Origin of the sequence: Desulfurobacterium sp., assembly GCF_027028515.1 — a bacterium.
Classification (GTDB): Bacteria; Aquificota; Aquificia; order Desulfurobacteriales; family Desulfurobacteriaceae; genus Desulfurobacterium_A.
This window is the reverse complement of record NZ_JALVIW010000003.1, coordinates 1-46,606: the sequence shown is the minus strand read 5'-3', so window position 1 is coordinate 46,606 and position 46,606 is coordinate 1. Positions and strand designations below refer to the sequence as shown.

The window sequence follows — 46,606 nt, the reverse complement described above, 5'->3', positions numbered from 1 at the left end:
TTCCCTTGATTTTTTTACAAAATTTTTACATAATTGACGTGATGCTTGAGATAGAAACACTTTTCTAAAAATATACCAGACAAGGAGAGGAGCGATGGGACTGAACATCGTGCAGAAGATAATCAAAACTCACCTTGTAGAAGGTGAGATGGTGGCGGGAAAGCCAATCGCCATCAGAATTGACCAGACGCTAACACAGGACGCAACAGGAACTATGGCGTACCTTCACTTTGAAGGTATGGGGCTTCCAAAGGTTCAGACAGAGCTTTCAGTTTCTTACGTTGACCACAATACACTTCAGGCCGGTGGCCCGGAAAACGCTAATGACCATCTTTTCCTTCAGACAGTAGCTGCCAAGTACGGTATCTACTTCTCAAAAGCCGGAAACGGTATTTGTCACCAGGTTCATCTTGAGAGATTTGCCGTTCCTGGAAAGACACTTTTAGGTTCTGACTCTCACACACCGACGGCCGGTGGTATTGGTTCTCTTGCTATTGGTGCCGGTGGTATGGACGTTGCACTTGCAATGGCTGGCGAACCTTTCTACCTTAACATGCCAAAAGTTGTAAGGGTTAACCTTTACGGAAAGCTCAGACCTTTTGTTTCTGCGAAAGACGTTATTTTAGAGCTTTTAAGGAGACTCAGCGTTAAAGGTGGTGTGGGTAAGGTATTTGAGTACGGCGGAGAAGGTGTTAAGTACCTCACAGTTCCTGAAAGAGCTACCATTACAAACATGGGTGCTGAGCTTGGTGCTACAACTTCTATCTTTCCAAGTGATGAGCAGACTTATGCGTTTATGAAGGCTCAGGGAAGAGAGGCTCAGTGGAGAAGACTTGAAGCCGATCCTGACGCTGAGTATGACGAAGTTATAGATATTGACCTTTCAGAGCTTGAACCTCTTATCGCATGTCCACACATGCCTGACCAGGTTAAGAAGGTAAAAGAGCTTGAAGGTTTAAAGGTTCATCAGGTAGCTATCGGTTCATGTACGAACTCTTCTTACAGAGACCTTATGACTGTTGCAAAGATGTTTGAGCAGTCTGGAAATAGAGTTCATCCAATGGTATCTGCTGCCATTTCTCCCGGTTCAAAGCAGGTTCTCAGAATGATCGATAAAGAAGGTATGTACGATGTACTTTTAAGAGCAGGATTTAGATTCCTTGAGTGTGCGTGCGGTCCATGTATTGGTATGGGCTTCTCACCACCATCTGGAGGGGTTTCTGTAAGAACGTTTAACAGAAACTTCCTTGGCCGTTCCGGCACCAAGGATGCTGAAGTTTACCTTGCTTCACCAGAAACGGCTGCTGCAATAGCTATGACTGGTGAGATGACAGATCCAAGAGACCTTGGCCTTGAAGAGATCAAGGTATTCCTCCCTGAGAAGTTTGATATTGATGATTCAATGATATTTGCGCCTGCTGCTGATCCGGATGAAGTAGAAGTATGGAAGGGACCAACAATCAACTATGTTGGTTATAAAGAGCCTCTTGGTGACAAGCTTGAGGGAGAAGTTCTCCTTAAAGTTGGTGATAACATAACAACTGACCACATTATTCCTGGTGGTGCAAAAATCTTGCCGCTCCGTTCAAACATTCCTGCTATTTCTCAGTACGTTTACAGTGTCGTTGATGAAACGTTTGCCAAGCGTGCACAGGAGAAAGGCGGCGGATTTATCGTTGGTGGCGAAAACTACGGTCAGGGTTCTTCAAGGGAGCACGCTGCTATTGGTCCTATGTACCTTGGTATTAAGGCTGTTATTGCCAAATCTTACGCAAGGATTCACAAGGCTAACCTTATCAACTTTGGTATTCTTCCGCTTGTTTTCGTTAATCCGGAAGATTACGACAAGATTGATCAGGGTGATTTCCTTGAGATTGATACCTCAAACTTTGCTCCCGGTGAAGACAACATCATCACCGTTATTAACAGAACGAAAGGTATTTCAATACCGACAAAGCACGGTCTGAACGAAAGACAGGTTAAGATTATCAAGGCTGGTGGTGTTCTTAAGTACGTTAAGGACAAGTTTGAGGGAAAAGTTGACTAATCCTGAGAATTCTGAGATTTTTAAGGGGGCGTTTAAGCCCCCTTTTTAACTTACCTTTTCCACAAAAGAGATTGGAATTTCTATCTTAGGAGACATTGAAGCCGCTTTCAGTAAGAGAACAACTCTTTCATCACCTTTTTTGAGTTTCAACACCTGTCCTATTAAACCCCTGAAGGGTCCTTCCTTAATTTTTACCACCTCGCCTTCTTTCAGATCCGCTTTTTCGAAATCTATAATTGAGTTTGTTTTTTCTTTTAGGTTTTCTATAAAGCTTTCGTCTATATGCGGTATGTTTCTGCCAAATCTTACGATATCTTTTACGCCCCTTGTGTATCTGACGTTGTTAAAGTGCTCGGCTATTGAAAACTTTGCAAACATGTAACCGGGGAACAACGGTTCTTCTTTTAAAAGTTTTCTCTTTTTAACCTTTACGATAGGATAAAAGTATTCAATGTTTATTCTTTCAAACTGGACAAAAACGACCTTTTCCTTTCTTGGTTTAATACTAACTATGTACCATTTTGGTTCGTTCATAACATTACTCATAAAGTCAGGCCTCCCTCTTTTATGAATCTTTCAAGCGCTTCTTCCCACGGTGGAATTTCAACGTTAAGTGTTTTGCTCAATTTTTTGTTGCTCATCGGTGAGAATCCCGGCCTTTTTGCTGGAAGTTTAAATGCGTCAGAGGTTACAGGTCTTATGAATTTATCCAGTTTGAGAAGTTTAAAAGTTAATCTTGCCCATTCAAATCTTGAGGTGTATCCTGAATTGACCAGATGGTAAAGGCCTGTCAGTCTTTCTTCGACTGCCTTTAGTGTGATGTCAACTATTGTTCTGGTAGATGTAGGTACTGAAAATTCGTCACATACAATTTTAAGAAAAGGCATCTTCTCTGCCCACCGGGTTAGTTTATATATGAAATTCTGTTTTCCCTTTCCGTAAACCCAGCTTACTCTGAAAATTAAATAATCATTTCCTATTTCCATTACCCGTTTTTCACCTTCAAGCTTTGTTTTTCCGTATTCATTTACCGGTGATGGTTCGTCGCTTTCTGTGTACAGGCCGTTTTCTTTTTTTCCGTCAAAAACATAGTCTGTACTGTAATGGATGAGAAAACTGCCCGCTTCCTTTGCTGCTATGGCAAGGTTTTCAGGGCCGATTGCGTTGGTTTTGTAGGCAATTTCGTACTCTTCTTCGGCCTTATCGACTAAGTTGTAGGCCGCGCAGTTGATGATGACTTCCGGTTTAAGTTCTCTTACTGCTTTTACAACGCTATCAAGGTTTCCGATATCAAGTTCTTTGTGGCTTAGAGCTTTGAAATCTGTTCCTTTTTCCGTTAATTTTCGGATAAACTCCCCGGCAAGCTGACCGTTTTTCCCCGTTATGAGTATCACGTTTCCTCCTTCAACATAATTTGTGAGGTTAATTACATTTTAGCAGTTAGCTTCAGATTTTCTCCTTTAGATATAAAAATGTTATATTTAGAGTAGTGGGAAAAATTCTGTAAATCAGGGGGAAAGATGGCTTTAGCAGTAGCTGCTTACTGGGAACCTCTTGATAATCATAAAGTCAAGTGTCTCTTATGTCCGAGAGAGTGTGTTATAGCGGAGGATCAGAGCGGTTTTTGTCTTGTAAGGAAAAATGTAGGTGGACGGCTTGTATCAACTGTTTATGGGGAAATTGCTTCTGGTGGTTATGATCCTGTTGAGAAGAAACCTCTCTACCACTTTTATCCCGGGCAGGTGATATTTTCCATCGGTACTAACGGTTGCAACCTTGACTGCCGTTCGTGTCAGAACTGGCAGATTTCAAGGCAGGAAACACATAGGGAAATTTTCCCGCCGCGGATGGCGGTTGATTACGCCTCAAGATATAACTCAATCGGTATAGCTTACACCTACAACGATCCGATAGTCTGGTTTGAGTACGTAAAGGATACTGCCTCTATGATAAAAGAAAAAGGTCTTGTAAACGTGATGGTAACTAACGGAAATATAAATCTTGAACCTTTAAAAGAGCTTTTGCCGTTGATTGATGCTTTTAATGTTGATCTAAAGGGTATGACCAAAGAGTATTACGCTAAATTTTCTTCCATGCCCAACCCGAACGTTTGGCAGGTTTGTGAAGAAATAAAAAAAGCGGGGAAACATATTGAACTTACAAAGTTGATAGTTCCTCGTTTTGATGAGTTTACCCCTGAATACTTTGAAACGTTTGCAAAATGGATTGCTAAAAATCTTGGCAAAGATACTCCTCTTCACCTTTCAAGGTTTTTCCCCGCTTACAAGTTAATGGATACGGCACCGACACCCGTTGAGGTTTTGAACATGGCTTACGATGTTTGTAAAGAGTATTTATACTACGTATATGTCGGCAATGTTATTGAACCTACGAGAGAGTCAACTTACTGCCCTGCCTGTGGTGCTTTGCTTGTTAAGAGGATAGGATACGAAGTCTCCGTTAATTTCTCTAACGGTAAGTGTCCTGAGTGTGGTAGGCCTGTAGATTTTGTGATTTAACTATCTAAACGGATTAGAGGGGGGAACATGGAAATTGTTAGTACCGTCTTTGGGAATGGGGAATTTATTCCTTCAAAGTACACCTGTGATGGTGAAGATGTGTCACCCTGTTTACTGTTCCTGGATCCTCCGGAAGGGGTACGGAGTTTTGCCCTTATAGTAGAGGATCCAGATGCACCGTCAGGGACATTTACACATTGGGTTATTTACGACATTCCGGGGGATTTCGAAGGTTTACCAGAGGACGTGCCTCCGGCCGGTAATCTTGAGTATGGAATAAAACAGGGACTCAACGATTTTGGCAGGATAGGTTACGGTGGTCCTTGCCCGCCTCCCGGAAATCCTCACAGGTACTTTTTCATTCTACTTGCTCTTGATGTTGAATCAACAGGCTTGCCCGCCGGAGCAACAAAATCTGAGCTTTTGAGAGCTGTAGATGGTCACGTTATTACAACGGCCGAAATGGTTGGCCTTTATGGGAGATAATGAGGAGGGAAGGAGGATGCCTTCCCTCAGAAACTCATCTGTTATACAGGAAGGTTGAATTCTCTTAAGACTTCGTTAAGGGAAGTTTTCTTATCGGTAGATTCTTTCCTCTTTCCGATAATTAGAGCACAAGGAAGTCCGTATTCACCTGCAGGGAACTTTTTAATTCTCGTTCCCGGAATAACCACGCTTCTTGCCGGGATTCTTCCTTTATATTCGACAGGTTCGTCGCCAGTCACGTCAATAATTTTTGTGGAAGCTGTTATAACGACACCAGCACCAAGGACAGCTTCTTCTTCTATCACTACGCCTTCAACAATTATGCATCTTGAACCTATAAAACAATTGTCTTCTATTATTACCGGTCTTGCGCCCGGTGGTTCAAGAACACCGCCGATTCCCACGCCACCTGACAGGTGTACATTTTTACCTATCTGTGCGCATGAACCTACGGTTGCCCACGTATCAACCATGGTGCCGCTCCCTACGTAGGCACCTATGTTTACGTAAGATGGCATCAGTATCGCACCAAGTTCTATGTATGAACCGTACCTTGCCGTTGCAGGTGGAACAACCCTTACGCCGCGCCTTTCCCAGTCTTTTTTGAGGGGAATTTTATCGTAGTACTCAAAAGGTCCAACTTCCATTACCTTCATTTCTGATATGGGGAAAAACAGGAGAATTGCCTTCTTAACCCAATCGTTTACCTTCCACTTTCCCACGCCTTCCCTTTCAGCTACTCTTATCTTACCTTCATCAAGAAGGGCGATTACTTCTCTGATAGCCTCTTTCGTTTTCTCATCTTTTAAAAGCTCTCTATTTTCCCATGCCTGTTCAATTATCTTTTTCAGTTCTTTCATTTTTACCTCCTTAATGTTTAAAGCCTTTCAGGTTGTTAGCAATTATTACCCCGGCCTGCTCTATGTCAAGTATTAATTTGTCAAGTTTTCTCTGAAGGAGGTTGTAGGCAACGTAGGACGGGACGGCAACTATGAGGCCAAGCACCGTTGTCAAGAGGGCTTCTGCTATTCCTGCAGAAAGCTGTTGAGGGTTTGCCACTGCTGCTGTTCCCGTGTCCAGAACGCCGAAAATTTTAACCATTCCAATTACGGTACCAAGGAGTCCTAAAAGAGGTGCTACAGTTGCTATTGTTGCAAGTAGCGTCATTCCCCTTTCAAGTTCAGCTATTTTTTTTCTTGCTATTACTTCAAATGCATTGAGGAAGTTGGTTCTTGATATTTCTCCAATGTTTCTGAACGCCTCTATTATGATTTCTGAAATCAAAAACTTGTTTCTTTTGCAAAATTCTATAACGTCTCCGATCTTTTCAGACGATAAGAGCAGTACCATCGTTCTTATTCCGTCAGGAGGTGCAATTTTTGATGATCTAAGTACCAGGATTTTTTCAATGACTATGGCAAGTGCCACTATAGACAGGAAAAGCAATATGTATCCTATGAATCCACTTTTGGAAATTATTGCTAAGGCGTTCATGTTTTTGCCTCCGAGAGGATTAGAAATTCAGTGCAGATTATACCATTTGCCCTTTTGTTATTGACGTTCCGTTTAAGGAAATATATTAGAATTTTGAATTAAGAGAAAAAGGCATTTTTCAGAGAGAGGGAAAGATGAAAAGGGCAAAAATAGTTGCAACTTTGGGGCCGGCCGTTAGCGATGTTGAAACGCTTAAAAGGCTTGTTGAAGAGGGTCTTAATGTTGTTAGGTTGAACATGTCTCACGGGAGTCACGAAGAACACAGAGAGAGGATAAAACTTGTTAGAGAGGTTGAGAAAGAAACCAAAAAGCCGATTCCCATACTTGTTGACCTCTGCGGTCCAAAGATAAGGATAGGCAAGATAAAAAATGAGCCTTTATACCTTCATAGGGGAAATACGGTTGTTCTTACCTCTGACAGGAATCACGGTGATGATGAGATTTTCGTTAATTACGAGCGCCTTCCTGAAGAGGTTAAACCTGGCGAGGCCATTCTTTTAGCTGATGGTGCCTTCAGGTTAAGAGTAAAAGAAATTTCGGGAAGAAGGGTAATCTGTGAGGTTGTTGTGGGTGGTCCATTGACTTCCCACAAGGGCGTTAACCTTCCTCATACTTCCCTTTCAATTCCTGCCCTGACACAGAAAGATAGAGAAGACGTGGAATTTGCCGTCAGAGAAGGTGCTGACATAATAGCTCTCTCTTTTGTAAGGAAGGCGGATGACGTCCTTGAGCTTAAGGCTTTACTTGATACTTTAAATGCTTCCCATATACCAGTTGTAGCAAAAATTGAAAAGCCGGAGGCCGTAGATAGGATAGACGAGATTTTGGAAGCAGCAGATTCCATAATGGTGGCAAGAGGCGACCTTGGCGTTGAAATGCCAATTGAGAAGGTGCCTGTCATACAGAAAATGCTTATAAGGAAGGCAAATAGAAAGGGAAAGCCGGTTATAACCGCTACGCAGATGCTAAAGTCAATGGTTGACATGCCGATACCTACAAGAGCCGAAGTTACCGATATTGCAAATGCGGTTCTTGACGGTACCGATGCGCTTATGCTTTCAGAAGAAACGGCTGTCGGTAAGTATCCGGTGGAAGTTATAAAGACAATGTCAAAGGTGATAAGGGAAGCCGAGAAGATGTATCCTTACAGGCGTTATGAAGAAATTGAACCCGTTACGCTTCAGGATTCCCTTGCCAGGGCTGCCTGCGGTCTTGCGCAGAACAAACAGATAAAAGCCATCATCCCGTTTACAAGGACCGGTGCTACGGCCATGGCAGTTGCAAAGTTCAGACCTTCCGTTCCCATTTTTGCAGTTACTCACGATGTTAAAACAAGCAGGAAGCTTGCACTTATTTGGGGTATTGAATCGTGCTTGACAGTTCAGGTTGATTCTGTTGAAAAGATGATAAACGTTTCCGTTCAAGCGGTTAAAGATAGAGGTATTGCAAAATCGGGCGATAAGATTATAGTTTTAGCAGGTGCACCGACAGGGGTGCCCGGCAGTACAAATTTAGTTAAGGTGGTTGAGGTTAGATAATGGCAAAGGCGAAGAAGAAGCTTCTCATTGTTGAGTCACCGGCAAAAGCAAAAACAATTCAACGCTATCTTGGAAAAGATTTCATTGTTAAGGCTTCCATGGGGCACGTTCGTGACCTTCCGGAAAAAGAGTTTGGTGTTGACATTGAAAAGGATTTTAAGCCTAAGTACGTGATAATAAAAGGTAAGCAGAAGGTAGTAAAAGAGATTAAAGAGGCCGCAAAGAAGGCTGATGAGGTTTACCTTGCTACTGACCCTGATAGAGAAGGAGAAGCTATAAGCTGGCACATTGCCCACATTTTAAAAAGATTAAAAAAAGACGGCATTTACAGGGTTAGATTTCACGAAATCACCAAAAAGGCCATTCAGGAAGCGATAAAGAATGCCGATACGATAGACGAGAAAAAAGTTGATGCTCAGCAGGCAAGGAGAATCCTTGACAGGATTGTCGGTTACACGATTTCGCCTCTCCTGTCCCGCCGATTTAAAAAAGCCCTTTCGGCCGGCAGGGTTCAATCGGTGGCTTTAAGGCTTATCTGCGATAGAGAAGAGGAGATAAGGACTTTTAGGCCAAAGGAATACTGGACGATAGAAGCCCTATTTGGTGCAGATGAGGGTGATTTTTCAGCAAAACTTTCTGCCGTTGATGGGAAAAAGCTTTCAAAGTTCTCAATACCTGATGAGGCTACTGCTAAAGATTTGGTTGAAAAGGCAAAGCAGATTGCCTCTTTTGTTGTTGCCTCTGTTGAGACAAAAGAGCGGAAGAGAAAGCCCTATCCGCCGTTTATAACGAGTACTCTTCAGCAGGAAGCATCAAAGCGTTTTGGATTCCCTGCAAAGCTTACCATGCAAATAGCACAGCAGCTTTACGAAGGTATTGACATAGGCAGCGAAAGGGTTGGTCTTATTACATATATGAGAACAGATTCAACGAGGGTATCAGACGAAGCCGTAAAAGAGGCGAGAGGCTTTATAGAGAAGGAGTTCGGTAAAGATTACCTTCCACAGAGACCAAGGACTTACGAAGGGAAAACGCCAAAATCTGCCCAGGACGCCCACGAGGCAATAAGACCCACATCTGTGGAGAGAACGCCTGAAAGCATTAAGAATTACCTTACGCCTGAGCAGTTTAAACTTTACGATCTGATATGGCGCAGGTTTGTTGCTTCCCAGATGAAAGATGCCGTCTTTAGCACCGTTGCAATGGATGTTGAAGGTAACGGTCTTGTTTTCCGTGCCACCGGAAGCGCCGTAAAGTTTCCAGGGTTCATGAAGGTTTACAAAATTGATGTTGACGAAAAGCTGCTTCCGCCTGTTAAAGAGGGTGAAAGGGTTGAACTGAAAGACATTAAAGGTGTTCAGCACTTCACAGAACCCCCACCAAGATACACGGAAGGTACGCTTGTAAAAGCTCTTGAAGAGGAAGGGGTAGGCAGGCCTTCAACTTACGCAACGATAATTTCAAACATCATTCAAAGAGGCTATGTAGAAAAGGAAAAGCAGAAGTTAAAGCCGACGGAACTTGGTGAATTTATTAACGGTCTTTTGAAAAAGCTTTTTCCGAAGGTTGTTGACATAAAATTTACTGCAAACATTGAAGAAGAGCTTGACAAGATAGAGGAAGGTCAGAAAAAGTGGAAAGAACTTTTAAAGGAATTCTACTTTGGCGAATTTAAAGACCTCCTTGAGAAAGCAAAAAAAGATCTGAAAGAGCTAAAGGGTGAACCGGTTGGCCGTAAGTGTCCAAAGTGCGGTGCTGAATTGCTTAAAATATACGGCAGGTACGGTGCATTTATTGCCTGTTCAAACTATCCTGAATGCGATTACAAGGAAAACGGTAAAAAAGAGGACGAAAAAGTTGGCCGCAAATGTCCTGAATGTGGGGCAGAACTTGTGATTAAAAGCGGTAGATACGGAAGATTTATTGCCTGTTCAAACTATCCTGAATGTAAGTACACTGAAAGGATAACTTACGGAAAGTGTCCCGAATGCGGAGAAGGTGATATAGTAGAAAGGAGGAGCAAGAAAGGGCGCGTTTTCTACGGCTGCTCAAGGTATCCTGAATGTAAGTACACCGCCAATAAACCGCCAGAACCGGCGAAGAAGGAGAGTGAAAAATGAAAGTGGCAGTTGTTTCTGACAGCCACGATAACGTTGAAAAGAGCAGAAAGTTTGTAGAACTTGTTAACGGTATGGATGTTGGACTTGTAGTACACTGCGGTGACATTATTTCACCGTTTACCATGGAGATATTTAAGAAGGTGGAAGCACCTCTGACGGTTGTTTTTGGAAATAACGACGGTGAAGTTGCCGGTCTGCTTAAAAGCTTTTCTGAAATAAAGAAACCGCCTCTTTTCATGGAGATTGACGGAAAAAAGGCGGTGGTCATGCACGAACCTGTACTTTTGGACGTTATTCCGGGGAGTGTTGATTTCCTGTTCTTTGGCCACACCCACGAGGTTTTCATAGATAAGATTAAAGGGACTGTTGTTGTAAATCCCGGTGAACTGTGCGGCTATCTTTCAAATCATTCAACATTTGCTATACTTGATACGGCGACTGGCGAAGTTACTGTAGAGGAGATTTGATGTCTGCTGTAAACATAATAGAGAAGATACTCAATGAGAGACACGACTGTGAAATTGGAAATTTTGAGTGCTGCATTGTTTGTTCTTCAAGACTTTTATCCTGCAAGCTTTTTTCTTTTCCTTCCTGTGCTTTTACTGTTGCAAACGCCGGGTGTCAGGCGGCAACAAACCTTGCGTCTATTTACTATGCCGTTAAAACCTACAACCTGCCTCTCATCGGTGTTATAGAAACTAACGGCATATCGGTTAAGGACTTGATAGGAATGAATTTCCCCGCCGCTGAGGTTGAATTTAAAGTTCTCTCAAAGGTTTATGAAGAAAACTTTGAGATACTCGCACCGCTTTACGAATCGGAAGAACTGCTCAATACGGCTTTCATAGAGCTTAATATCGATGCTCAGGTTGACGTTATTAAAAACGTTCCTGAATTTGAAAAGCTTTTTGAAGAGAAAGGACTTTTAATATGCGGTTTTGTTTTTGACGAAGCCTGCGTTTACGGAGAAAAGCCGGGCTTTTATCTTACCAATTGTAACGGTCTGAAAGATCCGGAAGCCATAAGGCAGCTTGATTTTATGGAAAACCTACCGGAGCCTCTTTTAAAGGAAAAAGTAAACAGGCTTCACATCCAGATGTGACTCTGGAACTGTTCCTTGCGCCATTCTGACTTTCCCTTCTGTCATTTTATTTAAGCTTTCCTCCTTCCGTTGTTCTGAGCACTAGCAAAGAATCTCATTCTATTACCATAGACTCTTCGATGCATATCACTTCATAGTGACGTAAAAAATGCTATTCTGAGCATATCGAACGAATAACTTTCCTGATATCTATTACAATAGATCTTATCTTATAAGTTTCAAACGGTAGTTGTTCTCTTATCCAATTTCTAGAAGAATAAATGTACATCTACATTTAAAATTGAAAATAAAAAAGGAGGGAGTAACCTTTAAAAAAAATGAATACCTACTACTTTAGTCGTAGGCTTCGTGGAGGTTTGCATGCTCTATACGTGTCTTACTCTACAGGCGGATTCATGCCGTCTCTACTCTTATCTCCGCTGTGTGTAGAAATTCAAAGATACCCACTACTTGTTCCAGTTTCCACCCCACGTCTACAATTGCAGATGGACTGTCTAATGGAGCTTTTTCCCGGCCCATTCACTTGTTCAAAAGTTTTGCGGTAGATCCCCCATCTACCGCTCCTTTTACCGTCTTTAGTTCGTTTTTTACTCCTTACGGAGTCGGCAGTGAAAATAAGAAATTAGGTATTTAAAAAATTTTCTCATATTATTTAAAGTCAACATCTCTCTTTGAGGTTAGAGTGTCAAGCTGTATCCCCACTTCGAGAAGTTCCTGTTTAGCCCGTTATTTTTCTATAAAAGGCCCCGAAATTTCCGGGGCCTTCTATCCTCGCCAGAATCAAAAATTAAACGCCACAACCACCGCAGCTTCCGCAGCTTCCGTGCTGCTTCGGACCTTCAATAGCCTCTTGAAGCATCTTATTTATCGTTTCAAGCATAGCACCAAACTGCTGATTGGCTTCAAGAAAAGCTTTCGCTTTTTCATTTTCAGCAAACTTTTTGTAAGCCTCTTCAAGCTGCTGCATTACTTCTGGTGTTCCAGCCATTTGAGCCATCTGCTGAAGCCTTTGAAACTCATTGTAAAGTTCCATAGCTTCAGAATCAGCAAGGAGTTCCTGCTCAGCACTTCTTAGATTCTTGAGCTCTTCTGACTTTGCTATAGCGTCAGCAAGCTCGGCTGCTTTTTTGATTACTTCAGACATACTTCCTCCAAAATTTAAAAGTGTTAAAGGTAATCTATGTCTTAAATTCACGATTTACAAATTTCATCCCTTTATTTACATTATCTTTGAAAGGAACTCTTTTATTCTTGGATTTTCGGCATGCTTGAAGAATGTCTCCACATCAGTATTCTCAACTATTTTACCATTATCCATAAAGATTATCCTGTCAGCAACTTCCCTTGCAAAACCCATCTCATGAGTGACACAAAGAATTGTAATATCTTCTTTTGCAAGTCCTTTCATAACATCAAGAACTTCATTAACCATTTCAGGATCAAGAGCAGAAGTTGGTTCATCAAAAAGCATAACTTCCGGTTTCATAGCAAGAACCCTTGCTATTGCTACTCTCTGCTTCTGTCCACCAGAAAGCTCACTGGGATACTTATGAAGTTGATCGCCCATTCTAACCCGTTCCAGAGTTTCAACAGCTATCTTTTCAGCCTCCCTTTTTTTCTTTTTCTGAACCTTAACAAGAGGAAGCATAACATTTTCAAGAGCCGTCAGGTGAGGGAACAGGTTAAAATGCTGAAAAACCATTCCTATCTTCTTTCTTAATTCTATAGGTTTAATCTCTCTTATATCCTTTCCGTGAAAGAGAATTTTGCCCTCGTCTATCTCTTCAAGCCTGTTTATACAACGAATCATCGTTGATTTACCACTACCACTCGGATTACATACAACTATAATTCTAGACTTTTTATGTCGAAATTCAATAATATTGAAATTACCTGAATAATTACTAACATAAATAAACATTCCATCTTCAAACACTAAAATTGGGAAAGCTTTAGTTAACTAATTGTTGCTTTTTTTTTATCTTTATGATAAACTTTATGAATAATGATTCATTATTCATAAGAATGAGAGGGACGACAATGAACGGAAAGAAAATATTCTCAGCATTTGGACTTGTAATAGTAATTGCTGCAACACTCTGGCTGGCACATTATTTTTACCTTCGTCACATCTACGTAATCTCAGAAGATGCCTTCCAAAAAGCCAATATTGTAACAGTATCAACAGAAGATGTATCAGGAAATATTAAAAATCTATTTGTAAAGGAATTTCAACAGGTTAAAAAAGGAGAACCTTTATTTAAAACCGATGATTCTCTTTACAGAAAACAGGTAAAACTGCTCCAGGAAAAACTTTCTGCCCTTGAATTTAAGAAAAAATCCATGGAAAACAAACTGAGCCAACTAAAAATCCAGATTCCAGAACAGGTTAAAATGGCTCAGGATAAGCTAAAAGCCGAACAGCAACAGTTATCCATGCTGAAAAATAAAGAATCAATGGCTCTCGTAAACTACAAAGCGAGTGTTGAAAAAGCATCAAGCGGTGTTGATGCGGCAAAAAAAGGCGTTGAGGCTGCTAAAACCAATCTGAAAAGATGGGAAAATCAGTACAAACGATTCAAAAACCTTTACGAAAAAGGAATAATTTCAAAACAGCAGCTTGAAGAAATAGAAAGCGCTTACAGCGCAGCACAGTTTAAGTATCAAAAAGCATTAGCTGAACTTAAGAGCGCTGAAGAGGGACTCAAAGAAGCCAAGTCTCTGATTAACAATGTTTCCATAGTAAGAAAAGAGAGAAAAGCCCTTGAAGCAAAAATTGCCGCAACTAAAAAGCAGATTAGAGTTGCAAAAGCAACACTTAAATCAATAGAAGAACTAAAAAACTCAATAAAATCCCTTGATAAAGAGATTGCTGCTACTAAAACAGGGCTTGAAAAAGCAGAAATTCTCCTTTCCCACACAACCGTTAAATCACCAATTAACGGCGTTGTAGCTAAAAAATGGCGGGAGAAAGGCGATTTTGTAACACCAGGCCTTCCTGTCTATTCTCTTTATGATCCCAAAACATTCTACGTCTTAGCGTGGATAGAAGAAGACAAGCTTAAAAACGTAAAAGCCGGAGCTGACACAGAAGCTGAACTTGAAGTGTGCGGCAAAACATTTGAAGGTAAAGTTGTATCCATAGGTACAGCAGCAGGTTCAACCTTTGCCCTGATACCAAGGGACACTTCTCAAGGCGAATTCACAAAAGTAACCCAGAGAATTCCTGTAAAAATAAGACTTGAAAATGTTCCACAGGTCTGTATAAAACCGGGAACAAGCGTTACCGTTTATATAAGGAAGGATTAACCATGGACAGAAAGACGCTGATAATAGGTCTTCTGATAGTTATGGGAATGTTCATGACCCTTCTTGACACAACAATTGTTGACATCGTTATCCCTCACATGATGAGTGCTTTTGACGCAAAAACGGAAGACGTTCAATGGGTCATAATCGCCTACATGATAGCATCTGCCGTTTCAATGCCCGTGGTTGGATGGCTGGGTGGAAAAATAGGTCACAGGAACACTTACCTTCTTGGAATTTCCCTGTTCACAACGATGAGCGCTCTGTGTGGAATTGCTCCCAACCTTCAAGCCATGATTGTCGGAAGAGTTATTCAGGGCGTTGGTGAAGGATTGGCTGTTCCAATGGCATTAACGTTGCTATTTGAAATATTCCCGCAGGATAAAAAGGGATTGGCAATGGGAATGTACGCAGTAGGAGCAGCTTTTGGCCCATCGCTGGGACCTACAATAGGCGGATACCTGACAGAACATATGAACTGGCGGTGGGTATTTTACGTTAACGTTATTCCGGGAATTTTAGTTGTTTATTTTCTGAGTTTACTTCTTGAAAATGTTAAAGAAGAAGGCCACAACGACCTCTTTGACATAACAGGATTCAGCCTGCTTTCAGTATCGTTAACAACCCTTTTAATAGCACTTTCAAAGGGAAACAGCTGGGGCTGGCACAGTGAAAAAATTGTTCTCCTTATCTATACTTCAATAATAACTGCTGTAGCGTTTATATATGTCGAGCTCAGAGTCAAATCCCCCCTTGTAAATTTAAAGCTGTTTAAATACGATTTCTTTACCTACAGTTCCATCTCAAGAGTCCTGTTCGGAATGGGGTTGTATGCTTCCTACTTCATGCTTCCCCTGTACCTTGAAAAGCTCAGGGGATTTTCCACAATTGATGCCGGTGAGATTCTGTTTTTCCCAGCATTTCTAACAGGTATTGTCAGCTTAATTACAGGAAACTTGATAGATAAGAAGTTAATCAGCTTAAAAACAGCTATTATATCTGGAGTTTTAATATTTATTTACGGAACTCACCTCCAGTCAAAACTCGACCTTGTAATGGGAAAAACGGAAATAATACTTCTCCTGCTTCCCTGGGGTGTAGGAATGGGCATATTCTTCCCGGCACTGGCACAGGTAGCACTTGCAGATTTCAAAGGAGAAATGCTAAGACAATCCTCAGCCCTTCAAAATCTATTGCGCCTTGTAGGTGGAAGTATTGGAACATCCCTTGCAACCTTTATTTTAACTTCAACAAAAGACGGCCACCTTGTACATATGACTGAAAGAATTTCAAACGCTGCTCCTCAAATAACAGAATACATGGCAAAGGCAAAGGCGTACTTATACTATTTCCGTTCAACGCCACTACCTATGCTTGAATCTAAAGCAAAAGCAATAATTGGATTTCTATTTCTTAAAAATGCCTTTTGGATATCATTCAGAGACGTTTTCTTCTTTGCAACGGTTTGTGGTATTCTCTCAATTATCCCTGCCATATTCATAAAACCAAAGGAGGAAAAAGGTGAAGAAAATAGTGGTAGCACTACTGATGATACCATCACTGTCAATGGCTAAAGGATTAACATTAAGCCAGCTTATAGAAAAAGCAATAATGGAGAACCCGGAAATAAAGATAGCAAGAAAAGAAGAGAAGATAAGTCAATACCAGTACAGAGAAGCCATAGGAAAGTTTTTTCCCATTATAAACCTTGAGTACAAAAAGTTTTCTCATTCTGACGTCCCGGAAATGCGCTTTTCTCTTCCACCGCTCCCTCCTTCAAGCTTCCCTCTAATAGAGAAGCACTACCACGACCTTCAGGCAACGTTGACTCAGCCTCTCTTTACGGGAGGCTACCTTCTTTACAATGCAAAAATGAAAAAGGCCGCTGAAAGTGCGCAATTTTACAAATTCCAGGACCGTGTAGCTAAAGTAATAGCAGAAGTTAAAAAGGATTACTATACACTTTCTGAAGCAAAAACAGCAGTAAAAATTGCAGAGGATTACGTGAAAGCAGCAAAAAGCCATTTAAAAGACGCAAAAGCTTTTTATGACGAGGGAATAGTTGCACGGAGAGATTACCTTGAAGCTGAAGTAAAGTATAGAGAGGCTATAGAAGCCCTAACAAAAGCAGAGAGCTTCTACACTGTAGCACTTGAAAAATTAAAAACAGACACGGGTATTCAAAAAGAAAGCATTGAAGTAGAAAACCTTTCTTACAAACCTGTAAACTACAAACAATCAGAACTCATAGAAAAAGCATTTAAAAGCAATCCCCTCCTCATAGCAATTAGAAAGATGAAAGAGGGAGCGAACTACGGCGTAAAAATGGCCTACTCTCAGTTTCTGCCTAAAGTTTCTGCTGTCCTTGGATATGAAAAAACAAACCAATATCCTGGAATTGGAGAGTTTGATGAAACCTTCGGAGCTTTAGTTGTTCAGATGCCGATATTTGAAGGAACGCAAAGATATTGGAGAACCCTCGAAGCAAAAGAAAACAGCGAAAAGGCATCTTTAACACTCCAGCAGGCAAAAGATCGGATAAAGTTAGGAATCATATCAGCATTCTCCAGGCTTAAAAGCGCCGCTTCAAGAATAAAAACGGCTCAAGCAATGGTAGAGCAGGCAAAAGAGCTACTGAAAGACTCAAAAGAACGGTACAAAGCTCATGTAGGAACATCAACAGAAGTATGTGACGCCATTGCTTACTATGTAAAAGCCGAAGGAGCATTAAACTCCGCCATCGCCGACTATAACAGAGCTTTAGCAGACCTTGAATACTACACAGGAGGACTTCCTGCTGGCCAACCTCCTCTCAAATGACACTGAAAGGCGGGGGTCTCCCGCCTTTTCAATATGCAAATAATGGATTTCCCGTTAGAGTTCCGCTTTATTTGTTCTAAATCAAGGAAACGTCTTCATCAATTTGATAAACTGAAAAGTGAATGTAAACAAACTCTGGAGGAGGTGTGAAAACTGCTCTTATTATAAATGGATTCACTTTCCTGTGTCTTATAGCAGCATTAAAAAAAGACAGAGAGAAGACAAAGAAAGCCTTAAAGATAGCAGGAAAATCCTCCCTTCGAATACTACCAATGGTGGTCATCGTAATCCTGATCATAGGCATTATTCTGGGATTTATTCCTAAAAGTGAAATTGCCAAAATTGTTGGTGAAAAAGCCGGTTTTAAAGGCATCCTAATCGTTGCACTTTTAGGCGCAATACTTCACATACCATCTATAATTTCTTTCCCTCTTGCTGCATCACTATTAAAAAGCGGCGCTTCAGTAACATCAGTAGCCGTATTTATTACAACGCTGACAATGATAGGCATAGTCACCCTACCTATTGAGATAAGAGAACTTGGAAAGAAAATAGCACTTTTAAGAAACGGATTAAGTTTTATCATCGCTATAATAATTGGCCTGATAATGGGAGCAATATTATGAAAAATAACAGCGAAGAGAAGAAAAAACTGAGACAGGATATTATAGCTATGCTTCTGACAATCGCAGTTACCGCAGTTTTATTATTCTTTTTTCCTTCAAAAAGAGACACGGTAATTTTGACTTCATGGCAATTTTTTGTAGAGATGATCTCTATCTTACCGGCGGTGATGATACTTATGGGACTGTTTGCCGTGTTTGTCCCAAAAGATTTAATCGTAAAACATTTAGGTGAAACAGCCGGACCAAAAGCAATACTTTTAGGCATCCTTTTAGGAACGTTACCAACAGGGCCTCTTTACGTTGCATTTCCAATGGCTGCAGTTCTTCTTAAAAAAGGTGCGAGAGTTTCCTGTATTGTTGCTTTCCTATCAGCATGGGCATGCATAAAGATTCCTCAGGAAATGGTTGAACTTCAGTTCCTGGGCTTCAAATTCATGATAGTTAGATTAACGTTAACGGTACTTTTCGTCGTCATAATGAGTTTGATTATTGAAAAACTTGCAGGTAAAGAAAAAATAAAACCTGCGGACTTTACCGCAGGTCACTAAAGCCCCAGGTAAGCCTCTTTAACTTTAGGATCATTTTCAAGCTCTGAACCTGTGCCTTCCATCACAATCTTGCCGTTTTCCATCACATAGGCGTAATCGGATATCGCCAGTCCAAGATGAACGTTCTGTTCAACAAGAAGCACAGTTAAACCTTCACTTTTAAGTTCCTGGATAATCCTGAAAATGTCAAGAACAAGATTTGGCGCAAGACCAAGACTTGGCTCATCAAGAATAAGTACTTCCGGCCTTGCCATAAGGCCCCTTCCTATGGCAACCATCTGTTGTTCGCCGCCAGAGAGCGTTCCCGCTTTCTGACTGGCTCTCTCCTTTAACCGTGGAAAAAGCGTGTAAACCCACTCTAACGTTTCATTTCTCTTTTCCCTTGCCCTTTTTGTAAATGCACCCATTCTTAAATTTTCAAGCACTGTCATCTCCGGGAAAAGCCATCTACCTTCAGGAACCATTACAAGTCCCTTCTCTACCCTTTTGTGAGTAGGAAGAGAAGAAATATCCTCACCATTCAAAATTACCGTCCCTTTAACTCCTTTAAGAAGACCACAAATAGATTTAAGCGTTGTCGTCTTACCTGCCCCATTGGCACCTATTATAGTTGTAAGAGAATGCTTTTTAACCTTTAAATTAACGCCCCACAAAACCTGAACATCGTCATATCCAGCCTCAAGATTTTTAACTTCAAGAACAATTTCATTCGCCATCTCTCTTCTCCTTCAGGAGCTTAAGAGCCATTTCAGGATCTCCAAGGTAAGCTTCTATAACTTTTGGATCATTGGCAACCTTTTCAGGTGTCCCATCGGCTATTTTCTGACCATAATCAAGAACGATAACTCTATCTGAAACATTCATAATAGCGTGCATCAGATGTTCAATCATAAGAATCGTAATTCCCCTGTTCCTTATCTCCTTAATAATCTCAACCATCTCTTTAACTTCACCTGGAGTGAGTCCTGCTAAAACCTCATCAAGGAGGAGGAGTTCCGGTTCCCCTGCAAGTGCTCTTGCAAGCTCCAATCTCTTCTTCTGAGGAACGTTTAACTTACCTGCCTCAACATCTTTTTTATCATAAAGCTTCACAAACTTAAGAACATCAATAGCTATCTCCTCCGCTTCTTTTAGCGAAGCATACCTTTTGCCAAAACAGGCGCCAACCATAACGTTTTTCAAAACCGTAAGGTCTTTCAGCGGCCTAACTATCTGATGCGTTCTCGCAATACCAAGCCTTGCCTTTTTGAAAGTGGGAAGGTTCGTCACGTCTTGCCCTTTAAAATAAACCCTTCCCCCGGTGGGCTTATAAACGGAAGTTATACACTTGAAAAGCGTAGTTTTACCAGCCCCGTTAGGGCCTATAATGCCCAAAATCTTTCCCTCTTCAATCTGAAAAGAGACCCCATTTAAGGCTACAAGCCCTTTAAACCTCTTTGTTAAATTCTCAACCTTCAAAATAATCTCTGCCATCTTTTTGCCCTCTACTCAAAAACCTCTTTAAAAAACTTAACTTTCCTTCTCAAAAATCCAACAATACCGTCTGGAATAAATAGAACAATAAGAAGAAGAATCACACCTGAAATAGCTAAATGTAGGTCTTTAAATGTTGGATTAATAAGAAGATATGAACGAATCTCTTCATAAGTAAGAGCACCAACAACAGGTCCAAATATCGTCCCTATACCACCAAGCATAACCATAAATATCATCTCAACAGACTTCAAAAGATGAAAAGCACTGTTTGGATCAATGCTACCGTTTTTAAAGAAAAAGAGCCCCCCTATAATTCCGGGGAAAAAGGCGGATATCATAAAGGCAAGTGTTTTATAAAACTTAGTATTTATCCCAAGAACTTTAGCAGCATCTTCATCCTCACGGATAGAAAAGAGACCAAGACCAAACTTTGAACGTTTAACCAAAAAACTGACGATTAAAGCAGTTAGTGTAACAATCACAAGAATTACAAAAGAATACCAGAGTGCTTTTTGAGAACCACCGTAAGGTGAGTATGCTTTTCTGAGGTTAAAAAAGAGACCTTCAGCACCACCGAGATAATCTATATTTGAAATAAGTGTCTTAAACGCCTCATTTATACCAATTGTTGCTATTGCAAAATAGGCACCTCTAAGGTTCAAAACAGCCATTCCAAGAAGACCTGCTATGAGTGCAGCGACAAGACCTCCCGCTATAAGTGCAGGAACAAGACCAATTCCATAGTGATAGATGAGAGCAAAAGTTGTATAACCACCAATACCAAAAAATACCACGTGTCCAAAGGATACATAACCTGTAAATCCCATCAAAACGTTAAGAGAAAGAGCAAGTCCTATGTAGCTAAGCATAACGAACATATCTTCCCTTGCCATAGGTGAACCTGTAACAATTGGATAAGTACCACAGGCAAGTATAATGAGTAAAGAAACAATAAATCCCAGATGCTTTTTCATCAGTGTCCTCCAAGAAGACCTTGAGGCTTATAAAGAAGAATAAGAAGGAGTATCGTAAACTCTACAAATGGAACAATTCCCTGATTCACAAACAGACCAAAAACATTTTCGAGGATTCCTAGAACGATACCACCGACAATAGCACCAAGAGGATTCCCCAAACCGCCAATTACGCAAATTACAAAGCTTTTAAGCTCATAAAGTCCGCCTGAAAGAACCGAAAAAGGGAAGATCATTGAAATCAAGTTACCGGCAGCCATAGCAAGGGCAACCCCCAGTCCAAAAGAGAAGGCTAAAATCTTAACGGTATTTATTCCCATAAGCTTCGAAGCATCAGGGTGCTGAGAAACCGCTCTAATCGCCATACCGGTATCGGTTTTATAGAGGAAATAGTAAAGAACCAGAGAAAACACAAAAGAAAATGCTGCTGCTATTATCTTAGCGGTAAAAATGTTCATTCCAAGATTGAGAGCCTTTGGTGTGGTGGCAAAGAAAAACATGAGGATACCAACAATTATCAAACTAACTGAATAGGTTGAAAGCAGTGTTGAAAGTTCACCGGCGTTAAGTACCCTATGAAGTGTCATAAAATAGGTAATCACGCCTGCAATTAGACCAACAACAATAGCTAAAAAAACCGAAATATAAGGTGGAAAATGAAGAGATTCAAACACAATGTAAGACAGGAACATTCCAAGGGTTATAAAAGCACCGTGGGACAGGTTAATAACCTTCATAACACCCCAGATAAGAGCCAGCCCCATAGCCGCCAGACCATAGACAAGTCCAAGCAAAATACCGTTAACCAAAGCATCTGCATAAACGTTCAAAGCAAACCTCCCACCCTGATAATCTCTAAAAGAGCGGAAAAACGTACTAAGCCGCCCTTTTAAAAACTACCAGGAAATGAATAAGGGGGAGAAGCTCCCCCTAAATCTTAAAACTTAGAACTGTAAGGAATAACTATCTTGGCCGTTGCAGCCTTTTCAGGATAGACAATTTCCTTGCTTAAATTACCATCTTTATTAAGCCACTGAATAATGACCATTGTATGTCCTATCTGTCTTCCGTGGTACTTGCCGGTATCAAACTTTATGTGTCCAAAGAGGGTATAGATATCCATCTTATCAAGAGCCGCCTTTACCTTCTCGCTGTTAAGCGTTCCCGCATCCTCTATGGCTTTTTGAAGAACAAGCCCGGCAGTGTATCCACCTGCAGCGTGATAACCGGGAACATTTCCGTACGCACTCTTGTACTCTTTCACGAAATCAGCCGCAGAGATTCCGAAAAACTCATATCCTGAAGGTGTTGTCTCTTTTGAAAACTTAACTTTAGACTCCCACTGTGAAGGACCAGTAACGTAAAGGGCAGCTTTACCAATTTCACTAAACTCAGGAAGCGCAGGTGCAACAAGTATGGAAAGAAGGTCAATTTTAAGCTTTGCATCATTAATCTGCTTAGCAAGTGTTTCACCATCAGTAAAGTGGCCACCGCCCATAACGGCCTGAGCACCAGAAGCTTTTATTTTGTTAATCATAGAGGTGAAATCTGTAGTTCCGGGTTCATAGCTCTCAAAGAGAACAACCTTAAACCCATTCTTTTCAGCATATTTTTTTGCAGCCGTGGCAACGCTCTTGGCAAAATTTGAATTTTCATAAACGATTGCTATCTTTTTAACCTTTGGATCTTTCTGCTTTAAGATATCAACCACATCTGTGAGGTAGCGAGATGCAGGCGTATAAACCTGATAAACGTACTCATAACCTTTTGAGAATATCTTATCAGAAGCAGCACCTGTTGCAATGAGAATCTTTCCGTACTGCTCTGTAACAACCGCTGCTGAAGCTGTAAGACCGGAAGAATAAGGAGATATTAAGAAATCGGCCTGATCTTCATTGATAAGCCTTGTATAGAGCTGCTGAACCCTATCCTTAGAGCTTTCATCATCATAACTTTTAAGAACCACCTTTAGTTTTTTACCTAAGTCCTTAACGTAGATTCCACCGTTGGCATTAACATCCCTGGCCCACAACTGAAGACCGTTCGATTGCTCACGACTCTCAGTTGCAAACTTTCCCGTTTGAGAAGAAGTATAACCTATGACAATAACATTCTTTCCTGTTGACCCTGTTTTCGTTCCTTGTTCAACAGCTGTGGTTGTTTCAGCAGTTGTTTTCTCCTCTTTGTTCTCGCTCTTTGAAAAACATGAGAAGGAAACGAAAGCAAGAACAAGGAGGAAAACCACAGAGAGGAGTTTCCTGAGATCCCCTTTTTTCATTCCACAAACCCTCCTGTCAAAAGTTTTAAAGTTGCTTCTTTATAGCTGATGTATTATACAATAATAGGCATTATCTTTTCAATATTATTTACAAAAGCAAAATTGGAAAAGCCTGGAAATATCTCCAGGCCATCATCTGACTTCTCTACTTATTCTATGGACAGTTTCCACCAAAAATTTCGCCTTTTCAGGATCCGTCTGTGGAAGGATTCCATGACCTAAATTAAATATGTGTCCTCTTGCCCTGAGGCCTTCTATCACTATCTTTCTTACTTTTTCTTCTATAACTTTTTCATCCGCAAACAGAGCTACAGGATCAAGGTTACCCTGAATTGATTTGTCCGTTCTACCAAGGGCAAACGGAATCTCCGTTCTCCAGTCAAGACCTATTACATCAACGTCCAACAGATTATTAACCTCTATAAGATGAGAACTGTTAACACCAAAATGGATTATAGGCGTATCAGGATGCCTCTCTTTAAGAATATCAACTATTTTCTTCGTGTGAGGGAAAACGTACTTTTCGTAATCTTCAGCAGAAAGAACCCCCATCCAGGAATCAAAAATCTGGACAAGATCAACCCCTGCCTTTATTTGAGATGACAAATATTCCGTCACAACAACTGTCAGCTTATCCATCAAGGCCTGCCAGAGCTCTGAATTGTTCCACATTGTTGTTTTGGCAGCCCTGTAGTCTTTTGTACTTCCCCCTTCAAGAATATAACTTGCAAGTGTAAAAGGAGCACCGGAAAACCCTATGAGCGGTCTATCTGTCAAATGATCTTTTATGATTTTTATGGTCTCAAGAACATAACTAAGGTCGTCTTCAGGCACGGGAATACTGAGATTTTTTACATCCTCCACTGTTCTAACAACCGGAGACAAAACGGGGCCTTTTCCCGAAACAAATTCAATATTTATTCCCATCTTTTCAACAGGAACAAAGATATCGGAAAAGAGAATAGCGGCATCAACGCCTATCTCCTCTATCGGAAGAAGAGTAACCTCAGCCGCAAGTTCGGGATTTCTACACAAATCCATGAATGAACCGGCCTTCGCCCTTATTTCTCTGTACTTGGCAGAATACCTACCCGCCTGCCGCATAATCCATACAGGCGTGTAATCAGTTTTCTCTCCTCTTGCCGCTTTAAGTATTGGATGATCTTTCATACATCTCTCCTTCCTTTCCTCATTTTTACAGGAACGTAATCACAAACAGGATCTTCCTGCATGTAGTCGTTGTACTTCCAGTAAGCCCTCACTCTACAACCGTTACATGTTTTAAGATACTCACAAACCCCACATCTTCCCTTAAACTCGTCAATCTTTCTCATATCCTGCATGATTTTCGATTCAAACCAGGCCTTGCTAAAAGGAACATCAAAAACGTTTATGTCAGAAATTGGAAAGTAGCTACACGGTTTTAACCAGCCGTGACAGTCTATTAACGCTATTGACTGACCGGCGACACAACCCTTCCCTCCACCGGTCCCAAAAACGAGATTTCTCCTTTTAAGATCAAGACCGTCCCTTTTAGCATTCTGCCTGAAAATTCGGTAGTAGTGAGGTGCACAGGTAGGCCTAACCAAAATAGTGTTGTCACCTTTTAAAATTAAATCTTTCTCAAGCTCATAGTGCCAGTTTAACCAGTAGTTTGCCTCTTCCGCATCAAGAAGCTCCGTATTTGCTTCTTCACCTCTACCTACCGGAAGAACTAAAAACATGTACCAGGCCCTTGCCCCAAGCTCTCTGGCCTTTTTATAAACATTAGGTATATCAAAGGCGTTCCTCTTTGTAAAAGAGGAATTTATGAGGAACGGAATGTTATGCTTCCTTAAATGTTCAACGGCGTTCAAAACACCATCAAACGCTCCCGACTGTTTCCTGAAGTCGTCATGAATCTCTGCGGTAGAACCGTCAAGAGAAAGAGAAACCATTTTTATGCCCGTTCTCTTCATCTCACGACAAACTTCGTCATCAACAAGGACACCATTAGTAGCTATGCACATTCTAAACCCTTTCTCTGTACCGTAGGCAGCAATATCAAACAGATCATTCCTTAAAAGAGGCTCACCACCGGTAAGGACAATAGTCGGACTGGAAATGGTGGCAATATCATCCATCAGCTTCTTAGCTTCTTCAAAAGTAAACTCACCCTGCTCAGATTCCATAGTGGATGATGAACGACAATGAATACAATTAAGGTTACATCTCCTTGTAACTTCCCACGCTATCCATTTCGGCAAGAATTGTTCATGTCCCATAATTTTCTCCAGAATTCTCAATTATATAAAGAGTGCATGTAAATATTACTATTTAAAATCCCGATTTTAAAGACGCTTCTAACATAAATAATAATGGCTATGAAACTTAGTAAAAATTCATTTAAATATTCGACTGTTAAGGTTAAAAGCACTATATTAAAAATATGCAGAATTACACTCATTAGCATGTTTTAACCGTACGGTTATGCATAATAAGATTGTTTTAAGACACAAAAATGTTACAATGCGAAAAAATTTTGCTAAAATAAGCAGAGAATCAATTTTTATTAAATTTAACTAAGGAGGAAAATATGGCACGAGGAAGAAAGCCCGGGAAGAGAACCAACAAAACTGTAAAGGTATCCCTTCCAAAAAAGACTTACTACATTCTTTACGGAATCGCCGGTAACAACGAAATGAAGCTTAACAAGCTCATCAAAACCATCATTGAAGAAAGACTGGATAATTCAACAATCGCTGATCTCTCTAAGTTACTTGAATCTGGAAGAAAAGAAAAGGAAGAAGCAGCAAAAGAAGCAGAAGAATAAGTCTTTATTATTTCCATTATCAGTTTAAAAAAGGGGGGCGCATCTCCCCTTTTTCAATTTCCTACAAAATTTTCTTCTAAATTGGCTGCAGACAAAAACGCCCGGGCTTTGTGGATTGTCTCTCTGTATTCTCTCTCGGGATCTGAATCCCAAACAATACCGGCACCAACCTGGAGATAAGCTTTGTCATCCTTCATCAACATCGTCCTTATAACAATGTTGAAGTCAAAGTCACCGTTAAATGAAAGATAACCCACTGAACCTGTATAGAGGGCTCTCCTTGTTGGTTCAAGCTCTTCAATAATTTCCATTGTCCTCACCTTCGGTGCACCTGTAATTGTTCCTCCTGGAAAAAGAGCTTTTACAACATCCACGGGGTGTACACCTTCGTCAATTTCTGCCCTCACATTCGAAACTATGTGCATAACGTGAGAATAAACCTCCTTCACCATTAGCTCATCAACCACTACCGTTCCGTATTTTGCTATTTTTCCCAAATCATTCCTCTCTAAATCCACTAACATAATGTGTTCTGCCCTCTCTTTTTCTGACAGGAAAAGTTCTTTTGAAAGAAATGCATCCTCATTTTCATCTTTTCCTCTCCTCCTTGTCCCTGCAATAGGCCTCGTTTCAACAATACTGCCGACCTTTCTTACAAGTCTCTCCGGAGAGCATGAAACTGCTTTAAACCCATCCATATCAAGATAAAAAGCAAAAGGTGAAGGGTTGATCTCCCTGAGGCGATGATAAAACGCAACCGGTGAACCGGAAAAAAGAAAATTGAGCCTTTGTGAAAAGTTAACCTGAAAAGTGTCACCTGAAGCTATGTACTTTTTAATCTTTTCTACACTACTAAAAAACTGCTCTTTTGTCATATTGAAAGAGAGAAAGTCAATCTGAAATCCTTCATTTAAAGAGAGAACACTCTCAAAAAAAAATTCCGGCATTTTGCCATAGACATATATTGTTCTACTCAAATTATCAAAAACTACTGTTGTTTCCGGCAAAAAGAAAGAGATATCAGGTATTTTAATATCATCAGATGAATATCGGGGCAACCTTTCTATATATCGTCCCGCATCGTAGGAAAAATATCCAAAAATCCCAAAATAGTCATCAGAATACTTCTTTCTCAGGCGCTCATAAAACCCTTTCAACAATTCAAAAGCCTGACCTTTATAATCTTTTACAGTGATTTTTTCTATTTCTCCTATACATATGAAAGAAAAACGACCCTTTTTTACATCAATTAGCGCCGAATCAAGAAACATCCTTACAGGATATCCTTTATCAACCATGTGTAGAAACAAAACGTACGGATCAACCCAGAATGTAAGCTTTTCCAATAATTCAACCTCCTACTTCCTGTGTAAACCTCAGAAATTTTATGATATTATTTCTTTCTATCAACTGTACAAGCTTTTGGCTGCAATTTTGGGAGGCAGAAAAATGAAATTGTCAGGTGCAGAAATACTTCTTGAAGCGCTTCAGCTTGAGGGTGTTGAATACATATTTGGCTACCCCGGTGGAGCCGTTCTTGATATTTACGACAGACTATCCTACACATCTTTAAAACACATCCTTACAAGACACGAGCAGGGAGCCGCTCACGCAGCAGATGGTTATGCAAGAACAACAGGAAAAGTTGGTGTCTGTTTTGCAACTTCAGGACCGGGCGCCACAAACCTGGTTACAGGACTTGCTACTGCCCAAATAGATTCTGTCCCCATTGTGGCATTTACAGGAAACGTCCCCACATTTATGATAGGAAACGATGCATTTCAGGAAGTTGACACTGTCGGTATTACAAGACCAATAACAAAACACAATTTTTTAGTAAAAGACGTAAATCAGCTGGCGGATACCGTTAAAAAAGCTTTTTATATAGCAAGAACCGGAAGGCCGGGTGTCGTGTTAGTTGATTTGCCAAAAGACGTTATGAGAAGCATAGCTGATTTCTTTGAGCAGGAATACAAATCACCCGTTCAGATAAGAAGCTACAAACCTGTAAAGAAAGGACATCCAGGACAAATTAAGCGGGCCGCAAAAGCGATAGCCACAGCTAAAAGACCTGTCCTTTACGTTGGTGGTGGTGTCATCAAAGCAGGTGCTTCAGATTTAATAATTAAGCTGGCGGAACTGTGCACAATCCCTGTAACCACAACACTTATGGGGCTTGGTGCAATTCCTGGAACTCATCCTTACTTCTTAGGAATGCTCGGAATGCATGGAACTTACGCAGCCAATATGGCAGTAACAGAATGTGACCTGCTCATATCGGTAGGAGCAAGATTTGATGACCGAGTTACCGGTAAAGTATCTGAATTTGCACCTAACGCAAAAATCATTCATATAGACGTTGACAGTGCAGAAATAGGCAAAGTCAAGCATGCTGACATTCCTATAGTTGGCGATGCAAAACTTGTTCTTGAAGAGCTGCTTCCAGAAGTCGAAAAGCAGGTAATGAAAAATAGAGAGGTATTTCAGGAAAGAGACAGGTGGATGGATCTTATCCAGCACTGGAAGGTAAGATATCCACTCTACTACGAACCAAGTGACATCGTAATCAAACCACAATTTGTAATAGAAAAAATCTATGAAGTAACCAAAGGAGAAGCCATAATAGCAACAGACGTTGGACAGCACCAGATGTGGGCAGCCCAATACTATAAGTTTAAATACCCAAGACAGTTAGTTACATCAGGCGGCCTTGGAACAATGGGCTTTGGTGTTCCTGCAGCCATCGGTGCACAGATAGGTAATCCTGACAAAACCATCTTCTGTATATCAGGTGACGGAAGCTTTCAGATGAACATGCAGGAAATTGTCACGGCAGCCAACTACAATGTTCCCGTTAAAATAGCCATACTCAACAATCAGTTTTTGGGAATGGTTCGCCAGTGGCAGAGTATATTCTACGACCGAAACTACTCTCAGGTTGACATAGCCTTCCAGCCAGATTTCGTAAAATTAGCCGAAAGTATGGGTGCCGTCGGTCTAAGGGCAGAAAAACCTGAAGATGTTGAAAAGGTTCTTAAGGCGGCGATGGAAATAAGCGACAGGCCGGTTGTAATAGACTTTGTGGTAAACAGGGAAGAAGATGTATTCCCCATGGTACCGCCGGGCGCTGCAATTAACGAAATGATACTCCCCAACTACGGGAAAAAACTCAAAAAAGCTGTTAGTTAAGAGGTAACCATGTGTGAAAACGAAAGAAAACACATAATAAGCGTTCTTGTTGAAAACCATCCAGGCGCTCTTGCAAGGATAGTGGAACTTTTCAGCGCAAGAGGCTACAACATAGAAAGTTTAAACGTGGGACAAACAGAAGACCCGACAATTTCAAGGTTAACAATGGTAGCCCAGGGGGACGAACACACAATAGAACAAATTGTCAAACAACTCAGAAGGCTTGTAGATGTATTTAAAGTAAGAGACCTGACAGATAAGAAAAAACTTGACAGAGAACTCCTCATTGTAAGGCTAAATGCAGACACATCAGAAAAGAAAAATGAACTGATGAGAATAGCCAGCGTGTTCGGTGCTCAGATAGTTGATATATCTCAAGATACTTATACCCTTGAGCTTACAGGCGATGAAGACCAGATAGACGCTTTTATAGAACTCATCAAGCCCATGGGAATAAAGGAGATGGCAAGAACCGGTAGAGTTGCAATGGTAAGAGCCCTGCACGGAGAAACTTTCGGTTAAAAATTCTTGAAAATTACAGTTAAAATTTGCAGGAGGTAAACTATGGCAAAAGTGTACTATGAGCAGGACGCATCTCTTGCGCCGCTTGAAGGAAAAACGGTTGCTATTCTCGGTTATGGAAGCCAGGGACACGCCCACGCGCTTAACCTTAGAGATAGCGGAATTAACGTTGTAGTAGGATTAAGACCTGGAAAGTCAGCAGAGAAGGCAAAGGCTGACGGTTTTGAAGTGCTCACTCCAGCTGAAGCTGCTAAAAAAGCTGATGTAATAATGTTTCTCCTTCCTGACCCTGTCCAGAAAAAGGTTTACGAAGAGGCAGTTAAGCCAAACCTGAAAGCTGGAATGGCACTTGCATTTGCCCATGGATTCAACATACATTTCAACCAAATTGTCCCACCAGAAGACGTTGACGTATTCATGGTAGCACCAAAAGGACCTGGACACCTTGTAAGATGGACCTACCAGGAAGGTGCTGGCGTTCCAGCCCTCGTTGCTATCCATCAGGATGCTACAGGTAAGGCTATGGATGTCGCCCTCGCTTACGCTAAAGGAATTGGTGCAACAAGGGCAGGTGTAATAGAAACAACATTTAAAGAAGAAACAGAAACTGACCTGTTTGGTGAGCAAGCTGTCCTTTGCGGTGGAACAGCGGCTCTTATCAAGGCTGGATTTGAAACTCTTGTTGAAGCCGGCTATCAACCTGAAGTTGCCTATTTTGAATGCCTCCACGAACTTAAATTAATCGTTGACCTCATTTATCAGCACGGCCTTGCCGGAATGAGATACTCAATCTCCGACACAGCTGAATACGGCGATTACACGAGAGGACCAAGGGTTATAACAGAAGACACCAAAAAAGCAATGAAGAAGATATTAGACGAAATACAGAAAGGCGAGTTTGCAAGGGAATTTGTTCTTGAAGCTCAGGCAAACTATCCTGTTCTCAACGCTCACAGAAAGATAGAAGCAGAACATCCAATCGAAAAGGTTGGGAAAAAACTGAGAGAAATGATGCCGTTCCTCAAAACACAGAAAAAAGACCTCAAATAATCACCCGGCGGGCTCTGCCCGCCCTTCTCACGCAACTTCCAATGGACATATCTCACATTTGAAATAAATTATTACTACCATGAAAGATAAGATTATAGTTAAAGGCGCAAGACAGCATAATCTTAAAAACATAGACGTAGAAATTCCAAAAAACCGATTAGTTGTAATAACAGGACTTTCTGGTTCGGGAAAATCGTCCCTTGCCTTTGACACGCTCTACGCCGAAGGACAAAGAAGGTACGTAGAGTCACTCTCTTCTTACGCAAGGCAGTTCCTCCAGCTGATGGAAAAACCAGACGTTGACCTGATAGAAGGACTATCACCTGCAATTTCTATTGAGCAAAAAACTGTCTCTAAAAATCCCCGCTCCACCGTTGGAACAACAACAGAGATACACGACTATCTGAGGTTGTTATTTGCAAGAGCTGGAACGCCGTTCTGTCCAAACTGCAACATTGAAATAAGACCCCAAACCGTTGAAGAGGTTGTAGATAGAATTTTGAAATTCACAGGAAAGCGGATTCTCATTCTTTCACCTATCGTAAGAGAACAGAAAGGCGAACACAAAAACCTGCTTGAAAGACTGGAAAAGCAGGGATTTAGAAGGATTAGAATAGACGGAAAAACGTACACCATAGATGAAGCCCTCAATCTAAAACTTGAAAAGAAGGTCAAACATACAATTGAAGTTATCGTTGACAGGATAAAAGTAAAACCGGAAGATAAAACAAGAATCGCTGACTCGGTAGAGATAGCCGTAAAGCTGTCGGATGGACTTGTCTTGATTGTAGATTACGACTCTAAAAAAGAGGAAATCCTTAGCACAAAAGGGGCATGTCCAATATGTGGTTTCAGTTTTAAAGAGATTTCACCGAGACTTTTCTCTTTCAATAGTCCTCTCGGTGCTTGTCCGGCGTGTGGTGGTATAGGCTTCTCTCTGAAAATAGACCCTGACCTTTTAATAAATTGGGACAAACCCATAGTAAACGCGTTTAACATAACTGAAAGAGCAAAGTTTGAATACATAAAAGATATGGTCTCTTCCGCGTGCGACTATTTAGGAATATCCCGCGACACGCCGGCAGGAGAACTGACAGGAGAAGACCTTGACTTTATACTTTATGCTGACAGGGGAATTTTGAGAGTCTATAACACCGTTTCATGGAGCAGAGGCAACTATAAGCCCTACTACTTTGAAGGCATAATAAAACACCTTGAAAGACGCTACATAGAAACAGAATCAGAATCTGTCAGAGACTATATAGAAGAGTACATGAGAGAAGTTCCGTGTAAAGAGTGCAAAGGGAAAAGGCTCAACAAAGAAGCTCTTTCAGTAAAGATAGACGGCCTTTCAATAGCTGACGTTGAAGAGATGAGCATAAAAAAGGCTTATGAATTCTTCAATAAGGTAACATTTGAAGGAAAAAGAAAAATAATCGCAGAAAGAGTTCTGAAAGAGATTAAAAACCGCCTAAAATTCCTGTTAGACGTTGGATTAGACTACCTAACACTTGACAGAAGAACAGGAACACTTTCAGGCGGTGAATCCCAGAGGATAAGGCTTGCAACTCAGATAGGCTCAAAATTGACCGGCGTTCTCTACGTCCTTGATGAACCAAGCATAGGGCTCCACCAAAGGGACAACGACAGGTTGATAAAAACGTTAAAAGAACTGAGAGACATAGGAAATACGGTAATCGTCGTAGAACACGACACGGATACCATTAAAAGTGCTGACTACGTAATAGACATGGGGCCGGGTGCCGGCATCCACGGAGGTGAAGTCGTAGCAGCGGGAATACCAGAAGAGATAGAAAAGAGTGAAAAATCCATAACAGGTAAGTACTTATCCGGAAAACTTACAATACCCATACCTGAAAAAAGACGCAAACCCAACGGAAAGTTTTTAAGAATCATAGGTGCAGCAGAACACAATCTGAAAAATATAACCGTTGAATTTCCCCTTGGACTGTTTATTTGCGTTACCGGTGTATCAGGTTCAGGGAAATCAACCCTAATAAACGACATCCTTTACAACGCCCTTTCACGAGAGATATACAAAAGTAAGGCCATACCTGGAAAATATGAAAAGATAGAAGGTCTTGAAGACATAGATAAAGTCATAAACGTTGATCAATCTCCCATAGGAAGAACACCAAGATCAAACCCTGCTACATACATCGGCGTTTTCGACTTTATAAGAGAACTCTTTGCGGCCACACCGGAAGCAAGGGCAAGAGGATACAAAAAGGGAAGATTCTCATTCAACGTTCCCGGCGGAAGGTGTGAAGCCTGTAAAGGTGACGGATTGATAAAGGTGGAAATGCACTTCTTACCTGATGTTTACGTCACCTGTGACGTCTGCGGAGGAAAAAGGTACAACAGAGAAACCCTTGAGATAACATACAAGGGAAAAAACATATACGATGTGCTTGAAATGAGCGTTGAAGAAGCCCTTGAATTTTTCAAACACCACGAAAGAATAGTAAGAAAACTAAAAACACTCTATGACGTCGGTCTTTCTTACATAAAATTGGGACAGCCGGCAACAACACTATCAGGGGGAGAAGCCCAGAGGGTAAAGCTCGCAAAAGAACTGTCAAAAAGGCCAACAGGAAAAACTCTCTACATTCTTGACGAACCAACGACAGGGCTTCACATCCACGACGTTAAAAAGCTTATAGAGGTTCTTCAAAAGTTAGTGGACAGGGGAAACACCGTAATTGTTATAGAACACAACATGGACTTTATAAAGTGCGCCGATTACATAATAGATTTAGGACCTGAAGGTGGTGACCGGGGAGGAAAAATCGTTGCGACCGGAACACCTGAAGAAGTAGCACAGACAGAAACCTATACAGGTAGATATTTAAGAAAATATCTGGTACATTAATAATACTTAATTTTAGAATTTTTATCCTGACCGGAGATATTATGGATACCCTTAAAGAACTTTTGGAAAACTACACCTTTACAGATAAAGAGTTCAAGGAGGCTAATAAATCAAAGCCTGCTGTAAGATTTTACAGTCTTTGGACAGGGATATCTATTTGGCAAACCTGAAGTTAAAGAATAATTTATCCCTGAGTCAAATGGTAAAATTTCTTTAAAAGTACAGCCGGAGGTCTTGAGTGAAGCTCAGAATAGATGGAAAGGTGCAAAAAGTTAAAATAGAGAAACAGAAATACAAAAATCTAAAAGAAATGCTGAGGCTCGTCGAATTTAAATATCTTTTTCCGGAAAGAGTAATAAAAAGCGTTGAAATCGGTGGCAGAACTGTCCATCCCGACTACCTTGATAGTCTAAACGATGTATCAGAAATTAACATAGTAACCGACTCCACAATAAACTTTTTAAAAAATCACATAGAACTTTCTATAATGGCTCTTGACTCGGTAAACGGTGCAATAGAAATGGTAGTAGAAGCCTTTGAAGCTTCGGAAGAGCTGGCACAACTACACATCAATTACATCAGTGATTCCATAATGAAAACCGTGGAAATCCTTGAAAAGGGAAGCATATTCCTGCCTATAGTGGAAGGAATGGACGAGGCAATACTTGAAATTGAAGAAAAAATGCTCCGCCTTAATGAAATAAAAGCTCCTGAAGAGATGGTAAAATTTTTAGAAACTGACTTTTTAACCGGCATTGAAAAGTGGAAAGAGTTTCTTCTAAAAATTCTTTCCGTTATTAACAACGCTTCTATGGAGACCCATTAATGTCAAATTCTCTGCTGTCCGTTTTATTTGGCTTCGTTTTAGGGAGCATTGTCGGAAGTTTCTTGAATGTCTGCATCTACAGACTTCCCAGGGAAGAATCAATAGTATTTCCAGGGTCTCACTGTCCTAAATGCGGTACGCCAATCAAATGGTACGATAACATACCCATAATCAGCTATCTCCTTCTTAGAGGAAGATGTCGTTACTGTGGTGAGAAAATATCACCAACCTACCCGCTCATTGAGCTTCTTACAGCCATTCTCACTGCAGCAATATTTTTTCGTTTCGGAATCACCTTTGACGCACTATACTACAGCATACTAACCTGGTTCCTTATAGTAATCTCTGCAATTGACATAAAAGAAATGATGGTACCGGTTAAACCGTGCTACATCGTTATGATTCTCGGGATAGCTCTTTCACCATTTACCCACAGTATGAATATTGTTGATTCTATCTTAGGTGCATCTTTAGGTTCCGGAATCATTCTATTTATCATAGAAACGTACTTCATGATAAGAGGTCGTGAAGGGATGGGATATGGAGATGCCAACATAATGGCTACAATAGGTGCATTCCTCGGGTGGAAAAAAGTCTTCTTCGTAATTTTCTTTGCTTCCCTCATCGGCGCAGTAATCGGTATTATATTTATAATATCAAAAGATAAGGATAGCGAAACCCCTTTACCTTTTGGTCCGTTTCTGGCAGTAGGGGGATATTTGACGATTTTTTTAGGTAACTTACTTTTAAAGTTTTACCTGGGAGGATAGATGAACGAGACCTTCTCAATGAACACCAATTTCCATTGCGGAACAAAAACGTTCCACGTCCAGACTGAATACTACAAATCATCAGGAAAAGTTGTCACGAACATATTCTTCCAGGGAAACATAGTAAAAAGAATAGAACGGCTACCTGCAACGGCGGACATTTATCAGGAAATAAAGAAACAGCACGAACAGGTTCTTCATAAACTTCAAGAAGCTCTGGAAAAGCAAAAATCAAAAACAGAGGTGCACACCTGTAGAGAAGAAACCTTTAATCAAAAAGCCTCTTACGAACATGGCGAAAGATTCATGAAACACAGAAACAAACCTGGCGAAGATATCATTAGAAAGCTTGTGACAAAAAAACCGGGAAAAGAGCTCGTCAGCAAAATAGTGGAGAAGAGACCCGGGGAAGAGATTTTAAAGAAGGTGATAGAAAAACGACCTGGAGAAAAAGCACTTAAAAAACTGATAGAGAAAAAACCCGGGAAAGGGCTATTTAATAAACTTTTGGAAAAGCGACCTGGTGAAAGCATAGCAAAAAGCATCATTGAAAAGAGGCCAGGCGAAAGAGCCGTTAAAAAGCTAATCGAAAAAAAACCGGGGAAAGAGCTGTTTGAAAAAATCAAAGAAGAAAAACCTGGAAAAGACTTCTTTGAGAACTTTATAGATCTTTTAAAACATTGAAAAACTCTTGAGGTGAAGAAATAATAAAATCTGGGGAAAATCTCAACAGGTTCTCCGCCGAGTTGAACCCCCAGGTTACTGCTACTGAAACTACACCGGCCTCTTTTGCTGCAACTACATCCCTCCCCTCGTCACACACATAAACAAAATCTCCGTGGAACTTTTTTAATTTTTCCAAACTTTTATGTTTACCTCTCAAGAAAGGATTTGTCTCAATGAAAGAAAAACACTCAGAGAGTTTCTCTTTTTCAAGAAGCGAAGAAACAAACCTCCTCGAATTTGTTGTCAAAATACCACATCTAAAACCACTATTTCGTAAATCCCTGATCATCTGAACTGTGCCTGGAAAAAAGGAAATTTTCTTCCTCTTTTTCTCCCTTATCATTAAAAACCTTAAAAAAATAACAAGGGGAAGAAACTTATAACTTGCAATACGATACTTAACAGCAAATTCATTGAGAGAGAAATTCTTAACTGTTTCCCTCTCTGTACGGGCAATCCTGCGAATACGAAAAATCGGTGCAACTTTGTTGTAAACGTTAACTGCTATGTCAAAAGTATCTACTAACGTACCGTCAAAATCAAAAACAACCGTTTTCATAATTTTTGACTTATAAGCTTCAAAATCTCTAAAGCCACCTTTCTTTTAGAACCACTTACTTTTTCCTCAAAATTCTCCCCAACAATAACACATTCTGTCTCATCCTTTCCAAAAACTTTTCCTTTTACATCATTGGCAACGACCATATCTATCTTTTTGGATTTAAGTTTCTTTCGGGCATTCTCAATCAGATTGTCCGTCTCAGCAGCAAAACCAACGATAAAACGGGCAAGTTTACCTTCAGCAACTTCAGAAAGAATATCAGGCGTTCTCTCAAACTCTATAACAAGCCTACCTGCCCCTTTCTTTATCTTACTTTCACTTCTCTTAACCGGTCTATAATCACCGATAGCTGCCGCTGAGATGTAAACATCAGCACCTTTTATATTCTCAATAACGGCACTCCTCATCTCATCAACCGTTTCAACCTCAATAAAATTCATCCCGGAAGGAGCGTCCAGGCAGGTTTTTCCGGATATTAATGTCACTGATGCACCTGCAGCTCTTGCAACTTTAGCTATTTCATATCCCATTTTTCCAGAAGAAGGATTGGAAATAAATCTGACAGGATCTATATACTCCCTCGTAGGACCTGCCGTAACAACAACCTTTTTCCCCTTCAAAAACTTCGGAATAAAGTAATCTTCAACTGCCTCAACAATCGTCTCAACTTTTGCAAGTCTCCCCTTTCCTCTCACGCCACAGGCAAGCTCTCCCTCATCAGAATCAACTATAACGTACCCCCTCTTTCTCAAAAGCTCAATGTTATCAACAGTTGCTGGATTCTCATACATCTTAACGTTCATAGCAGGGCAGATAATACCCTTTCCTATCGCAAGTGCTGAAGCTGTAACAGGGTTATCAGCTATACCACAGGCTATCTTTGCTATCGTATTGCCGGTAGCCGGAGCAACAATGAAAAGATCAACCAAAGATGCAAGGGAGGTGTGCCTTATTTCAGGATTTTCTTTTGGCACAATCTCTTTATAGACAGAATGTCCTGAAAGGGTTCTTAAAACCACTTCAGAAACAAATTCAAGAGCATTGGGAGTAACAGCAGTGTAAACGTCCGCTCCCCTTCTCTGAAGCTCCCTTAAAATCTCTACGGCCTTATAAGCTGCAATACTTCCCGTTATTCCAAGCAATATTTTCTTACCTTCAAGTGTCCTTACCACGTTTTGTCACTCCTTTTATTAAAGGTTTAATGTCTATCTCCTGGCCAAGGTAAAGACTGAATCCAAAGCTCGTCGTGTAACTGGTAATAACTGCTGCCGTCATAGGAATAACAACATCAGCATGGCTCATCTCGGTAATCATAACGATGGCGGCAAGGGGCGTTTTTGCACCTGCAGCGAGCGCTGCACCCATTCCAGCAAGAGAAAACATAACTATCTGATCAGGAAAAAGATGTCCAAACATATTACCAACAGCGGCACCTATCAAAAGGTTAGGAAGGACAAGCCCCCCGGGAATTCCAAAACCGAGGGTCAGGCTCGTCACAAGGATTACTCCAATAACTATTATAATGTCAATCCAAACAGGAAACGGCACTTGTGCCAATTTTGAAACAATATTCATGTGTGCCGGTGCAGCTAAAATCTCCGTATCGTTAGTAGCAAAGTAAAGAGCAATAAGTATCGGAAGAGAAACTGCCGTCCCAATTACAGGCCTTTTAAACGGCTCAAAAAATTTAGAAACGCAGGAACCTGTGTGAAACATAAACGTGTAAAGGTAGATAATAAAAGAAATCGTAAGCCCCATAATTACAAGGTAGGGTATGCTGTCAAGCGTCCAGATAGGTTCCCGAGTAAGAGCTATAAATGCACTCTCACCTCTAAAAAAAGTAAAGGTCAAATAACTGGTAATGGCTGCAATAATCATCGGAACAAAAGGCGAATAGTCAAAATCGTACATATTTTCAAGTTCCATGGCAAAGATTGAACTTCCAAGAGGTGCTTTCAAAAGTGCCCCGGTAAACGCACCACCTCCTATAAGTCCTAAAAGATTTTTAAATCTTTTGCTAAAACCGTAAGCCTTTCCAAGCCACTCTCCAATGGCAACACCGATGAAAAATGAAGGGCCTTCTCTACCGGCTATAAAACCGCCGGAAAGAACCAGAGTTGAAGATACAAACTTTAAAAAGACAAGTTTAGCAGGCAAAAAGTACTTTGTTTTTAAATGAACTATGGCATACCCTATCCCGGGACCGCCAACGACAGGATCAATTACAAGCGTATAACCAACTACAAGTGCCGTAGCTATAGGATACAGAAAGAAAAGAACGTCATGTATGGATATCAACCGATTTATCTCTGTAATTAAAACATCCATAAAGGCAGCTATAGAACCTGTTATTATGCCGACAGTGAAAGCATAAGGTATCCACCTTCCTAAAAAGTGAGAAATGGAAAGAAGATCAAAACGAAGTTTTAGATTTACCTTTGCACAACCCTTAAGGTATTGCCAGACAAGCTGAAAGAAAGTTCTATCAAACTTCATAAAAATCTCCGATTACAGATCAAAAAAATCTCTCACTCTGCCAAACAACTTTTTAGCAATCTCCAGAAGCCTTCTTATTCTCTCTTCTGTCGGTGGATGTGTTGAAAAGAGAACAGCCAACCCATCACCTTTAAACGGATTTACAATAAACATGTGGGATGTTGCAGGTTTTACCTCTGCCTCTACAACTTCCGGCGGAAGACCTTTTGCATAAAGTTCAAGCTTCTTCAAAGCACTGGCAAGAGCTTCAGGTTTTCCTGAAATTTTTGCCCCCGTTTCATCCGCAATAAACTCTCTTGACCTTGATATAGCCATTCTTATAAGAGTTGCAGCTACCGGTGCAACAATAATCATTAGAATAAGACCTATAGTCTCCGCTATACCGTCCCTTTCGTCATCTCTGCCAAACCCAAAAAAGAGAGACCACCTTGCCATATCAGCAATCATGACAATAGCACTCGCCATCGTTGCAGCAACAGCTGAAATTAGAGTGTCCCTGTTTCTGATGTGGGCAATCTCATGGGAAAGAACACCCTCTACTTCATCCCTATCCAAAATTTCAAGAAGCTTCGTAGTTACACAAACAACGCCGTGTTCCGGATCTCTACCGGTTGCGAAAGCGTTTGGAACATCCATAGGAACGATAGCAACCTTTGGCTTGGGAATTCCGGCATTCTTTGCAAGCTTCTCAACAATTTCGTGAAGCTCTGGGGCTTCCTCAGGTGAAACTTCCCTTGCACCGTACATTGAAAGGACAATTCTGTCGGAGAAGAACCAGCTGGCAAAATTCATTCCCATGGCAATAAAGAAAGCAAAAATCATACCGGTAGTGCCACCGACCAGCTTCCCGAAAACAAGAAGTATGGCAGAAAGAAGTGCCAAGAAGAAAACAGTTTTTACCGTATTCACCACCTTTTACCTCTCACAATCTTCCCAGCTTTCTCAAAATTTCTCTCTTTTTAATTCTATAAAATATAGGTCTTCCGTGGGGACAAACCCGTTTTTCCTTACATTCAAGATAGAGAGAAATCAGCTTTTCAAGTTCCATCCTGGAAACAAACTCAACACCCGACTTAACAGCATTTTTACATGCAGCAGACGCAACACTTTCAGGATCCTCACCTTTTATAACAGCTTCAACATCTTCCCGCGAAAGAATCACAGGAATAGAAGGAACAACGTACTTTTTACCATCTCTTTTAACAGTTATTCCCAATTTTCTAAGTTTATCAGCAACCAGAGGTTCAGTAAATGCAACAACCGGAAAAAGCTCTTTTTCTTCAAAAAACTTCTCTTTTAGTTTTTCAAGTATCTTTTCGTAATTAACCCTTTCGTGCAAAAGGTGAATATCAAAGAAATAGTAATAATTGTCATCATCACATATAGCAACAGTACCGTCACTGCCAATTAACTTTAAAGTTCCATACTCAATGTGTTTCTCCTCTTTAATGCCTTCAACAGTTTTAAACTGCGGAAGAAAGTAAAACGACCTTTCGAGCATCCTCTCCAAACCGCTAAACAACGTATCAACGTTCTTAAAAACTACCCTGTCTTTCAACGGAGAAACGTTAAAGTCAACCTCTGAAGGTGAAAGCTCAATAAAAAGAATATACTCTTCCACGTGATGTTTCTTCATAAACTCTGAAATATCCTTTGAAACAACCGGACGTCCATTTACAAAAACTTTCCTCACCCTTCCAGAACCGCTTTCAAACCTGCTTTTTAAAAAGAGCTTAAAAAATTTCCCCTCTTTAAATTCAAACTGCTTGCCGGTAATGCGAAAAACTCTCTCCGCCTTAGAAGAGGCTGGATAAATGGAATTATCTATCCTGAAAGAGACATTCTCATTGGCAAGGGCCAAATCTTCAACCGCGCTTCTTATCTTTTGCTTCTCATTCCTTGAAACGCTCTTTTTCCTCACGGGAACGTTAAAGTAAAGGTCTTCAACAACAACAGTCGTTCCACCGGAAAAAGGCATCGGCTCATATCTTTCAACAACCCCACCCTTTAAAACTATAACACCACCAACATCTTCTGAATGATAACGGCTCTTTATCGTCAAACGTGAAAAGAGAGATATAGCGTGGAGCGCCTCACCTCTAAATCCATAAGTTTTTAACCTCAATAAATCCTCAACGCTCTTTATCTTACTTGTAGAAAACCTTTCAACAGCAACAGGAAGCTCTTTAAAAGGAATACCCTCACCGTCATCAACAACTTTGAAATTAAAGGGTGAATTTATGAAAACGCTTATAGCAGAAGCATTAGCGTCAAGGCTGTTTTCAACAATCTCTTTAACAACAGACGCCGGCGAGACAGCTATCTGTCCCGCCGCTATTCTTGAAATAACAGTCTCATTCAAACGTCGTATCATGCCCTTCCGCTAATTTCTTTCTCTCCTGTTCGGCAAGGAAGTTAGCAATATCAACCCGTGTAATCATGCCAATAAGGTTTTTGTTTTTATAATTATCAACAACGGGAGCTCTCCCTATACCGTTGCTGATAAATATATTGAGAACTTCAAGAATTGACATATCGGGAAGAACACAGACAGGATTCCTGCTCATAACGTGTTCAACAGTTACCTTGGCTCTGTCAGAAATCGGAACTTTCATTATATCCCTACCGGTAACCATTCCTATAACCTTTCCGTTAACAACAACAGGAATCCCTGAAATTGTATATTCTGCCATCAACCTCTCAGCCTTTAAAACAGGATCAGTGGGAGATATCGTTACCACATTCTTAGTCATAATGTCGGCAACCCTGTAAGTCCTGAGCAACGCACCTTTAAGTTCATCCATATGCGCCGGTGAATCAATCCTGCTTTTAACCTGAGCAGGAAACATTGTAATGTCAGTAGTAAGCAGGTAAGCAACAGATACCGCTATGAGAGAAGGAACTAAAAGATCATAACCACCAGTTATTTCAACAACAAGTATAAGCGTTGATAGAGGGATATTGGCTGCAGCGGCAAGAGTGGCTATCATACCCACAATCATGAAAGAAGCTATATCTATATGAGATTGAGGTAAAACACTCAAAAATTTAGCTACATGGTAAAAAGATGCTCCGGTTAATCCACCTATAACAATACACGGACCAAAAATACCACCGGAACCACCGGAACCGAGAGTCAATGATAATCCAACAATAACCATAATAACACCGGTAAATATGTGAAGCGGGGTTAAATAATGTGTCTTTCCCAGCATTATAAGCTGAATCCATCCATAAGCACTACCAATGGCAAGAGGGTTAAGCATTCCAAGAATACCCGTAAAAAAACCTCCGATGGCCGGTTTTAAAGCCGGATGAAGCTCAAGGTTTACGAAAAAGTGATGAACTGAAAAAAACGTATAGACCAAAAGCCTTGCAACAAGAGCAGCAAGAACACCCATAACAAAATAGGTAACAAAGAGAGGAACGGAAAGACCTTTAAAGGGATGGACCGGTACTTTAAACATATGTTCGAAACCGGTAAAAACGCCAACTATAATGTAAGAGGTAACAGAAGCTATAAAACCCGGAATGAGAGCTTCTACTTCAAAATCTCTCCTGTAAAAAAGCTCACCTGAAATAAGAGCACCGGCAAGGGGTGCCTTAAAAACACCTGCAATACCTGCCCCGAGACCAACCGCAAGAGCTATATTTTTTGTGTGGTCATCAAGTTTGAAAAGTTTCCCGACAAAAGAACCAACGCTGCCACCAATTAAAGCACTTGGACCTTCAGTTCCTGATACGCCACCGGAACCAATTGTAATAGCAGAAGTGATAAGCTTAAAAACAGCCGATTTAAGTCCTAAGGGAAGGCGAAAGTGAAAGGCTTTGATAGCCATTTCCGTACCTTCACCTCTTGCCTCAGGAACGAGATAGGTAATAACACCCACAATTAAACCACCTATCGCAACTGACAGAGGCAGCAGGTAGGGCCTTGCCATTACAAAATGATAAACAGTACTTCCACCTTCACCTGCAGGGAGAGGTGGAATGTAACCAACAATGTTTCCAAGGAAAATCTTCGTCGAAAACTCTATGGCTCTGACAAACACAACTATAAAAAGACCCGTTATTAGACCTATAACCCCTGGAATGAATAAATCTTGAAAGTTCTCCTGATAGGAAATAGTAAACCGTTTCCTTATCGCCCCTAAATGGAACACCTCACGCCTCCTAACCCCTTATTCACTTTTTTTTCTGTAACAACCTGGCCAACGCGCAAGAAACTATTATATACCTAAAAAGGTGATATATGCAAAAAGTTTAAAATCTCTAAAAATCTGCCAACTTGCTGAGAAACTTGAAAAACAAATACATTCCCTATAATTTGATATCAAATTCTATGTGTGCAGGTGAAAGTGTGAGAAACATTAAACTGACCATAGAATACGACGGAACAAATTACATGGGATGGCAGATTCAAAAGCACGGAAAAACCATTCAGGGAACAATAAAAGAAGCTCTTGAAAAAATACTGCACCACGATGTCAACCTTAAAGGGGCAAGCAGAACAGACGCCGGCGTCCACGCACTTGGACAGGTTGCGACTTTCAAAACAGTAAAAGAGATTCCGCTTTTCAAAATTCAGAGAGCACTTAACGGACTTTTGCCGCCAGATATCAAAGTAATTTCAGCAGAGGAAGTACCGGAAAACTTTGATCCAAGAAAAGATGCAAAAGGAAAAACGTATCTTTACAGAATATTTAACAGGCCAGTAGCGTCACCTTTTGAATGCAAACGTTCCTGGTTCATACCACAGAAATTAGATGTAAGAATCCTGAAAAACAGCCTATCCTTTTTCAAAGGAACACACGACTTCACAACATTTTCGAAACTTTCAAAAGACGAAGATAAAAATCCAGTAAGAACGATAGACGAAATAGTTGTTTCCCGGAATGAACACACAATAGAGATAAGAATTACAGGACGCTCATTTCTCCGGCATATGATAAGGGTAATAGTTGCCACCGCCGTTGAAGCGGCAACAGGAAAGTTAGCTCCAGATGAAATACCTGATATGTTCAGAGCGAAAAACCGGCAGGTAGCTCCATTCTTAGCACCGCCGGAAGGTCTCTACCTGATAAAAATTTACTACGAAAGCTACCCCTTCCTGTAATGGTAAAATATTTGACACTCAAAAGTTAAAAGGAGCCAGATGAGAGCTAAAATCTTTGTAACGGGAACCGTTCAAGGAGTCGGTTTTCGTCCGTTTATCTATAGACTTGCCACATCATTGAACCTGAATGGATACGTACTCAACGACACATCAGGCGTCATCATAGAAGTGGAAGGCAACGAAAAAGATGTTAAAGAGTTTCTACTGAGGATAGAAAAGGAAAAACCTCCTATTTCAAAAATTTACAGTCTTGAGTACAAATTCTTAGAAGATGCCGGATACGAAAGCTTTGAAATAAAGAAAAGCACCGAAGGTGGAAAAGTTGAAGTTCTTATTCTTCCCGACCTCGCAACGTGTGAAGAGTGTATAAAAGAGATGGAAAATCCGCAGGACAGGCGGTACCGGTATCCATTTATAAACTGCACAAACTGCGGTCCCCGATACACCATCATTGAAAAATTACCATACGACAGAAAAAACACTACAATGAAAATCTTTAAAATGTGTCCAGAATGTGAAAGGGAATACAATGACCCCTCAAACAGACGATTTCACGCACAACCAAACGCCTGCCCTGTCTGTGGCCCTCATGTATGGCTAACAGATAAACAGGGAAACACGATAGCGGAAAAGGATGAAGCCATAGAATTAACGGCAAAACTGATAGAAGCTGGAAAAATCTTAGCCGTAAAAGGACTTGGTGGTTTTCATCTTATATGTGACGCGTCAAAAGAAGAAACCGTAAGGGAGCTGAGAAAGAGAAAAAACCGTGAAGAGAAGCCTTTTGCGGTAATGTTTCCCGACATTGATTCAATAAAGAAAGAAGCTGTCGTCTCACCGTTAGAAGAGCGGGCACTGCTCTCCATTGAAAGACCAATAGTCGTTCTTAAAAAGAGCCAACACTACTCGCTTGCACCTTCTGTTGCACCATCAAACAGCACGGTAGGTGCTTTTCTTCCGTACACACCGCTCCACCATTTAATTCTGAAAGACTTTGGCAAACCTATCGTTGCAACAAGTGCCAACGTTACAGATGATCCAATAGTGAAAGATAACGACGAAGTCCTTGAAAGACTCACTGAAATAGCGGACTATCTGCTCCTCCACAACCGTCCTATAAAAAGACGCTGTGATGATTCCGTTATTAGAATCATTGCGGAAAAACCATCACCACTGCGCCGCTCAAGGGGATTTGCACCTTTACCGGTAAAACTTCCCTTTAAACTCAAAAACCCAGTACTGGCACTTGGACCTTTTATGAAAAACACAATAGCTTTAGGTATCGATGACAAAGTCTTCATATCACAGCATATAGGAGACTTAGAAACGCCTCTTTCCGTTGAATTTTACGAAGAAACAATCAATGATTTTCTATCTTTATTCAATGTAAAACCTGAAATCGTTGTATGTGACAAACATCCCCTTTACTACTCAACAAAGTTCGGCGAGAGGAAGTTTAAAGAAAAACTGCTAAAGGTTCAACATCACTTTACCCATCTTTTATCGTGCCTTGCCGAAAACGAAGCCGACCCGAAAGAGAAGGTAATAGGCTTCTCTTTCGATGGAACAGGCTACGGAGATGACGGAACGATCTGGGGATGTGAAGTGTTTCTCCTGAACTTTTTCGAATACGAAAGGAAGTTTCACCTCAAACAGTTCAGACTTCCGGGCGGTGAAAAAGCGGTAAAAGAACCTTATAGAGTAGCCATTTCACTCTGCACTGAAGCAGACATAAAACCACCTGAACATTTAACAGATGAAAAATCGGCTGCTTTCATCGTAAAAATGGTTGAAAAAGCTATCAATTCACCACTTACATCCAGCATGGGAAGACTGTTTGATGGCATAGCAGCGCTAACTGGAATAAAAAAACGGGTTTCATACCACGCACAGGCTGCAATACTCCTTGAACAGGAAGCACTAAAGTCGGACACAGAGGAAAGCTACAAATTTTCCATTGAAGGAGAAACAATTAACTGGATACCAGTCGTAAAAGGTGTTATCAGGGATACAGAAAGGGGCGTACCTATCCCCATTATTGCTAAAAAGTTCCACAACGCCGTGGCAGAGATGATTTTAGAAATTGCCAGAATACTCAAGAGAACAGGCATCTCCAGGGTCGCCCTCTCCGGCGGTGTGTTCCAGAACGGCCTTTTAGTTGAAACTGTTCTTCCTCTCTTAAAAGAAAACGGCTTTACCGTCTATACTCACCAGATAGTTCCAACAAACGATGGCGGTATATCTCTTGGACAGGTAATTGCAGGAGGAATGAGATGAAAAGGCTTGACGGCATTTCTTCATTCATAG

43 protein-coding genes are annotated in these 46,606 nt (G+C 40.8%); 23 read left to right on the top strand and 20 right to left on the bottom strand.

All coding sequences use genetic code 11. The features are described 5' to 3' along the window. Positions 1 to 94: 94 nt before the first annotated feature. Positions 95 to 2,047 carry an aconitate hydratase gene (locus MV676_RS00245; protein WP_297444236.1) on the top strand — a complete coding sequence of 651 codons (1,953 nt, stop codon included), beginning with the start codon at positions 95 to 97 and terminating at the stop codon, positions 2,045 to 2,047. A 45-nt stretch (positions 2,048 to 2,092) separates the two neighbouring features. Here MV676_RS00245 and MV676_RS00240 read toward each other — a convergent pair whose 3' ends face one another. Then, positions 2,093 to 2,593 (bottom strand): transcription termination/antitermination NusG family protein, encoded by a 501-nt coding sequence (locus tag MV676_RS00240; RefSeq protein WP_297444235.1) that lies wholly within the window; start codon positions 2,591 to 2,593, stop codon positions 2,093 to 2,095. Beyond that, complete coding sequence (gene rfbD / locus MV676_RS00235; RefSeq protein ID WP_297444234.1) at positions 2,590 to 3,441, bottom strand: dTDP-4-dehydrorhamnose reductase; 852 nt, start codon at positions 3,439 to 3,441, stop codon at positions 2,590 to 2,592. The genes MV676_RS00240 and rfbD overlap by 4 nt, the downstream gene beginning before the upstream one ends. Before the next feature lie 126 nt (positions 3,442 to 3,567). Between rfbD and amrS the strand changes: the two genes are divergently transcribed. Both amrS and MV676_RS00225 read left to right on the top strand, forming a co-directional pair. Further along, complete coding sequence (gene amrS, locus MV676_RS00230) at positions 3,568 to 4,566, top strand: AmmeMemoRadiSam system radical SAM enzyme (RefSeq protein ID WP_297444233.1); 999 nt, start codon at positions 3,568 to 3,570, stop codon at positions 4,564 to 4,566. Positions 4,567 to 4,593: 27 nt separating this feature from the next. After that, on the top strand, positions 4,594 to 5,052 hold the full coding sequence (locus MV676_RS00225; protein ID WP_022846304.1) for a YbhB/YbcL family Raf kinase inhibitor-like protein: 459 nt from the start codon (positions 4,594 to 4,596) through the stop codon (positions 5,050 to 5,052). 41 nt (positions 5,053 to 5,093) lie between these two features. On the opposite strand, the gene MV676_RS00220 is transcribed toward MV676_RS00225, so the two are convergent. Both MV676_RS00220 and MV676_RS00215 read right to left on the bottom strand, forming a co-directional pair. Then, entirely contained in the window at positions 5,094 to 5,912 is an 819-nt protein-coding gene (locus MV676_RS00220; protein WP_297444232.1) for a 2,3,4,5-tetrahydropyridine-2,6-dicarboxylate N-succinyltransferase, read from the bottom strand. Between the two features lie 10 nt (positions 5,913 to 5,922). After that, positions 5,923 to 6,546 (bottom strand): MotA/TolQ/ExbB proton channel family protein, encoded by a 624-nt coding sequence (locus tag MV676_RS00215; RefSeq protein WP_297444231.1) that lies wholly within the window; start codon positions 6,544 to 6,546, stop codon positions 5,923 to 5,925. A gap of 134 nt (positions 6,547 to 6,680) precedes the next feature. On the opposite strand from MV676_RS00215, the gene pyk reads away from it, so the two are divergent. Genes pyk through MV676_RS00195 form a run of 4 tightly spaced genes read left to right on the top strand, consistent with a single transcriptional unit; the run spans position 6,681 to position 11,306 of the window. Further along, a complete protein-coding gene (pyk, locus tag MV676_RS00210; RefSeq protein WP_297444230.1) occupies positions 6,681 to 8,084 on the top strand; it encodes a pyruvate kinase in 1,404 nt (467 codons plus the stop codon). Then, entirely contained in the window at positions 8,084 to 10,204 is a 2,121-nt protein-coding gene (gene topA / locus MV676_RS00205) for a type I DNA topoisomerase (protein WP_297444229.1), read from the top strand. Before pyk ends, topA begins: the two co-directional genes overlap by 1 nt. After that, positions 10,201 to 10,671: a metallophosphoesterase gene (locus tag MV676_RS00200; RefSeq protein ID WP_297444228.1), complete on the top strand. Its 471-nt coding sequence runs from the start codon at positions 10,201 to 10,203 to the stop codon at positions 10,669 to 10,671. The genes topA and MV676_RS00200 overlap by 4 nt, the downstream gene beginning before the upstream one ends. Continuing rightward, positions 10,671 to 11,306, top strand: coding sequence for a hypothetical protein (locus MV676_RS00195; RefSeq protein ID WP_297444227.1), 636 nt, complete (start codon positions 10,671 to 10,673; stop codon positions 11,304 to 11,306). Before MV676_RS00200 ends, MV676_RS00195 begins: the two co-directional genes overlap by 1 nt. A 787-nt stretch (positions 11,307 to 12,093) precedes the next feature. Here the strand turns inward: MV676_RS00195 and MV676_RS00190 are convergent. Further along, the gene (locus MV676_RS00190; RefSeq protein ID WP_022846399.1) at positions 12,094 to 12,450 is read right to left on the bottom strand and encodes a YlbF family regulator; all 357 of its coding nucleotides are present in this window, start codon (positions 12,448 to 12,450) and stop codon (positions 12,094 to 12,096) included. Between the two features lie 75 nt (positions 12,451 to 12,525). Continuing rightward, entirely contained in the window at positions 12,526 to 13,227 is a 702-nt protein-coding gene (locus tag MV676_RS00185) for an amino acid ABC transporter ATP-binding protein (RefSeq protein ID WP_297444226.1), read from the bottom strand. Between the two features lie 119 nt (positions 13,228 to 13,346). On the opposite strand from MV676_RS00185, the gene MV676_RS00180 reads away from it, so the two are divergent. The 5 genes from MV676_RS00180 to MV676_RS00160 all read left to right on the top strand — a co-directional run bounded on the left by MV676_RS00180 (position 13,347) and on the right by MV676_RS00160 (position 18,609). After that, positions 13,347 to 14,615 (top strand): HlyD family secretion protein, encoded by a 1,269-nt coding sequence (locus MV676_RS00180; RefSeq protein ID WP_297444225.1) that lies wholly within the window; start codon positions 13,347 to 13,349, stop codon positions 14,613 to 14,615. Positions 14,616 to 14,617: 2 nt separating this feature from the next. Continuing rightward, positions 14,618 to 16,189, top strand: coding sequence for a DHA2 family efflux MFS transporter permease subunit (locus MV676_RS00175; RefSeq protein WP_297444224.1), 1,572 nt, complete (start codon positions 14,618 to 14,620; stop codon positions 16,187 to 16,189). Further along, positions 16,137 to 17,435 carry a TolC family protein gene (locus tag MV676_RS00170; protein WP_155883384.1) on the top strand — a complete coding sequence of 433 codons (1,299 nt, stop codon included), beginning with the start codon at positions 16,137 to 16,139 and terminating at the stop codon, positions 17,433 to 17,435. Before MV676_RS00175 ends, MV676_RS00170 begins: the two co-directional genes overlap by 53 nt. A 146-nt stretch (positions 17,436 to 17,581) precedes the next feature. Further along, complete coding sequence (locus MV676_RS00165; RefSeq protein ID WP_022846391.1) at positions 17,582 to 18,061, top strand: permease; 480 nt, start codon at positions 17,582 to 17,584, stop codon at positions 18,059 to 18,061. Continuing rightward, the gene (locus tag MV676_RS00160) at positions 18,058 to 18,609 is read left to right on the top strand and encodes a permease (RefSeq protein ID WP_297444223.1); all 552 of its coding nucleotides are present in this window, start codon (positions 18,058 to 18,060) and stop codon (positions 18,607 to 18,609) included. Before MV676_RS00165 ends, MV676_RS00160 begins: the two co-directional genes overlap by 4 nt. On the opposite strand, the gene MV676_RS00155 is transcribed toward MV676_RS00160, so the two are convergent. The 7 genes from MV676_RS00155 to MV676_RS00125 all read right to left on the bottom strand — a co-directional run bounded on the left by MV676_RS00155 (position 18,606) and on the right by MV676_RS00125 (position 25,601). After that, positions 18,606 to 19,325 (bottom strand): ABC transporter ATP-binding protein, encoded by a 720-nt coding sequence (locus MV676_RS00155; protein WP_022846389.1) that lies wholly within the window; start codon positions 19,323 to 19,325, stop codon positions 18,606 to 18,608. The genes MV676_RS00160 and MV676_RS00155 overlap by 4 nt on opposite strands. After that, on the bottom strand, positions 19,315 to 20,082 hold the full coding sequence (locus MV676_RS00150; protein ID WP_022846388.1) for an ABC transporter ATP-binding protein: 768 nt from the start codon (positions 20,080 to 20,082) through the stop codon (positions 19,315 to 19,317). Before MV676_RS00150 ends, MV676_RS00155 begins: the two co-directional genes overlap by 11 nt. 11 nt (positions 20,083 to 20,093) lie before the next feature. Further along, a complete protein-coding gene (locus MV676_RS00145; protein ID WP_297444222.1) occupies positions 20,094 to 21,059 on the bottom strand; it encodes a branched-chain amino acid ABC transporter permease in 966 nt (321 codons plus the stop codon). Beyond that, complete coding sequence (locus tag MV676_RS00140; RefSeq protein ID WP_297444221.1) at positions 21,059 to 21,889, bottom strand: branched-chain amino acid ABC transporter permease; 831 nt, start codon at positions 21,887 to 21,889, stop codon at positions 21,059 to 21,061. Before MV676_RS00140 ends, MV676_RS00145 begins: the two co-directional genes overlap by 1 nt. A 107-nt stretch (positions 21,890 to 21,996) precedes the next feature. Beyond that, a complete protein-coding gene (locus tag MV676_RS00135; RefSeq protein ID WP_297444220.1) occupies positions 21,997 to 23,337 on the bottom strand; it encodes an amino acid ABC transporter substrate-binding protein in 1,341 nt (446 codons plus the stop codon). Positions 23,338 to 23,469: 132 nt separating this feature from the next. After that, positions 23,470 to 24,507 (bottom strand): uroporphyrinogen decarboxylase, encoded by a 1,038-nt coding sequence (gene hemE / locus MV676_RS00130; RefSeq protein ID WP_297444219.1) that lies wholly within the window; start codon positions 24,505 to 24,507, stop codon positions 23,470 to 23,472. After that, positions 24,504 to 25,601: a radical SAM protein gene (locus MV676_RS00125; protein ID WP_297444218.1), complete on the bottom strand. Its 1,098-nt coding sequence runs from the start codon at positions 25,599 to 25,601 to the stop codon at positions 24,504 to 24,506. Before MV676_RS00125 ends, hemE begins: the two co-directional genes overlap by 4 nt. Before the next feature lie 311 nt (positions 25,602 to 25,912). Between MV676_RS00125 and MV676_RS00120 the strand changes: the two genes are divergently transcribed. Then, positions 25,913 to 26,149, top strand: coding sequence for a hypothetical protein (locus tag MV676_RS00120; protein WP_297444217.1), 237 nt, complete (start codon positions 25,913 to 25,915; stop codon positions 26,147 to 26,149). 53 nt (positions 26,150 to 26,202) lie between these two features. On the opposite strand, the gene MV676_RS00115 is transcribed toward MV676_RS00120, so the two are convergent. Next, positions 26,203 to 27,495, bottom strand: a complete 1,293-nt coding sequence (locus MV676_RS00115) for an anthranilate synthase component I family protein (protein WP_297444216.1) — start codon at positions 27,493 to 27,495, stop codon at positions 26,203 to 26,205. A gap of 103 nt (positions 27,496 to 27,598) precedes the next feature. On the opposite strand from MV676_RS00115, the gene ilvB reads away from it, so the two are divergent. From ilvB to MV676_RS00075, 8 genes are all read left to right on the top strand, one after another. Then, positions 27,599 to 29,338 (top strand): biosynthetic-type acetolactate synthase large subunit, encoded by a 1,740-nt coding sequence (gene ilvB, locus MV676_RS00110; protein ID WP_297444215.1) that lies wholly within the window; start codon positions 27,599 to 27,601, stop codon positions 29,336 to 29,338. Between the two features lie 9 nt (positions 29,339 to 29,347). Continuing rightward, complete coding sequence (gene ilvN, locus MV676_RS00105) at positions 29,348 to 29,860, top strand: acetolactate synthase small subunit (protein ID WP_022846379.1); 513 nt, start codon at positions 29,348 to 29,350, stop codon at positions 29,858 to 29,860. A gap of 42 nt (positions 29,861 to 29,902) precedes the next feature. Next, entirely contained in the window at positions 29,903 to 30,910 is a 1,008-nt protein-coding gene (gene ilvC / locus MV676_RS00100) for a ketol-acid reductoisomerase (RefSeq protein ID WP_022846378.1), read from the top strand. Positions 30,911 to 30,989: 79 nt separating this feature from the next. Then, entirely contained in the window at positions 30,990 to 33,803 is a 2,814-nt protein-coding gene (gene uvrA, locus MV676_RS00095) for an excinuclease ABC subunit UvrA (RefSeq protein WP_297444214.1), read from the top strand. Positions 33,804 to 33,844: 41 nt separating this feature from the next. Next, entirely contained in the window at positions 33,845 to 33,973 is a 129-nt protein-coding gene (locus MV676_RS00090) for a hypothetical protein (protein WP_297444213.1), read from the top strand. A 68-nt stretch (positions 33,974 to 34,041) separates the two neighbouring features. Further along, positions 34,042 to 34,629 carry a hypothetical protein gene (locus MV676_RS00085; RefSeq protein WP_297444212.1) on the top strand — a complete coding sequence of 196 codons (588 nt, stop codon included), beginning with the start codon at positions 34,042 to 34,044 and terminating at the stop codon, positions 34,627 to 34,629. Beyond that, a complete protein-coding gene (locus MV676_RS00080) occupies positions 34,629 to 35,399 on the top strand; it encodes an A24 family peptidase (RefSeq protein WP_297444211.1) in 771 nt (256 codons plus the stop codon). The genes MV676_RS00085 and MV676_RS00080 overlap by 1 nt, the downstream gene beginning before the upstream one ends. Then, positions 35,400 to 36,083 (top strand): hypothetical protein, encoded by a 684-nt coding sequence (locus MV676_RS00075; protein ID WP_297444210.1) that lies wholly within the window; start codon positions 35,400 to 35,402, stop codon positions 36,081 to 36,083. It abuts the gene before it with no gap. Here the strand turns inward: MV676_RS00075 and MV676_RS00070 are convergent. Genes MV676_RS00070 through MV676_RS00045 form a run of 6 tightly spaced genes read right to left on the bottom strand, consistent with a single transcriptional unit; the run spans position 36,061 to position 43,346 of the window. Further along, positions 36,061 to 36,684 (bottom strand): HAD hydrolase-like protein, encoded by a 624-nt coding sequence (locus MV676_RS00070; RefSeq protein WP_297444209.1) that lies wholly within the window; start codon positions 36,682 to 36,684, stop codon positions 36,061 to 36,063. The genes MV676_RS00075 and MV676_RS00070 overlap by 23 nt on opposite strands. Further along, positions 36,681 to 37,859, bottom strand: a complete 1,179-nt coding sequence (coaBC, locus tag MV676_RS00065; RefSeq protein WP_297444208.1) for a bifunctional phosphopantothenoylcysteine decarboxylase/phosphopantothenate--cysteine ligase CoaBC — start codon at positions 37,857 to 37,859, stop codon at positions 36,681 to 36,683. Before coaBC ends, MV676_RS00070 begins: the two co-directional genes overlap by 4 nt. Beyond that, positions 37,843 to 39,183, bottom strand: coding sequence for a chloride channel protein (locus MV676_RS00060; RefSeq protein WP_297444207.1), 1,341 nt, complete (start codon positions 39,181 to 39,183; stop codon positions 37,843 to 37,845). Before MV676_RS00060 ends, coaBC begins: the two co-directional genes overlap by 17 nt. Before the next feature lie 12 nt (positions 39,184 to 39,195). Next, complete coding sequence (htpX, locus tag MV676_RS00055; protein ID WP_022846368.1) at positions 39,196 to 40,095, bottom strand: zinc metalloprotease HtpX; 900 nt, start codon at positions 40,093 to 40,095, stop codon at positions 39,196 to 39,198. 10 nt (positions 40,096 to 40,105) lie between these two features. Then, on the bottom strand, positions 40,106 to 41,557 hold the full coding sequence (gene mutL, locus MV676_RS00050) for a DNA mismatch repair endonuclease MutL (RefSeq protein ID WP_297444206.1): 1,452 nt from the start codon (positions 41,555 to 41,557) through the stop codon (positions 40,106 to 40,108). Continuing rightward, positions 41,538 to 43,346 carry a chloride channel protein gene (locus MV676_RS00045; protein ID WP_297444205.1) on the bottom strand — a complete coding sequence of 603 codons (1,809 nt, stop codon included), beginning with the start codon at positions 43,344 to 43,346 and terminating at the stop codon, positions 41,538 to 41,540. The genes mutL and MV676_RS00045 overlap by 20 nt, the downstream gene beginning before the upstream one ends. Positions 43,347 to 43,543: 197 nt before the next feature. On the opposite strand from MV676_RS00045, the gene truA reads away from it, so the two are divergent. After that, positions 43,544 to 44,299, top strand: coding sequence for a tRNA pseudouridine(38-40) synthase TruA (truA, locus tag MV676_RS00040; protein WP_297444204.1), 756 nt, complete (start codon positions 43,544 to 43,546; stop codon positions 44,297 to 44,299). 39 nt (positions 44,300 to 44,338) lie between these two features. Next, complete coding sequence (gene hypF / locus MV676_RS00035) at positions 44,339 to 46,576, top strand: carbamoyltransferase HypF (RefSeq protein ID WP_297444203.1); 2,238 nt, start codon at positions 44,339 to 44,341, stop codon at positions 46,574 to 46,576. Positions 46,577 to 46,606: the final 30 nt, after the last annotated feature.

Bases quoted from the DNA above. Each gene is read 5' to 3' on its own strand.
- MV676_RS00245 (WP_297444236.1), top strand. From the start codon at position 95: ATGGGACTGAACATCGTGCAGAAGATAATCAAAACTCACCTTGTAGAA.
- MV676_RS00240 (WP_297444235.1), bottom strand. From the start codon at position 2,593: ATGAGTAATGTTATGAACGAACCAAAATGGTACATAGTTAGTATTAAA.
- amrS (WP_297444233.1), top strand. From the start codon at position 3,568: ATGGCTTTAGCAGTAGCTGCTTACTGGGAACCTCTTGATAATCATAAA.
- MV676_RS00225 (WP_022846304.1), top strand. From the start codon at position 4,594: ATGGAAATTGTTAGTACCGTCTTTGGGAATGGGGAATTTATTCCTTCA.
- MV676_RS00220 (WP_297444232.1), bottom strand. From the start codon at position 5,912: ATGAAAGAACTGAAAAAGATAATTGAACAGGCATGGGAAAATAGAGAG.
- MV676_RS00215 (WP_297444231.1), bottom strand. From the start codon at position 6,546: ATGAACGCCTTAGCAATAATTTCCAAAAGTGGATTCATAGGATACATA.
- pyk (WP_297444230.1), top strand. From the start codon at position 6,681: ATGAAAAGGGCAAAAATAGTTGCAACTTTGGGGCCGGCCGTTAGCGAT.
- topA (WP_297444229.1), top strand. From the start codon at position 8,084: ATGGCAAAGGCGAAGAAGAAGCTTCTCATTGTTGAGTCACCGGCAAAA.
- MV676_RS00200 (WP_297444228.1), top strand. From the start codon at position 10,201: ATGAAAGTGGCAGTTGTTTCTGACAGCCACGATAACGTTGAAAAGAGC.
- MV676_RS00195 (WP_297444227.1), top strand. From the start codon at position 10,671: ATGTCTGCTGTAAACATAATAGAGAAGATACTCAATGAGAGACACGAC.
- MV676_RS00190 (WP_022846399.1), bottom strand. From the start codon at position 12,450: ATGTCTGAAGTAATCAAAAAAGCAGCCGAGCTTGCTGACGCTATAGCA.
- MV676_RS00185 (WP_297444226.1), bottom strand. From the start codon at position 13,227: ATGTTTATTTATGTTAGTAATTATTCAGGTAATTTCAATATTATTGAA.
- MV676_RS00180 (WP_297444225.1), top strand. From the start codon at position 13,347: ATGAACGGAAAGAAAATATTCTCAGCATTTGGACTTGTAATAGTAATT.
- MV676_RS00175 (WP_297444224.1), top strand. From the start codon at position 14,618: ATGGACAGAAAGACGCTGATAATAGGTCTTCTGATAGTTATGGGAATG.
- MV676_RS00160 (WP_297444223.1), top strand. From the start codon at position 18,058: ATGAAAAATAACAGCGAAGAGAAGAAAAAACTGAGACAGGATATTATA.
- MV676_RS00155 (WP_022846389.1), bottom strand. From the start codon at position 19,325: ATGGCGAATGAAATTGTTCTTGAAGTTAAAAATCTTGAGGCTGGATAT.
- MV676_RS00150 (WP_022846388.1), bottom strand. From the start codon at position 20,082: ATGGCAGAGATTATTTTGAAGGTTGAGAATTTAACAAAGAGGTTTAAA.
- MV676_RS00145 (WP_297444222.1), bottom strand. From the start codon at position 21,059: ATGAAAAAGCATCTGGGATTTATTGTTTCTTTACTCATTATACTTGCC.
- MV676_RS00135 (WP_297444220.1), bottom strand. From the start codon at position 23,337: ATGAAAAAAGGGGATCTCAGGAAACTCCTCTCTGTGGTTTTCCTCCTT.
- hemE (WP_297444219.1), bottom strand. From the start codon at position 24,507: ATGAAAGATCATCCAATACTTAAAGCGGCAAGAGGAGAGAAAACTGAT.
- MV676_RS00125 (WP_297444218.1), bottom strand. From the start codon at position 25,601: ATGGGACATGAACAATTCTTGCCGAAATGGATAGCGTGGGAAGTTACA.
- MV676_RS00120 (WP_297444217.1), top strand. From the start codon at position 25,913: ATGGCACGAGGAAGAAAGCCCGGGAAGAGAACCAACAAAACTGTAAAG.
- ilvB (WP_297444215.1), top strand. From the start codon at position 27,599: ATGAAATTGTCAGGTGCAGAAATACTTCTTGAAGCGCTTCAGCTTGAG.
- ilvN (WP_022846379.1), top strand. From the start codon at position 29,348: ATGTGTGAAAACGAAAGAAAACACATAATAAGCGTTCTTGTTGAAAAC.
- ilvC (WP_022846378.1), top strand. From the start codon at position 29,903: ATGGCAAAAGTGTACTATGAGCAGGACGCATCTCTTGCGCCGCTTGAA.
- uvrA (WP_297444214.1), top strand. From the start codon at position 30,990: ATGAAAGATAAGATTATAGTTAAAGGCGCAAGACAGCATAATCTTAAA.
- MV676_RS00090 (WP_297444213.1), top strand. From the start codon at position 33,845: ATGGATACCCTTAAAGAACTTTTGGAAAACTACACCTTTACAGATAAA.
- MV676_RS00080 (WP_297444211.1), top strand. From the start codon at position 34,629: ATGTCAAATTCTCTGCTGTCCGTTTTATTTGGCTTCGTTTTAGGGAGC.
- MV676_RS00075 (WP_297444210.1), top strand. From the start codon at position 35,400: ATGAACGAGACCTTCTCAATGAACACCAATTTCCATTGCGGAACAAAA.
- MV676_RS00070 (WP_297444209.1), bottom strand. From the start codon at position 36,684: ATGAAAACGGTTGTTTTTGATTTTGACGGTACGTTAGTAGATACTTTT.
- MV676_RS00060 (WP_297444207.1), bottom strand. From the start codon at position 39,183: ATGAAGTTTGATAGAACTTTCTTTCAGCTTGTCTGGCAATACCTTAAG.
- mutL (WP_297444206.1), bottom strand. From the start codon at position 41,557: ATGATACGACGTTTGAATGAGACTGTTATTTCAAGAATAGCGGCGGGA.
- hypF (WP_297444203.1), top strand. From the start codon at position 44,339: ATGAGAGCTAAAATCTTTGTAACGGGAACCGTTCAAGGAGTCGGTTTT.